This window comes from Methanococcoides orientis (genome assembly GCF_021184045.1).
Lineage (GTDB): Archaea > Halobacteriota > Methanosarcinia > Methanosarcinales > Methanosarcinaceae > Methanococcoides > Methanococcoides orientis.
Window position 1 is genome coordinate 1 of sequence record NZ_CP073710.1, and the last position, 57,671, is coordinate 57,671.

At 43.5% G+C, this 57,671-nt stretch carries 47 protein-coding genes, 2 tRNA genes and 2 pseudogenes; 34 read left to right on the top strand and 17 right to left on the bottom strand.

Going from position 1 to position 57,671, the window contains the following annotated elements:
• Positions 1–1,329 carry a hypothetical protein gene (locus J7W08_RS00005; RefSeq protein ID WP_233084692.1) on the top strand — a complete coding sequence of 443 codons (1,329 nt, stop codon included), beginning with the start codon at positions 1–3 and terminating at the stop codon, positions 1,327–1,329.
• Between the two features lie 125 nt (positions 1,330–1,454).
• Here the strand turns inward: J7W08_RS00005 and ilvD are convergent, their stop codons facing one another.
• Positions 1,455–3,116, bottom strand: coding sequence for a dihydroxy-acid dehydratase (ilvD, locus tag J7W08_RS00010; RefSeq protein ID WP_233084693.1), 1,662 nt, complete (start codon positions 3,114–3,116; stop codon positions 1,455–1,457).
• 531 nt (positions 3,117–3,647) lie between these two features.
• Complete coding sequence (locus tag J7W08_RS00015; protein WP_233084694.1) at positions 3,648–5,498, bottom strand: PAS domain-containing sensor histidine kinase; 1,851 nt, start codon at positions 5,496–5,498, stop codon at positions 3,648–3,650.
• A 221-nt stretch (positions 5,499–5,719) separates the two neighbouring features.
• Between J7W08_RS00015 and J7W08_RS00020 the strand changes: the two genes are divergently transcribed.
• Positions 5,720–7,414: a radical SAM protein gene (locus J7W08_RS00020; RefSeq protein ID WP_233084695.1), complete on the top strand. Its 1,695-nt coding sequence runs from the start codon at positions 5,720–5,722 to the stop codon at positions 7,412–7,414.
• A 29-nt stretch (positions 7,415–7,443) separates the two neighbouring features.
• Here the strand turns inward: J7W08_RS00020 and J7W08_RS00025 are convergent, their stop codons facing one another.
• Genes J7W08_RS00025 through J7W08_RS00040 form a run of 4 tightly spaced genes read right to left on the bottom strand, consistent with a single transcriptional unit; the run spans position 7,444 to position 10,836 of the window.
• Complete coding sequence (locus J7W08_RS00025) at positions 7,444–8,478, bottom strand: lysylphosphatidylglycerol synthase transmembrane domain-containing protein (protein WP_233084696.1); 1,035 nt, start codon at positions 8,476–8,478, stop codon at positions 7,444–7,446.
• 19 nt (positions 8,479–8,497) lie between these two features.
• Complete coding sequence (locus J7W08_RS00030) at positions 8,498–9,658, bottom strand: nucleotidyltransferase family protein (protein ID WP_233084697.1); 1,161 nt, start codon at positions 9,656–9,658, stop codon at positions 8,498–8,500.
• Between the two features lie 60 nt (positions 9,659–9,718).
• Entirely contained in the window at positions 9,719–10,099 is a 381-nt protein-coding gene (locus J7W08_RS00035) for an OB-fold nucleic acid binding domain-containing protein (RefSeq protein ID WP_233084698.1), read from the bottom strand.
• 23 nt (positions 10,100–10,122) lie between these two features.
• Entirely contained in the window at positions 10,123–10,836 is a 714-nt protein-coding gene (locus J7W08_RS00040) for an FKBP-type peptidyl-prolyl cis-trans isomerase (RefSeq protein WP_233084699.1), read from the bottom strand.
• A gap of 568 nt (positions 10,837–11,404) precedes the next feature.
• On the opposite strand from J7W08_RS00040, the gene J7W08_RS00045 reads away from it, so the two are divergent.
• From J7W08_RS00045 to J7W08_RS00065, 5 genes are all read left to right on the top strand, one after another.
• Positions 11,405–12,079 (top strand): DUF2162 domain-containing protein, encoded by a 675-nt coding sequence (locus J7W08_RS00045; protein WP_233084700.1) that lies wholly within the window; start codon positions 11,405–11,407, stop codon positions 12,077–12,079.
• Between the two features lie 2 nt (positions 12,080–12,081).
• Positions 12,082–12,705: a MotA/TolQ/ExbB proton channel family protein gene (locus J7W08_RS00050; protein WP_233084701.1), complete on the top strand. Its 624-nt coding sequence runs from the start codon at positions 12,082–12,084 to the stop codon at positions 12,703–12,705.
• On the top strand, positions 12,702–13,061 hold the full coding sequence (locus tag J7W08_RS00055) for a DUF2149 domain-containing protein (RefSeq protein WP_233084702.1): 360 nt from the start codon (positions 12,702–12,704) through the stop codon (positions 13,059–13,061). Before J7W08_RS00050 ends, J7W08_RS00055 begins: the two co-directional genes overlap by 4 nt.
• Positions 13,062–13,199: 138 nt before the next feature.
• A complete protein-coding gene (locus J7W08_RS00060) occupies positions 13,200–17,519 on the top strand; it encodes a cobaltochelatase subunit CobN (protein ID WP_233084703.1) in 4,320 nt (1,439 codons plus the stop codon).
• Positions 17,520–17,697: 178 nt separating this feature from the next.
• A complete protein-coding gene (locus J7W08_RS00065; RefSeq protein ID WP_310742504.1) occupies positions 17,698–18,720 on the top strand; it encodes a Coenzyme F420 hydrogenase/dehydrogenase, beta subunit C-terminal domain in 1,023 nt (340 codons plus the stop codon).
• 207 nt (positions 18,721–18,927) lie between these two features.
• Here J7W08_RS00065 and J7W08_RS00070 read toward each other — a convergent pair.
• Positions 18,928–19,002, bottom strand: a tRNA-Ala gene (locus tag J7W08_RS00070).
• A 176-nt stretch (positions 19,003–19,178) separates the two neighbouring features.
• Between J7W08_RS00070 and J7W08_RS00075 the strand changes: the two genes are divergently transcribed.
• The 4 genes from J7W08_RS00075 to J7W08_RS00090 all read left to right on the top strand — a co-directional run bounded on the left by J7W08_RS00075 (position 19,179) and on the right by J7W08_RS00090 (position 21,643).
• Positions 19,179–19,255, top strand: a tRNA-Ile gene (locus tag J7W08_RS00075).
• Between the two features lie 324 nt (positions 19,256–19,579).
• Positions 19,580–19,951 (top strand): MreA family transcriptional regulator, encoded by a 372-nt coding sequence (mreA, locus tag J7W08_RS00080; RefSeq protein WP_048193734.1) that lies wholly within the window; start codon positions 19,580–19,582, stop codon positions 19,949–19,951.
• Between the two features lie 221 nt (positions 19,952–20,172).
• Positions 20,173–21,405, top strand: a complete 1,233-nt coding sequence (locus J7W08_RS00085; protein WP_233085787.1) for a 3-isopropylmalate dehydratase large subunit — start codon at positions 20,173–20,175, stop codon at positions 21,403–21,405.
• A gap of 25 nt (positions 21,406–21,430) precedes the next feature.
• Complete coding sequence (locus J7W08_RS00090) at positions 21,431–21,643, top strand: DUF8180 domain-containing protein (RefSeq protein WP_135606756.1); 213 nt, start codon at positions 21,431–21,433, stop codon at positions 21,641–21,643.
• Between the two features lie 124 nt (positions 21,644–21,767).
• On the opposite strand, the gene J7W08_RS00095 is transcribed toward J7W08_RS00090, so the two are convergent.
• The 3 genes from J7W08_RS00095 to larB all read right to left on the bottom strand — a co-directional run bounded on the left by J7W08_RS00095 (position 21,768) and on the right by larB (position 24,694).
• Entirely contained in the window at positions 21,768–21,911 is a 144-nt protein-coding gene (locus tag J7W08_RS00095) for a hypothetical protein (protein ID WP_233084704.1), read from the bottom strand.
• Positions 21,912–22,707: 796 nt separating this feature from the next.
• The gene (gene larC / locus J7W08_RS00100; protein ID WP_233085788.1) at positions 22,708–23,898 is read right to left on the bottom strand and encodes a nickel pincer cofactor biosynthesis protein LarC; all 1,191 of its coding nucleotides are present in this window, start codon (positions 23,896–23,898) and stop codon (positions 22,708–22,710) included.
• A 4-nt stretch (positions 23,899–23,902) separates the two neighbouring features.
• Positions 23,903–24,694, bottom strand: a complete 792-nt coding sequence (larB, locus tag J7W08_RS00105; protein ID WP_233084705.1) for a nickel pincer cofactor biosynthesis protein LarB — start codon at positions 24,692–24,694, stop codon at positions 23,903–23,905.
• Between the two features lie 188 nt (positions 24,695–24,882).
• Between larB and J7W08_RS00110 the strand changes: the two genes are divergently transcribed.
• From J7W08_RS00110 to J7W08_RS00125, 4 genes are all read left to right on the top strand, one after another.
• A complete protein-coding gene (locus J7W08_RS00110) occupies positions 24,883–28,611 on the top strand; it encodes a tetratricopeptide repeat protein (RefSeq protein WP_233084706.1) in 3,729 nt (1,242 codons plus the stop codon).
• 73 nt (positions 28,612–28,684) lie between these two features.
• Positions 28,685–31,183 carry a U32 family peptidase gene (locus J7W08_RS00115; RefSeq protein ID WP_233084707.1) on the top strand — a complete coding sequence of 833 codons (2,499 nt, stop codon included), beginning with the start codon at positions 28,685–28,687 and terminating at the stop codon, positions 31,181–31,183.
• Positions 31,184–31,187: 4 nt separating this feature from the next.
• A complete protein-coding gene (locus J7W08_RS00120) occupies positions 31,188–31,775 on the top strand; it encodes a Maf family nucleotide pyrophosphatase (RefSeq protein ID WP_233085789.1) in 588 nt (195 codons plus the stop codon).
• A 73-nt stretch (positions 31,776–31,848) separates the two neighbouring features.
• On the top strand, positions 31,849–32,133 hold the full coding sequence (locus J7W08_RS00125; protein ID WP_233084708.1) for a DUF427 domain-containing protein: 285 nt from the start codon (positions 31,849–31,851) through the stop codon (positions 32,131–32,133).
• On the opposite strand, the gene J7W08_RS00130 is transcribed toward J7W08_RS00125, so the two are convergent.
• The 3 genes from J7W08_RS00130 to J7W08_RS00140 are packed head-to-tail and all read right to left on the bottom strand — an operon-like array spanning position 32,130 to position 35,398.
• The gene (locus tag J7W08_RS00130) at positions 32,130–33,908 is read right to left on the bottom strand and encodes a thiamine pyrophosphate-dependent enzyme (RefSeq protein WP_233084709.1); all 1,779 of its coding nucleotides are present in this window, start codon (positions 33,906–33,908) and stop codon (positions 32,130–32,132) included. The genes J7W08_RS00125 and J7W08_RS00130 overlap by 4 nt on opposite strands.
• Before the next feature lie 23 nt (positions 33,909–33,931).
• Positions 33,932–34,567: a CDGSH iron-sulfur domain-containing protein gene (locus J7W08_RS00135; protein ID WP_233084710.1), complete on the bottom strand. Its 636-nt coding sequence runs from the start codon at positions 34,565–34,567 to the stop codon at positions 33,932–33,934.
• Positions 34,568–34,597: 30 nt separating this feature from the next.
• The gene (locus tag J7W08_RS00140) at positions 34,598–35,398 is read right to left on the bottom strand and encodes a mechanosensitive ion channel family protein (protein WP_233084711.1); all 801 of its coding nucleotides are present in this window, start codon (positions 35,396–35,398) and stop codon (positions 34,598–34,600) included.
• Positions 35,399–36,043: 645 nt separating this feature from the next.
• Between J7W08_RS00140 and J7W08_RS00145 the strand changes: the two genes are divergently transcribed.
• The 11 genes from J7W08_RS00145 to J7W08_RS00195 all read left to right on the top strand — a co-directional run bounded on the left by J7W08_RS00145 (position 36,044) and on the right by J7W08_RS00195 (position 44,974).
• Positions 36,044–36,550, top strand: a complete 507-nt coding sequence (locus J7W08_RS00145; protein ID WP_233084712.1) for a MarR family winged helix-turn-helix transcriptional regulator — start codon at positions 36,044–36,046, stop codon at positions 36,548–36,550.
• A gap of 41 nt (positions 36,551–36,591) precedes the next feature.
• A complete protein-coding gene (locus J7W08_RS00150) occupies positions 36,592–38,958 on the top strand; it encodes a hydrophobe/amphiphile efflux-3 (HAE3) family transporter (RefSeq protein ID WP_375141069.1) in 2,367 nt (788 codons plus the stop codon).
• Complete coding sequence (locus J7W08_RS00155) at positions 38,958–40,061, top strand: COG1361 S-layer family protein (RefSeq protein WP_233084713.1); 1,104 nt, start codon at positions 38,958–38,960, stop codon at positions 40,059–40,061. Before J7W08_RS00150 ends, J7W08_RS00155 begins: the two co-directional genes overlap by 1 nt.
• Positions 40,062–40,109: 48 nt before the next feature.
• Positions 40,110–41,249 (top strand): COG1361 S-layer family protein, encoded by a 1,140-nt coding sequence (locus J7W08_RS00160; protein WP_233084714.1) that lies wholly within the window; start codon positions 40,110–40,112, stop codon positions 41,247–41,249.
• 224 nt (positions 41,250–41,473) lie between these two features.
• Positions 41,474–42,706: a translation initiation factor IF-2 subunit gamma gene (locus tag J7W08_RS00165; RefSeq protein ID WP_233084715.1), complete on the top strand. Its 1,233-nt coding sequence runs from the start codon at positions 41,474–41,476 to the stop codon at positions 42,704–42,706.
• Positions 42,703–43,068 (top strand): PIN domain-containing protein, encoded by a 366-nt coding sequence (locus tag J7W08_RS00170; RefSeq protein WP_233084716.1) that lies wholly within the window; start codon positions 42,703–42,705, stop codon positions 43,066–43,068. Before J7W08_RS00165 ends, J7W08_RS00170 begins: the two co-directional genes overlap by 4 nt.
• Before the next feature lie 66 nt (positions 43,069–43,134).
• Positions 43,135–43,704 (top strand): DNA-directed RNA polymerase, encoded by a 570-nt coding sequence (locus tag J7W08_RS00175; RefSeq protein ID WP_233084717.1) that lies wholly within the window; start codon positions 43,135–43,137, stop codon positions 43,702–43,704.
• 17 nt (positions 43,705–43,721) lie between these two features.
• Positions 43,722–43,907: a transcription elongation factor subunit Spt4 gene (spt4, locus tag J7W08_RS00180; protein ID WP_048193751.1), complete on the top strand. Its 186-nt coding sequence runs from the start codon at positions 43,722–43,724 to the stop codon at positions 43,905–43,907.
• Between the two features lie 2 nt (positions 43,908–43,909).
• Positions 43,910–44,491 carry a GTP-dependent dephospho-CoA kinase family protein gene (locus tag J7W08_RS00185; protein ID WP_233084718.1) on the top strand — a complete coding sequence of 194 codons (582 nt, stop codon included), beginning with the start codon at positions 43,910–43,912 and terminating at the stop codon, positions 44,489–44,491.
• The gene (locus tag J7W08_RS00190) at positions 44,481–44,819 is read left to right on the top strand and encodes a 30S ribosomal protein S24e (RefSeq protein ID WP_048193753.1); all 339 of its coding nucleotides are present in this window, start codon (positions 44,481–44,483) and stop codon (positions 44,817–44,819) included. Before J7W08_RS00185 ends, J7W08_RS00190 begins: the two co-directional genes overlap by 11 nt.
• Before the next feature lie 5 nt (positions 44,820–44,824).
• Positions 44,825–44,974, top strand: coding sequence for a 30S ribosomal protein S27ae (locus tag J7W08_RS00195; RefSeq protein ID WP_048193869.1), 150 nt, complete (start codon positions 44,825–44,827; stop codon positions 44,972–44,974).
• Positions 44,975–45,200: 226 nt separating this feature from the next.
• Here J7W08_RS00195 and J7W08_RS00200 read toward each other — a convergent pair whose 3' ends face one another.
• Genes J7W08_RS00200 through J7W08_RS00210 form a run of 3 tightly spaced genes read right to left on the bottom strand, consistent with a single transcriptional unit; the run spans position 45,201 to position 48,939 of the window.
• On the bottom strand, positions 45,201–45,605 hold the full coding sequence (locus tag J7W08_RS00200) for a response regulator (RefSeq protein ID WP_233084719.1): 405 nt from the start codon (positions 45,603–45,605) through the stop codon (positions 45,201–45,203).
• Between the two features lie 10 nt (positions 45,606–45,615).
• On the bottom strand, positions 45,616–48,129 hold the full coding sequence (locus J7W08_RS00205; RefSeq protein WP_233084720.1) for a histidine kinase dimerization/phosphoacceptor domain -containing protein: 2,514 nt from the start codon (positions 48,127–48,129) through the stop codon (positions 45,616–45,618).
• 21 nt (positions 48,130–48,150) lie between these two features.
• The gene (locus tag J7W08_RS00210) at positions 48,151–48,939 is read right to left on the bottom strand and encodes a helix-turn-helix transcriptional regulator (protein ID WP_233084721.1); all 789 of its coding nucleotides are present in this window, start codon (positions 48,937–48,939) and stop codon (positions 48,151–48,153) included.
• 360 nt (positions 48,940–49,299) lie between these two features.
• Here J7W08_RS00210 and mtbC point away from each other — a divergent pair.
• From mtbC to J7W08_RS00245, 7 genes and pseudogenes are all read left to right on the top strand, one after another.
• Positions 49,300–49,941, top strand: a pseudogene (mtbC, locus tag J7W08_RS00215) (dimethylamine corrinoid protein MtbC); the annotation flags it as partial.
• A gap of 18 nt (positions 49,942–49,959) precedes the next feature.
• Positions 49,960–51,363, top strand: a pseudogene (gene mtbB / locus J7W08_RS00220) ([dimethylamine--corrinoid protein] Co-methyltransferase).
• 106 nt (positions 51,364–51,469) lie between these two features.
• Positions 51,470–52,972 carry an APC family permease gene (locus J7W08_RS00225; protein ID WP_233084722.1) on the top strand — a complete coding sequence of 501 codons (1,503 nt, stop codon included), beginning with the start codon at positions 51,470–51,472 and terminating at the stop codon, positions 52,970–52,972.
• A gap of 121 nt (positions 52,973–53,093) precedes the next feature.
• On the top strand, positions 53,094–53,990 hold the full coding sequence (locus J7W08_RS00230; RefSeq protein WP_233084723.1) for a GAF domain-containing protein: 897 nt from the start codon (positions 53,094–53,096) through the stop codon (positions 53,988–53,990).
• Between the two features lie 62 nt (positions 53,991–54,052).
• Positions 54,053–54,457 (top strand): response regulator, encoded by a 405-nt coding sequence (locus tag J7W08_RS00235; RefSeq protein WP_233084724.1) that lies wholly within the window; start codon positions 54,053–54,055, stop codon positions 54,455–54,457.
• Positions 54,458–54,783: 326 nt separating this feature from the next.
• A complete protein-coding gene (locus J7W08_RS00240; protein WP_233084725.1) occupies positions 54,784–54,960 on the top strand; it encodes a hypothetical protein in 177 nt (58 codons plus the stop codon).
• A gap of 212 nt (positions 54,961–55,172) precedes the next feature.
• Positions 55,173–55,325 carry a hypothetical protein gene (locus J7W08_RS00245; protein ID WP_233084726.1) on the top strand — a complete coding sequence of 51 codons (153 nt, stop codon included), beginning with the start codon at positions 55,173–55,175 and terminating at the stop codon, positions 55,323–55,325.
• A gap of 124 nt (positions 55,326–55,449) precedes the next feature.
• Here the strand turns inward: J7W08_RS00245 and J7W08_RS00250 are convergent, their stop codons facing one another.
• A complete protein-coding gene (locus tag J7W08_RS00250; protein ID WP_233084727.1) occupies positions 55,450–56,034 on the bottom strand; it encodes a hypothetical protein in 585 nt (194 codons plus the stop codon).
• A gap of 142 nt (positions 56,035–56,176) precedes the next feature.
• Here J7W08_RS00250 and J7W08_RS00255 point away from each other — a divergent pair, with 142 nt between their 5' ends.
• Entirely contained in the window at positions 56,177–57,580 is a 1,404-nt protein-coding gene (locus tag J7W08_RS00255) for a PAS domain-containing sensor histidine kinase (RefSeq protein WP_233084728.1), read from the top strand.
• The last annotated feature ends 91 nt before the right edge of the window (positions 57,581–57,671 follow it).

Consider the following 57,671-nt stretch of genomic DNA (forward strand, 5'->3'; position numbering starts at 1 on the left):
ATGAAAGAACTTAAGATCAGTATATCTGATGAATTGTATGAGGAACTATCTAATGTTCCTGATAAGGATTCCTTTTTGATAGAACTTCTTGAGAACAAGCTGAAAGCATCCGCTAAGGGCAATGCAGGCTCTGTGGAAGGTGCTGATGAGCCTTGCTTTGAAGAACCAAAGGACATTGCTGAAATTACAGGGGATGTTCCTGATGGTGACACTGAAAATGATAATCTGGCTGCAGAAGTTGCAGACTCTGGGGATATATGTGAAGAAATTCCTGATCCGGGGGATACTTCTGAATATATTCCTGAGGATGCATGCTTTGAACTTGAAGATGTTCTTGAAGAGAAATACATAATCGCTGACGATACGGAAGATAAGTTCACTTTATGCTGCAATTGCAGTCTTGTGGATCCGGATGATCTTGATGAGTGCAAAGAACCTATTCTCGATGTCGATTTTACTGATCCGGTTGGAGAATGCTCCAAGTCAGTTCCAGAGTTAATGGGTTCTAATGAAAAGGAAAACAGTTCGTCTACTGAAAATATGGCCTGTTTCGAGAGCATCATTGTTGATCTTACCGAGCGTATCTGTGAGCTTGAGAAACAGATTGTTGATATGAGTGCCAATGTTCAATTCCTTAAGGAGAGTTCTATCTTATCTGATAGGGGGGATGGCAAAAGTGAGCATGAGACTCCCTCTCCATCGACTCCCGGTAAAATGATGGCTGAAATACCTAGGGAATCAGTTCCTTATGCTACTCTTTCCTTCCCTGAAATGAAGATCCCTCCGGAATTGCTGCACGATGTTGCAGTTCCGGTAGCAGAGATCGAACAGGATGATGCGATGGAAAATCCAACTGAAAGCAGCTCTCTGGATATTGCGAAAGCTGCGGTTGATAATGAAGGTTCTTTGCCTGATCCATTTTCAACGCCTTCTTTATTCAATGTTGATATGTCACCTCTAACTCCTGCAGAGACTCCTGAGTTGGTTACAGGAGGGCAATTCCCCTCTTTTTTACAGGATGAAAAGATTGCTACTGGTACTATTGGAAATGATGTTCCTGAGAAACTTCCTCTGACCGCTAAACCAGATACACCTGTTCCAGATGTAAATGTTCCACCTGCGGACAAACTTGAAAGCTGTGTCTTTGCTTATCTCCCATCTGGTTCGGAAGTGAAGAAAGATGTGATCAAAAGCCTTCTTTCCAAGAGATATCTGGACGATGAAGTGGAGTCTAAGATAGATCAGCTTCTTTCTGATGGCAAGATCTCCAAAATTGTAAAGGATGACAGGGTGTACCTTATGAAACTTCCTGAAAAGAAATCTGTCTGATCTTGTCTTATAGATTGCATCAGGTTATAGCTCAAAGATCATAACTTATGATCGGAGCATGAGCTTGTCATCTGGGATTAAAAAAATAAGAATTAAAAAAAGGAATAAACCGCTTAAACAGCAGCTTAGTCCCTGATAGCTCCCCGATTTGCGGAGCTAACTGTTTTTCGATATCTTGAAAGGTAGCCTGTAACTTCCTTCTCTACCGGCTTGAAATCTGCTCTTCTCTTTTCCAGTTCTTCGTCTGAAACGTTGAGTTCAAGCTTCCTTGCAGGCATGTCTATCTCAATTATGTCGCCTTCCTGTATCAGACCGATAGGTCCGCCTTCATAGGCTTCCGGTGAGATGTGACCGATACATGGTCCTCTTGTACCGCCTGAGAATCTTCCGTCGGTGATAAGTGCTACTGAATCGATAAGTCCCATTCCTGCAATAGCTGATGTTGGTGAGAGCATTTCACGCATGCCAGGACCTCCTTTTGGTCCTTCGTACCTGATGACGACAACATCCCCTGACTTGATCCCGCCTTTCATGATCGTAGACATTGCATCTTCTTCACTATCGAATACCCTTGCAGGACCGGTGTGTCTGAGCATCTTCTCATCTACGGCTGCCTGTTTGACAACTGCTCCGTCAGGAGCAAGGTTTCCTTTCAGGACTGCAATTCCGCCCTCTTCGTGGAGTGGAGCTTCAAGTGTTGTTATGATGCGGGCGTTCAGCTTCGGGTTATAGATCATGAACTCATCTACATTTTCACCAACGGTCTTTCCGGTGATGGTCTTCTCATCAAGGTTCAGCTTTGTTTTCAGCCTCTTCATGATCGCATGAACTCCGCCTGCTCTCTCAAAGTCGAGCATGAAGTTCTCTCCGCCCGGTCTGAGTCCGATCAGGTGTGGGGTTGTCTTGCTGAGCTCATCGAACTTCTCAAGTGGGAGTTCAATTCCGAACTCGTGTGCGATTGCAGGCAGGTGAAGTGTGGTGTTCGTACTTCCTCCTACTGCAAGGTCTACCATGATTGCGTTCTCAAATGATCTCTCGGTAACGATCTGGCGGGCTGTAACTCCTTTCTTTACAAGCTCAACGACCCTTTCACCGGTATCTTTTGCCATACGCATCTTCTTTGCATCAACTGCATGGGCGGTTGCACAACCAGGCAGGCTGAGTCCCAGTGCCTCTGTCATGCATGCCATTGTGTTGGCTGTGAACATTCCTGCACAGGAGCCTGCACCGCAGCAACACATGTCTTCAAGCTGTTTCAGTTTCTCGGATGAGACCGTTCCGCTCTGGCAGGACCCTACACCTTCGAAGACGGAAACAAGGTCGGTATATTTGTCATCAACATATCCAGGCAGCATTGGTCCGCCTGTGACGACCATTGTCGGGATGTCAAGTCTTCCTGCAGCCATGAGGTGGCCAGGTGTGATCTTGTCACATGATGTTACCATGACCATACCATCCATCTGCTGACCCTGTATCATGATCTCAATGGTGTCTTCAATGGCTTCCCTGCTTGGAAGGGAATATTTCATTCCTTCATGTCCCATCGCGATACCATCACAGATACCTATGGTATGGAATTCGAAAGGAACACCGCCTGCATTGCGAATGCCGGCCTTTACCGCTTCTGCAACCTTGTCAAGATGGATGTGTCCCGGAATGAACTCTGTCCATGAATTCACAACAGCTATGAACGGCTTCTTCATTTCTGAATCGGTCACTCCTATCGCTTTCAAAAGCGAACGGTTTGGCGCACGTGCATCTCCTTTCTTTGTATTGTCACTTCTCATATGATAACCTCAGTAAAACTCCATGACGCACTATTCTACACGATTAAAGTATAAGTACACTATGTTAAAGTGCTTTCAAAAGGTTCATTTATAAGGTATCTGCTTTGGAAGCTTTAATTTGGCTATATTTGTTGATCAGGGAGAAAAATGTAAACCAAATTGTTAATAAGTGTGTTCGATGAACTCACAAAATGTTTACCATCGAAATATTAAAATCATTCATCTCGCTGAAAAATCATTTCATGTGCCTGGACATGAATTCATCAAGTTCATCTGTATCCATTATAGGAAAGCTGTCGATATAGCGGATATGTGTCCAAGGCGTAGTGGCAGTTGCATAAGTTTTCAGTGTTTTCTATCTCATGTGCCAAAAGGTATCTGGAGCCCGACAGGTCATGCCAGGCTCCTAATAGCTTAATACTTCTGGATATTTCCAGTTTGAAAAATAGTTTCCCACTTCTTCATTGTGCTAATGCGCTTAAAAAATAAAAAAGTTGTCTACTAAAGCAGTTGCAATCGAGCTAATATTAATTAATAAGATGTGCTTTCTGGATCAATTGGTATACTAAATCCGAATGTACTTCCTTTTCCAGGTTCACTTTCAACCCAAACCTCGCCGGCATGCATCTCTACAAAATATTTCACAAGGGCAAGACCAAGGCCTGTGCCAGTATATTCTCTTGATGTTGATGAATCCACCTGACTAAAAGAATCGAAAAGTTTCTCCTGCTCATTTGGTGAGATTCCTATTCCATTGTCTTCTACAAAAACAGAGACCTGCTCATTAGATGTGTTTACTCCTATTGTCACAGATCCTCCCTTGTCGGTAAATTTTATAGCATTGCTTAGCAGGTTATAGAGAATCTGCCTGAATTTTGCTGAGTCCGCCACGATTAGGGGATTTCCGATATTTAAATTACATTTGAGTTTGATCTCCTTCTTTGTTGCAAGAGATGTCATTGTCATTTTTATTTCATTGATTGCATCGCGAATATCAAACTTTTCAGGGATTAGCTCCATCTTACCAGCTTCGATCTTTGAAAGATCAAGAATATCATTAATTATTCCTAAAAGATGCTTTCCACTTGCATTAATATTAGCTAGATAAATTTTTTGTGTATCATTCAGGTTGTTAAAGTTGTCATTACTAAGTATATCCGAGAATCCGATGATCGAATTCAAAGGAGTTCTCAGTTCGTGGCTCATATTTGCGATGAATTCGGTCTTAGCCTGGTTGGTAGCTTCCGCAGCAAGTTTGGAATTGAGCATTGCTTCTTCTGCCTTCTTGCGTTCGGTGATGTCTTCAACCGTTGCCTGCCAGCATTGCTGACCTTTGATCTCTACGGGAATCAGATTTAGAAGAGTATCGTAAGGGCTCCCATCCTTACGCTTCATCTGCACTTCATGATTATGGAGGATACCTTGCTTTTGAGCAATTGCTAAGGCATTGTTGCGTTCATTGATGTCGTAGTATAGTTCCGCCACAGACCTTATATTTTGTATATCTTTTTGAGTGTAGCCGCCTGGGCTGAGCATGGCATCGTTAAAAGCAATAATGTTTCCAGCCAAATCCGTAAGTCCAACACCTATCGGAATAGCCTTGAACAATGTACGGTATTGTTCCTCACTCTCTCTCAACAGTGTCTCTACTTTCTTGCTTTCGGTGATATCCTGCACTGTGCCAACCATCCGAATAGCTTGGCCAGTTTCGTTAAAAATGACTTCACCCTGTGAATGAACGATAGTAACTGAGCCATCGGACAAAAGAATACGGTAGTCAATACTATACGGTTTATTTTCATATATTGCCTTATTTACATTATCCTGAACAAACATTCTATCATCAGGATGGACGCAATTTAGAAGCGCATTATATGCACTTTTGGATTCCACGCGAGTCAGACCAAAAATACGATAGATTTCATCAGATGCGTAAACTTCGTTGTTGACTATATCCCAATCCCAATTGCCAATTTTGGCAATACGCTGGGCATTGGACAAACTTGCTTCGCTCTTGCGTAAGGATTCTTCCATCTGCTTACGTTCGGTTATATTTCTGGCAACAGCCAGAATGGCAGGATTTCCTTTGTATTCGATTGGACGAATATTAAGCTCAAATGGTGCCAAAGAACCGTCTTTACGTTTGCCAATAGTTTCGACAAATCCGCCTCCCTGATTCATTTTTTCAACAATTAGTTCGCCTGCCATTTCTCTAAATTCCGGGGGCGTAATATCCATTGCCGTCATTTGTAGCAATTCATCCCTTTGATATCCCAATTCATCACAAGTGATCTGGTTCACTTCCAAAAAATGTCCTTCAAGGCTACAGATGAGAATTCCATCGTTTACTGAATTAAATATAGTTTCAAAATGTTTTTCCAATTCTCTCCCTCCAGCGCAGAAGACTAAAATAATCCAACGAAATATCTATTTAAACACATATATAAATTTCCAAAAATAACAATGAAACTTTTCTTCATCGCATGATGTTAAATTTAATAATTCAATGTACTATTTTCTTCCTGTTGTATTGCTTCCAATCTTCATATAATACGATTCTTTCAAAAGGTTCATTTATAAGGTATCCTTCCATTCTAATTCTCATGAGAACAGTGATCATAGACGGTTATGTTGACGAACCTGCGTGTTTCGGGGTTCCGCCATACATCTCTCCATACATACGTTACATTGCTGGTGCCCTGCGTGAAAGGGGCATAGCAGAGGATGATATCCATTATTTTACCATCGATAGCCTGAGGACAGCAACCTCGGAAGATGTACTTGCTCTTAAAAATGCTGATCTTGTGGTCATATTATCAGGCATCACGGTGCCGGGAAAATACCTCCGATCATCTCCTATCACTCCCGGTGAGATCGAGAATATCTGCAGTCTTTCGCCAGGGCTGAAAGTTATCGGTGGTCCCATACGTCTTGGTTTCAGCAAAGAAGGTGGTACAGGTGCCAAAGAACTGGGTATCGAAGCAGAAGATGTTGTCATTGCAAAGAAGGACATCGAAGCTTTTGTTTACGATCTCTTCGAGGACGGTTCTCTGCTTGATCCTGAGGATATTGTTCACAGGCTGAGGACAGTGGGAGAGATCGGTATGTGGTCCCTTCTTGGTGCTTTTATCATCGAAAGACATCCTGATTATCCCTATGTCATGTGCGAGCTTGAGACTTATCGTGGTTGTGGTCGTAAGATCCACTGCTCTTTCTGTACTGAAAGGCTCTACGGTCCTTCGGACTACCGCCTGGTATCCGATGTGATCGATGAGGTCTCTTCCCTTTATGCGGCTGGTGCCAGGAATTTCCGTATTGGTAGGCAGCCTGACCTGTTCAGTTTCCATGCAAAGGATATCGGTGCGGACATCCTGCAACCGGATCCCTCGGTTCTGGAATCTCTTTACAGTGGCATTCGCAAAGTGGCACCTGATCTTCATGTCCTTCATATGGACAATGCAAATCCGGCAACTATCGCTGCATACCCTGGGCAGAGCCGTGAGATACTGAAGACGATTGTCCGTCATCATACATCAGGAGATATTGCTGCTCTTGGAATGGAAAGCGCTGATCCCAATGTGGTGCGTGCAAATGACCTTAAAGCAATGCCGGAAGATGTACTGGATGTCATCAAAATGGTCAATGAAATTGGTGCTCTAAGGGGTAGCAGTGGTCTCCCGGAACTTTTACCGGGGTTGAACTTTGTACATGGCCTTCCAGGTGAGACAAAGAAGACATTTGAGATGAACTATGATTTCCTCAAGAATGTACTGGATTCAGGTCTTCTTGTAAGGAGGATCAATATCCGTCAGGTAATGGCATTTCCCGATACCCGGGTCTATGGCAACGATGAGCTTGTGGGCAAGCACAAGAAGTTGTTCCTGAAATACAAGGAAAAGATACGAAAAGAGATAGATCTGCCAATGCTTCGGAAGGTAGTTCCTAAAGGTACTGTACTTCGGGATGTGATGTGCGAAGTGCACAATGAGGGTTCAAAGACTGATCTTACATTTGGCAGGCAGTTCGGTTCCTATCCTTTACTTGTCGGTATGCCGCTTCCTCTTCCTCTTGGTAAATTCACTGACGTGGTGATCGTGGGACATGGCCAGCGTTCTGTAAAAGCCATTCCTTATCCGCTTGAAATAAATTCTGCACCCTTGTCTGTTATCAGGGAAATTCCCGGTATAAGTGATCTTGAAGCTTCGAGCATCTACCGTGGTGTGCCTTATGTAAATGAGAATGAAGTGCTGGAGAAGGTGCCGGATGTGGAGAAATTAATGAAATATATAGCAGTATGATCCTGCTATTTCTCCTGTCTTAATTTTTCTTATTTCTTAATTGAATTGTTCAGGAAATCTGCATCTTTGAGGACCTTCAGGCTCACAAAGCTTCCTGCGACTATATTGGTATAATATGTGAGTGCTCTCCAGGTCAGCACGGTTATTCCTATCAAAGCAGGGGATACAAGAAGTACTGAGAACAGCGAACTTGCACCTAACTCTGCCACACCGCTTGCACCGGGAGTTGCAGGTATTATCATTATTATTGTCAGCAGGATCTGTGCCGTAAAGGCAAGTACAATGTGTGGTGGCTGGTTAAGTCCTACAAGTATGACGGGCAGGATGGAGTATAGGGCACAGCGATATATGATGGTGCACACTGTTCCATATAATAGGCCTCTTCTTCCTTTTTTCAGAAGGTATCGAAGTCCATAGTGGAAATCATCGAGTTCACGATCTACTTTCTTCAACAGGATTGTGATCGCTTCATCGGTTTTCTTTCCATGAAAACGGGTAGTTCTGTTCACCAGAAAATGGACCATACTCTTTGTTCTGTCAGGTTTCCATATTCCATATATCAGTGTTCCCAGGGCTGAGAGCAGTATTGCTTCTCCTGTGATGAGCAGGATGTCAAAATTCTCTCCGGCTATCATACCTCTGAAGATGTAGAGTGCAATAGGTGCTGTCAGGAGTATCAAAAAGGCATCAGTAAGTCTCTCACCAATGACAACTGCTGTAGCCTGTCCTATGGGTATCTCGTTCTTTGAAAGAAGATGGACCCTTAGAGCCTCCCCTCCTGCAGAAGATGGTGTGACTGCAGCTACGAGGAGGCTGGATATAGCGATCTCCGTTGTCTTTAATGAGCTGATATTATGGCCCATGGATTGGCACATGAACTTTGTGCGAAGTCCCCATATAATATATGAAAACACCTGAAGTGCGATGGCAGCTAAGATCGCTTCTTTTTTAATGTTAAGGATCGAATCGATGGTGGTCGTGTCCACTGTGAAGAACAGCAGAATTACAATTGATGTAAAGCTTAACAGCAATGAGATTACGAGCCACTTAAAGAATCGATTCATGTTTCAGGTGTTCTACTTTTCAGTCCAGGTCAGGGTTGATTATGGTCTCCTTTATCCTTGAGCCTGATTTTATCTTGATCTCCGGCCATATCTTTACATCGGAATGGATGGTTGCATCATCTTTGATGTTTACACGGGGGCCAATAACCGTTCCGTTCTCCATGCTGCAGTTCTTTCCGATTACCGTATTGTTGTCGATAATTGATCCGGATGCATTGGAGTTGTTTCCGATAGTGACATCGTTGAATATGTATGACGATAATATCCTGCAGTTATCTTTGATGACACAGTTGGAACCAATGGCTGTGTATGGTCCTATCAGGACGTTGTCTCCGATAGTTGTGTTTTCCCCGATGACAATTGGTCCTACAAGTGCGGAGTTTGAACCTACGACCACGTTGTTCCCTATCTTGAGGGGTCCGACGATACGTGCATTCTTTGTCTTGAAGTTACCTTCGATGGAGGTTCCAGGGAGGGAGTCGAGCATCCATCTCTGTGCCTGTCTGTATGCGTTCGCACTTCCCACATCCGTCCAGTGGCCACGTACAAGCATGCCATTGATCGGCTTGTCCTTTTCCATCAATGCTGGGAAAAGATCCTTTGCAAAATCATATTGCTTTCCTTCAGGTATCCAGTCGAATATCTCTGGACTGCACATATATATGCCTGTGCTTGCGAGATTGCTGAAAATTTCTCCAGGGCCTGGCTTTTCAAAAAAGCGGTGTATCCTGTTGTTGACATCCATGTCAGCGATACCGAACTCCCTTGGATCGTCAATGGACATCAGTCCGATAGTAACTACAGCATCGTTGATCTCATGGAAACGGTACATATTGCGAAGGTTAAGGTCCATGACATGGTCTCCGCCTACAATAATGAATGGCTCGTCCTTAAGGTACTTTTCTGCGTTCTTCACACCGCCGGCAGTACCGAGTTTTTTCTCTTCATAGACGTAGTCGATATGTACTCCATACATACGTCCGTCCCCAAGGCTCTCTTCGATCTTTTCTGCCATATATCCGATCGTAATGACGATCTCAGTGAAACCCTCTTTTGCGAGGTGCTCTATCAGATGAACAACTGATGGCTTGTTCAGGATAGGTATGCTTGGCTTTGGTCTTTCAAAAGTTAAAGGGCGAAGTCGTGTGCCTTCCCCTCCGCACATGATACACGCTTTCATACCTCAGAAGATGACCTTTTCACTTATATTGTTACCGTTATAAAATTTTCAAGATCAGTTTCAGAAGATTTTGACATCGTTTGCCTTCTGGACAATGATCTCAAGCTCCCCTTCATATTCATCCAGTATGCCGGTAACACGTACCTGGTCATTGGTGGATATCTTTTCATTGATCTCTTCAGCTCCACGGTTGTTTGGTACAAAGATCGCTATGGGTTGTGTGTTGTGATCGACTTCCAGAATAAGGTGGTCTCCGGTGTATGTGATCCGCTTGCTCAGGACCGTTCCTTCCACAAAGACCTTCTCTCCAAGTTCGGATGAATCTGTTAGTGGCTGGATGTCTCCTGTCAGCTCCCCGGGAAGGTATGTAAAATAAGCTACTGCAAGTGACAGGATGGTCATCACCAGCAGGACTACTACGATCTTTTCTTCCTTTTCCATCCTTGATCAAATGTTATTTTGTTTTATTCTTGTCCGATAGATACCAGTGTTATCTTGAAGACAAGTGTCTTTCCTGCAAGGTGGTGATTGTAGTCAATGAATGCATGTGTGTCGTTCATTTTAGCTACAGTTACCTGTCCGTGCTGGGTGTAAAGTGGCATTCCTACCTCAGGCTCGATCCCCATCTCTTTGAGATGATTGATCTCTATTGGCTGGACAAGTTCCTCGTCGTACTCTCCATATGCATCTACTGCCGGCATCGTTACTGTACGTTCCTCTCCGATCTCCATTCCGATTACACCATTGTCAAAGCCCTTGATCATCTGGCCAGCACCCACAGTGAATCCAAGCGGACTGTATTCCCTTGCAGGGTTGTATTGTCCGGCTTCCTTTGCGACCTCTTCCAGTGATGTGTCAAAAATTGTTCCATCTTCAAGCTGGCCAATATAATTGACAGTGATAGTATCTCCTTCTTTTACCATAGTATCTTCCTGATTCCCTGAATTGCTTGCATTAAAGTTGTCTTCTTCGTTTACGGTTGCATTTTCTTGCTCCATGGGATCAGTTACATTGGAGCGGCTTTCTTCCACAATTGTATCATTTTGAACTCCGGGATTATTTGCATTAGTGTAGTCTGCTTCGTTACCTATTGTATCTTCTTTGTCCACGGAATTGCTTGTACAACCGCTAATGAGGACTATGCCTGCAAGTATAACAAGTAATATTGCTTTTTTCATTGGAATCAACATTTCTAAACATATAATATGTGATAAGCATTTTGATATTCTATATTTGAGTTTCTATATGTTTTATTCTTATTTTCTGTGATTCTACTTATAATAAACACTCAATTTGTAGCACAAAAATTCAATTAAGTATGACTTATTGGTTTTTTTGTATATTTGCCAAATTATGTACTCTTAAGTTTTCAAATATATTATTGTACACTTAATTTATATGGTAATTGTATGTTTATTTTCTTTTTTAGGGCGTTTGTGCCTTAATTCTATGAGTTTTTAGTTTCACTTTTTCGAAATGTGATTCTCTACTTCGTTTCTAAATAAGGTTACATATATTTGTTATAAATCCTACATAACTATTGTTATGCATCATATATATAATTCAAAAACTAATCTTTATATATTATCATACTATTATTTGTGGCACTCAATTATACTTGTGTAATTTAGTATAACATCATATTTGACTTAGTATAGTGTAATAATTATCAATTTGGATGGTAGGCATGTTGCTATTAACATACATTTTATGCAAAAGTTTAAAATTTTCAAGAGGTGACTGTGAATGAACATGGTGCTTCTCACTGTTGTGGGAATCCTGATGGCCATTCTTCTGTTTGGTGTTAAGACCGGGATTGGCTGTGGTTTTTCCAATCGCAGCACAAAAGAGATCCTTGCGATCGGTGGCAGCTATTTCATTTTGTCATTGATAATAGGCAGTCTTATTGGATATGTAGATCAGTCAAACCTTGACCTGATCGCAAGCATGGGAATGTCCCTTCACGTTCTGGTTGCGTTGCTCCTCATCGGGGCAGGTATCTACACCCAGAAACAGTGGAACTGTGGTTGTGATGTTTCCCATCGCACATTCCTTGTGATTTCCCTGCCATGTCCGGTCTGCCTGACAGCGCTCTTCATCTCCTGTATGCTTCTGGCAACATCTCTTGAGATGAGTGGGCTCTGGATCGGGTTGCTTGTGGGCGTTGTTTTCTTCGTCTCTGTGGTTGCATCTTCTCTTCTTTGCAAGAAGTTGAACAAGACCCCGGAGACACTTGGTAACGTCATGATGATCCTTGGTATCTACTATCTCATGGGAGCCATCCTTGTACCTACTTACATTAAAACAAAACAGATGAACATCCCTCCGTATTCCGCACCGCCTTTGGAGATTCTTCCATTCGTGGTCTTTGCAATATTCATTGCCGGGGGATTTGTTCTTGATAAAATTAGGAGTAACTAAATATGGCTATTGATTCTTCTTTGTTCCAGATAATGTATACTGCTTCAGCTGCCATGCTGTATCCGGTGGTCATACTTTTGATCCTGGCAGTTACGGTATCGCTTGGTCTGATCGGTGAGTTCATCTCGGAATATGCAAAACGTCATCGAAATGTCAAGCAACTTGAGCAGATAGGCAGAAACGTCAAGGAGAATGTAAACAAATCCTCCTACGATGAAGCCGCATCACATCTTCTTAAGCTTGAACAGAACCAGCTTGTCACATCGTTTGCAAACGATGCAGCAGATCATCTGAAAAAGAACACTCTTTCTTCTATAGGATGGCTGTCCGAAGAGTATGAAGTCAGAATGACAAAACGCCTGGAGCAAACAAAGATACTGTCTACAGTAGCCCCTATGCTCGGACTGATGGGAACTTTAATTCCACTGGGTCCCGCACTCATTGGTCTTGCACAGGGTGACATTCTCCAGCTTGCTAACAACCTGATGATCGCTTTTGCTACAACAGTGCTTGGTCTTTTTGCAGGTATCGTGGGGTACGTACTTACATTGATCAGGAAGAGGTGGTACTGGCAGGATATGGCAGACATTGATTATCTTGTTGATTCTTTGGAGACCGAACAATGAGAAGGAAAAGGTATCATCGACCGGGCATCCTCTATGAAGAAGAAGATCAGAACCCTCTTACTGGAGTGGCTAACCTCTTCGATGTTGCCATGGTTTTCTCAGTAGCTCTATTGATAGCTCTTGTGATGTCTTTCCAGCTCCCTGAGCTTCTCAGTCCTACTGAAGATATCACTATCGTAAAGAATCCTGGTCAGGAGAATATGAAGATCATAGTCAAGGAAGGGCAGGATATAGAAGTGCTGAACATGACCGAACAGATCGGTGGAGGTACTGGTGAAGCACTGGGTACTGCTTACAAACTGGCGGATGGTCGTGTTATCTACGTTCCTGATTCTGGGAATGAGACGAGCACCTGATTCTTTCGAGTGTGTGGAAATTATTAGTGAAAATAGAATGAATTTAGAATAAAGTGTGTGGATAATGAAAGTTTAGACATCCCGGTACAGCCTGCAAGCAAAGTGCCGGGATGTCTTGCACATTATCGGGTGGATAATATGCGAAACATGAAACATCAGTTACTACTATTAAGTGTTTTGATTTTATTGGCGTTTTCGCCAGTGGTATCGGCAGGAGAACAGGTAAACATTACTTTGATCACTTATAGTGATGGAGCAGTAATAGATTATGCTAAGGAAGCAACCCCTTACAATGAAAGCATAAATGTTACCTATCACTCCACGAAGTACAATCTTTCTGAGATCGACCTTAGCAATCAGGATGTCATTTTTACATATATGCTGTGGCATCCTAAGTATGACGAGTTCGCAGATGAGATGGAAAAAGCAAAGGCTAACGGAACTGTGCTCATTAATATTGCAAGTTATATCAATTCTTCAATATTGGATTCGATGTATGACTACGATTTCTCGGGTGGCCAACCATATGAGAGTTTTGATGAACAATACTTCTTCAACATGGGTATGCAGGAAGAGTTCCTGAAAGAGAATGCTGAGAATTTCCTTGTGTATCTGGCCAAGAACTATAGCAGCAAGACAACTTTGACAAGCAGCTGGACCTATGCTGAACCTATATTGCTTCCGCAGGGTATCTATCATCCTGACACAGATGCATATTGGTTCGATACTCCTGAAGACTATTTCGAATGGTACCAGAACGATTCCAATGGTGAACATTTCATATATGATCCTACAAAGCCAACTGTGGGAATATGGTTCCATAAGTCCGATTACAAGGATGGGAATACAGAGGTAGTAGATGCTCTGATACGTGATCTGGAAAGCAAGGATTGCAATGTCATTGCCGGGTTTGATACTTTCCATGATATTTCCGGTTTCTACTGTGATGGAAATGGCACACCTTTAGTCCAATGTATGATTTCTCTTAAGAGCTTCGGACTCGATGTTGGTGAAGAAGAGGGTTATGGGCATGATGAATTGACAAACCTCAATGTTCCTGTGTTAAAAGGAATGGTGGCTGATCCTTCTTCTGGTGATCCTGCTGATGCAAACAGGGGTATTTCCAATCAGGAAGCAACACGTAAGACCGTTCTTCCGAACATCGACGGTATGTTCGAGTACATCGTACTTGGTCACCAGGAAAAGATCTCCTGGGGAGTATATGAATACGTACCAAATGCTGCCCAGATCGACTGGATGGCAAACCGTTCGATCGAATGGGCTGAGCTCAAAAGGAGTGATGACGGGGACAAAAAGGTTGCTGTGATCTATTACAACTACCCTCCTGGTAAGGACAGCATTGGAGCCAGCTATCTGGACAGCATGGCCAGTATTATGAATCTCCTTGACAAAATGAATGAAAGTGGTTACTACCTTACCGATACTCCGGAAAACACTACTGATCTGCTTGATAAAGTTAAAAAACAAGGTATAAATGTTGGTTCCTGGGCACCGGGTGTTCTCGATGAGATGGTCGAGAACCGCACAGAATGGGGTGTTCAGCTCATTCCTGTTGAGACCTATCATCAGTGGTTCGAGCAGGAGATACCGGAAAACCTGCGTACTCAGGTAATTAATGAATGGGGGGAGCCCTGGTCCGAAGATTTCACTGAAGATAAAATGTTTATGATCTGGGAGAATGAGTCCGGCAGGTACATTGTTATTCCTACTGTACAGTGTGGTAATGTCTGGCTGATGCCTCAGCCTGCTCGTGGAATGACGCAGAATGACAATGTGCTGTATCACAGTTCATTGGTGCCTCCGCCACACCAGTACATAGCTTTCTACCTCTGGCTGAATGACGATTGGGATGCTGATGCAGTTATACATCTGGGTACCCATGGAACCCATGAATGGCTTCCTGGACTTGCTTATGGTATGAACAGAACTGCAGATTGGGCACCTTTATTGCTTCAGGACATGCCTAACATTTACCCATATATTGTGGCAAATGTTGGTGAAGGACTGACTGCGGAATACAGGGGAAATGCGCTGATCATCGACCACCTTACGCCAACTCTTGAGCGCGGTGGTCTGCACGCAGAGATGGCAGACCTCTCAAGCAACATACAGACATATTACGATCCCGGAATGGCCGATGAAGTAAGGGTCGGTTACAGGCTGACCATCATTAACCAGATGGTAGATCTCAACCTGCACGAGGACCTGAATGTTGATGAGGCTACATTGGAACTGTATCGTACCAATGACACTCAGTTCCAGCTATTTTTGAAGAATGTACTCCATGAGTATCTGGAAGAGATCTCTGAGGAGAACATACCTTACGGATTCCATGTTCTTGGTGAAGTTCCACCTATGAACGCTTCAGGTCCGGAAGGTGACCAGATGTCAGCAATGGTGAGGGCAATGCTGGGAAGTTCATTCCAGAATAACGTTGCAGGCGCCTTCTATTACAATGAGGCAGAGTATCCGATGGGTATTCCTCTGAATGATACTAAGATCGATCTGATGGTATGGGAAGTTGTGACCAACGGCAACAGTCCTGCTAATGCTCAGGATCTTGTATATGGTCTTAATAATTCCTCGATCACATCTGATCTTGAAAGGGGAATTCTTTACAAGGATAACCTGATCGCTTCCGCCGATGAGCTGGATCGTGTAATATCTGCACTTGACGCTGGTTTCGTTCCGGCAGGCCCGGGCAGGGACCCTATCCAGAATCCGGATTCCATCCCAACCGGACGTAATTTCTATGGTGTGGATTCCAGATTATATCCTTCGGAAGTGACCTGGGAATTGGGTTCATTGCTTGCCCAGAGCATGCTTGAGGATTACTACGAAAAACACGGTACATATCCAGAGAAAGTTTCATTTTCAAGATTTGGTGTCGAGTTCATAAGGGATCATGGTACACTTGAAGCAGAAGTTCTCTACCTGCTTGGAGTAAAACCTGTTTGGGATGAGACTTCTAAACAGGTCGTAAGTCTTGAACTTATGAATGAGTCGGAACTTTTGCCAAACTATGATCCATCAATGCCGGGTAGACCACGTATCGATATTGTATACACCACTGCGGGTATGCGTGATGCTTTCCCTGACAAGATCAAGATGATCGATGAGGCGGTAAGGATGGCAAATGAGGCACCTGCAGGCAACTACACAAATTACGTCAACCAGAGTACCCAGAATGTCAAACAGGCTCTGATAGATGCAGGCTATGATGAAGAAACGGCTTCTCAGCTTTCTACCATGCGTTGTTTTGCAGTGCGTGATGGGACCTATGAGATCGGAGTTGCTAATGCAATAGGTGCAAGCGGTACCTGGGACAATGAGGCAACGATAGCTGAACTCTACCTGAACAAAATGGGTTATGGATATGGTACTGATATCTGGGGCTATCAGAGTTCGGATCTCCTTACTGAGAACCTGAGAAATGTGGGTGCTTCCGTACATTCAGATTCATCTAACCTGTATGATACTCTGGACAATGACGATGTTTTCCAGTATTTCGGTGGACTGAACCTTGCAACAAGGCATGTTTCCGGTGAGACTCCTGAGATGTATATCTCAGACACGAGGAATCCTGCTGAAAGTGGAATGGTCACTATGAAGGAATATCTGGACAAGAACCTCCGTTCAAGATACTACAATCAGGAATGGATCGAAGGAATGCAGGCTTCAGGTTATGCAGGTGGTAAGATGTTCTCAGAGTTCGTGGAGAATCTCTGGGGATGGGAAGTCACAAATCCTGAACTTGTTGATGATAGTGATTGGGAAATGGTCTATGAAAAGTTCATAAATGATCCTGAAATGCAGGAGTGGTTCCAGGAGAACAATCCTGATGCTTATCAGTCAATGACTGGAAGGATGCTCGAGGTCATACGCAAGGATTATATGGATGATCCATCCGATGAGATGTTCCAGAACCTGATGAAGGAGTATGTCGAGTCGGTAGTTGAGAATGGGGTTTCCTGTTGTCATCACACCTGCGGAAATCCGATGCTTAACAGCTATGTGGTTGAAGGCCTGATGTCGGTTCCTGGTGTTGTTAGCGAAGAAACACTGGCTGAGTTCATCAAGAAGATAGAAGAGGCAAATCAGGCAAAATTGGAAATGCCGTCTGAATCTTCTCCGAAGTCTTCTTCCAGCAGCGGTGGGGTTGGCAGTGCACAGATTGTGAATTCCTCGACTACAGGTTCCGGATCAAACCAGACTGCTATCTCCGATGGTGGTTATGGTGACTCATTGGATGATCCGTCGCTTGATTCTTCAACATCAAATGAAGGGTATGTAGAGGGCTATGAGATGACCAAGGAGAATGTCAGGAAAGATGAATCCGGTGGTTCTTCTTTCTCAGGAAGTGACGTCTTCGGAATCGTATTTGTACTTGCTGTTGTTGGTGTGATGTACCTTGGGTTCAGGAGAAGGCGACTCTAAGTTATGAACACCCATCTGGGTGTTCTTCTTTCTTTTTATTTTTCTGTTTTCCTTTTTAATCTGTTTTATTCTACATTTATTATCATCTAAAACAATTACAATTAAAAATAATTAAAGTTTGTTTTATTACGAATGAGTTTTTACTACTTCATTACCTGATCTTCTGGTGTTGATCGAAATGATAACTGATCCAATTTGTAAAGCTCATGTAACTGAGAATAGTGCCTATGTTACGGACTATGGCGGCAAGAAGTACTACTTTTGTTCTGCGGAATGCAAGAATAAGTTCGATCAGCTAGAAAAGAGTGTAATACGCCTGAAGCGGAATATTGGTGAGCGCGAAAGGATCTCTTTTGGTAAGCTGAAAAAAGAGATAATAAATCTTGGGATATGCACTTTGTGCGGTGCCTGTGTCTCTTCCTGTGAGTCCATAGCATTTGTGAACAATCAGCCTAAACTGATCGATAAATGTACTGCCTGTGGTGTTTGCTATAACCAGTGTCCAAGAACGGTTACAAGGGAAGAGGACCTTGTAGGAAAGCTCCGGTTCGGATATGCAGCGAAGTCTTCAATTCCCGGTTTTAAGGGTCAGGATGGCGGTGTTGTTACCTCACTGCTTGCATACGGGCTTGAGGAAGGCCTGCTGGATTGTGCCATCGTCACAAGGAAGTCGAACGACGAACCTTGGAAAGCTGAACCTTTTATTGCAACGACTGCAGATGAGGTCCTGGAGTCTGCAGGTAGCATCTATTCCCATAGCATGACAATGGAGCCTCTTATGAGCGCGATCAAGCAGGGTATGAGGAGCATTGCATTCGTTGGTCCTAGCTGCAATATAGATGCTGTTCACAAGATGCAGACCAGTCCCTACGGCTTTCTTCATCTGTTCCTGAGGGCAAAGGTCCTTAAGTTCGGCCTGTTCTGCATGGACAGCTTCGAGCATGAAGGAATCAGGGAATTTGTGGAAACGCATGGAATGGATCTCAATGACATCAATTCAATGAAGATCCGTAAAGGGGTCTTTGAGTTTGGTATGGATGATGGCATAAAGAGCTATGATCTCTCTGAACTTGATCAGTACCGGTCTACTTCCTGCAAGTTCTGTACTGATATGGCTGCTGAGAACTCAGATATTTCCTTCGGAGGCGTGGGTACTCCGCAGGGCTGGAGCACTGTACTGGCGCGCTCATCGATAGGGTAGGAAATTCTCTGTGAGGCGATCGACAATGGGTACATTGATGCAAGGCGCCTTGAGAAGAAGGAAATGGAACGTGCCGTCAATCTTGCGAAGATGAAGAAGGTACAGATGTATGCCCTGAACCGGAGGCAGAAGGCCTGAATGTCATCATGGTTTCTAAATATCGATTGGTAATTGGTAAAAAGAGGTCAAAGTAAAAGAAAGTAATATTGGTGGACCGGTCGGGAATTGAACCCGAGGCCTCTACCATGCCAAGGTAGCGATCTTCCCCTGATCTACCGGCCCAATATTTAGAACATACTTACCATTATCTAAAATAAAGCTATCGCTGTATAATGGGGGTGTTTCTTCTCTCAATATCACTTTTTTCATAATGACGGCACCGATGTGCGAAACGTTAATATACTAGGATGTGTATTGTGTAGCTCGTACGATGAACAACATCGTGCAAGAGACGCATTGGGCCCGTAGCTTAGCTAGGTGGAGCGTTCGGCTGATAACCGAAAGGTCCTGAGTTCGAATCTCAGCGGGCCCACCATTACTACTTTTCTAAAAATTTCTAGATTATTGTTCTATCTACTCTCTAATTTAGTTAATTGTTTTTCACGTTTTTTCAAACTATATTCATTCAAGTCGTTCCTTCCATTAGTCATGCTTGATTATTGTTCATTTTCCTGGTAATATTGTTCATACTGCATTTGAAGTGATGAGCGAAGCTTAACATTTCGAATTGTGATCCCGAAGTGAGGTATGTTATGAGGGTTGGTCTGAAATTTTGGTATAATATAAAAACCAAAACATAATATTTATAAACTAATAGATAATATGCCCTTTATAAAATCTTAACTATAATGGTGGACGTATGAATAACGGAGAATTTTATATGGATGATGAGGACAGTGAGATGGTTTTGCTCCTTCAGAAACTGAATGTTTCTAAACCTGTGGCAAAGACACTTGCTTGTTTATTAACTGCTGAAAAGATAACTTCCCGTGAGGTCGAAATGATGTCACGTTTAAGGCAACCTGAGGTTAGTATTGCCATGACCTATCTTCAGAAGAACAACTGGGTAGAGGTTGAAGAAGTAAAGAAGAAACAGGGCAAAGGCAGGCCTATTAAAGTGTATACTCTCACTGTTCCAATGGATGAGATCATTAATACTATAGAGCAGAAGGTTATATCTGAGAATCAAATGATGCTGGAGAATATTGAAAGGCTGAAAGACCTTTCATAATCTTCTTTTCGAATTCTAAATCTAATTCTATTCTCTATCTCTATTTATTGACCAATAATTCCATTTCTTCAAGTAATATTATTGTTAATTATTTCAGGATCCTTTTTTGATCTTTATATGTCATATTTCTCCGTTTTACATCTGTGGACAGATACACATATTTATCTGTTTACTGTAGTATTCAGTAAGCAAGTGATACAGGAGTTAGTCTTTTGAGTACCATCAGCGAGAAAATATTTAGCAGGGCAAGCGGAAAAGAAGCAAAAGCAAACGAGTTTATCATGGCGAACGTGGACTATGCCATGGCTCATGACGGCACCAGTGTGCTTGCAGTAAGATCGTTCAAAAAAATGGGTCTTGAAAAGGTATGGGACCCAAAACGTATCGTAATTCCATTTGATCATCTCACTCCGGCAAACACGGAAACAACTGCTGCATTACATCACGATATCAGAGAGTGGATCGCAGAGCAGTGCATCCCTAATTTCTTTGATGTGGGCGAAGGTATTTGCCATCAGGTACTTCCTGAGAACGGCTTTGCAATGCCTGGTAAGCTTGTAGTTGGTGCAGATTCCCATTCATGCACTTACGGTGCTTTCGGGGCATTTGGGACTGGTGTGGGAGCTACTGACATGTCAGAGATATTTGCCGCAGGTAAACTGTGGTTCAAAGTTCCTGAAACGATCAAGGTGACTGCCCAGGGCAAATTGGGTAAGCATGTACTTGCCAAGGACGTGACTCTCAAGACCATTGGCACAGTTGGTGCTGCCGGAGCTACGTACAAAGCTGCAGAGTTCTATGGTGACACCATCACAGATCTTTCAATAGCCGGCAGGATGACGCTTTGTAACATGGCTATTGAAATGGGTGGTAAGGCCGGTATCGTGCCTCCTGACAAGAAGACATTTGATTTCCTTGAAGGCAGGGCTGTTGAAGAGTATGAACCTGTCTATGCAGACGAGGATGCTGAATACTGCGCTGAATATGATATTGATGGTGCAGATCTTGAGCCGCAGGTTGCCCGTCCTCATCAGGTAGACAATGTATGTGATGTCATGGAAGTTGCCGGCACAAAGGTGGACCAGGTTTTCATTGGCACCTGCACCAATGGAAGGCTTGAGGACCTTGAGGTTGCTGCTGATCTCCTTAAAGGGGAGAAAGTTGCTGTCAGGACCCTTGTTATTCCTGCTTCACGTTCCGTAATGATCGAAGCGATTCGCAATGGAACTGCTGAAATATTATTGGAGGCAGGTGCAACCCTTGGAACCCCTGGATGTGGTCCATGTCTTGGAGGTCACATGGGGGTCATCGGTGAGGGTGAAGTTTGTATCTCAACGGCAAACCGTAATTTCAGAGGCAGGATGGGTACTGGTGGTCAGATCTATCTGGGATCTCCTGCAACAGCTGCAGCATCTGCGCTGACAGGTGAGATCACCGATCCGAGAACCGTTTGAACAGTACTTATGTGGAGGTAGTGAAATGGTAGAAGAACTGGATGAAGGAAAACTGGAACATCTTCTGGGACACTGGATAGAGCACAATGAAAGCCACAGCAAAAGTTTCAATGACTGGATAGTCAAGCTGGAAGCTGCCGGGTTTGAGGAAGTTGCAGGGCATATACGCACAGCTGCTACGAAGATGGATGAATGTACTGAACATTTAAAACAGGCAAAAGAGGTCGTGAGGAAGTAAATTTCCTCACGGACGACATTTTTAGTTTGATTGCCGGCTTGTTGAAAAGCCAATCGTTTTTTGAAATATAATTCGAGACATGATCCACTATGGGTATCAATGTCTGAATATTAAATAACAACTATCACTCAGCTACTTTCTGAGAGGAGCTTTGAAGAGCGTAGTGTGCTTTGTGTTCTTCAACTGTTCTGTCGCTTAACCTGAAGCCATGCAATGCATGTGGGAAAGGCGAAGCTGATACAACTCTTACTTCTGTCTTATTTGCCATAAGTGTTTCTCCTTTTTATTTTAAAATAATATTTGACTCCTTTATTTTGCCCTTTGCTCCTGTTGCAGTAGGCAATATATCACTAATCCTCTAGTATATAAAGTTTTACATTTTACTTATATACTCGCTTATTTTTCGAGTTGGAATATAGTTTTATTTATTAATTATTTTATAAACAAAAAAACTGGACTAAATTTACCAGAATATAAAGATTTCTACAATTAATAATTGATACTTATAAACATTGGTGTTTAAAAAAACGCCAAGTGTAGGCTTTATATTCTTCGATTTTTTGTGACAGTGGAAAGAAATAGGCACACATTTATTTTAATTTTTAACAGATCCCTTACTAAAAAAACGCAATCAACAAAACTTATTCTAAAATATTATTTACACTCTGTATTAATTTAATTAATTATAAACGATTTTAAGTTTATAATACTCAGTTGTAGTTATGATAAATATTCTAAATATATCTATCAATAGACCTCTTTTGTCCAACATAAGATCCACACATACTTACTATTTTTCTTGAAGATCTCTTGTCAAACGATCTCTGGATCAAAAACTGTCACAACTTCTCATTTATTTTCTTCGAGGTGTGATCTTATGATTATGCAGTCTTTGCAATCTCTTTTTTAAATAAACAACTCGATTTGTTTTAACAAAAATCAAATCTAGATTTATTTAATATGTTAAAAAAAAGAGTCTATCGCCTTTATTTCTCTTACTTTTGGACCTGCCGCATAATTCCTCTCTCACTCGACAGAAATCTTCTTAAAATAGTTTTGTTATTTCAGAGACCCGTAAATCTCTTCCACGCGGTCTCTTCTGCGCGCCGCATAACTTCTTTCAAAGGTAACCCTGTAATGTCACTTACACGTCGGCAGTCTTCATATTCCGCAGAGATGTGAAGGATCTCTCCGCTCCTGTCCTGTGCGATCTTCACGGCAACCTTGTACTCGTGATCTGCAATTGCTATGGTGACACTGTCCATCCTGCGGTCGGCTATAAATCGGTGTTTTGTAGGAATGACGCGTACTCCCAGAGTGCCGGTCTGGCGCATAAGTTCTCCTGCAATGCGTGCACTGTCCTCTGGCTTTGCTATCACCTGGATTATATGACCACTACGTCCCTTTTTCATGGTGGTGGGTGTGATAGCAACATCCTTTGCTCCGGCTTCCATCAGTTTTTCGAACAGGTTTCCGAGCACTTCTCCTGTCACATCGTCCACATTGGTCTCAAGAACTTCTATGGAATCTCTTGAGAGCTCTCCGGTAACATCCATCAGCATTGTGCGAAGAACATTCGGCATCTCCGTATCAGCATCTCCTGCACCGTATCCGGTCTCAAGTATCTTTCCCATAGGCAGCCGGTCCACAGGTTTTGCAAAATATGCAAGAATGGCTGCACCTGTGGGTGTGAGTAGCTCCCGCTCACCAGAGCTGTAGATTTGGAACCCGCTTTCTTTCATTATCTCTAGAGTGGCAGGTGCCGGCACCGGGAATGTGCCATGTGCAGCTTTTACGCTACCACCTCCGACGTTGACAGGAGTGCAGAAAATGTGATCAGCTTTCATTTTATGGATGGCATAACAGGAACCGATGACATCTGCAAGGGCATCATCCTGTCCTACTTCATGGAAGTGAAGCTCTTCGAGGTTTTTTCCATGGACCCTGGATTCGGCCTCTCCGATAAGTCTGAAAACGCCAAGAGCACTTTTCTCGACCTCAGCAGGTAATGCTGCAGCTATGATAGTATTAATAAGATCTTCATATCTTCTGTCGTTCTTATCATCATGTGTTCGAATATGAACGTCTGTAGCTTCAATACCGCATTTATTTGCAGTTCCCGCAGAAACAGTGACATTCACAGAAGATTCGATGATGTCGCGAAGCTCGTTTTTATCCATGCCAAGCCCTACAAGTCCCCCAAGGATCATGTCTCCGGAAGCACCTGAGAACGGCTCAAAGATAAGTGATCTCATTCCATCAACAACCTTCTTCATTATTGGAATTACGTGCCTCAGCTACCTTGTTTGCAATTCTTGCTGCGAATGCACCGGCAACAAATCCTGCATCAATATTGACAACTGATAGTACCGAGCAGGACTGTAGCATGGACAACAATGCAGCTTCTCCCTTTGCACCGGCACCGTATCCAATGGATACAGGTAATCCTATTACCGGAGCATCAACAAGGCTGGAGACCACGGTTGGCAATGTGCCTTCTCTTCCTGCAGCGACAACAATGGCATCTGGTCTGTATTCTTCAATATCCTGCAGCTTTGAGATAAGTCTGTGAAATCCGGCTACTCCCACATCATAAATGGGCAGGGTCTCACACCCCATCTCTGAAGCTGTCATTCTTGCTTCTTCAGCGACCGTTATGTCTGCGGTACCTGCTGAAATTATCACAAGTCTTCCTCCTGTCTCTGGTACGGGGGTGCCATTGTGTACAACGGCTGTTCTTGAATGTTTGCTCCATTCGATATTATAATTTCCAAAAGATCTTTTTAAGGCATTGGCCTTGTTTTCGTCAAGTCGTGTAATGAGTGCTCTTCCTGTGGCATCGACCTGTGCTTTTACTATCTCGACCATATCCTCTGCTTCCTTTCCTTCGGCGAGTATAGCTTCCAATGTGCCTGTTCGGAATTTGCGGAAAGTGTCAAGTTTGGCAATATCCGATATTTGCACATAGCCCATTGAACGTATCTGGCTTTCTGCAACCTCAAGGTCGGTCTCGTTGTCTTTTACCTGGCGTAAGATCTTCTTTAAATCCATATTCAACCTTTCTAATAATGTATTGAACCTTATAAATAGAAGTCCCTTTCAGGCAAAGAATTATAACAATAAGAACCCTAGGATGTAGCCAGAAGAAAGCGAAAAGCTAATACTTTCTTATTGCATGAAAGTGAATATTATATCACTGTTGTTATGCCCTCTCATCGGAGTGTTGTCAGGGTATCCAGGTGGAAATCAGGTACAAATACAGGTTTACGATAATGTCCAAAAGATCAAATGATATGGCGCTTCGAAATTTCAACAAGGGAATGTCCCTCTTAAATGATGGTCAGCAGGAGGATGCCCTTGAGTGTTTGATAAAAGCAGAAACTGATGCAAGAAATTCCGGTTCTTCTGGTCTTCTCGTCAATGTGCTGCAGGCGATTGGGGGTATAATGGAGTCAGATGGCAGGATTGGGAAGGCCATTGACATGTACTCAGAAGCATCTGGTTTGCTTGAGTATATAGTAGATCACGATCCTTCATTTGTGGAGCATAAGGCACTGGCCATGAACAAGACTGGTTCCCTTCTCACAGAGCAGGGCAATACCCTTGAAGCTATCCCTTTCTTTGAGAAAGCTGTTTCGGCTTATAATAAACTACTTGCCAAAGAACCCAAGAACGATGTTTATTGCTCAGGTGGTGCCTCTGCAATGAATGATCTTGCTACAATTCTGGCGGAAGAAGGTCAAAATGAAAAGGCAAAGGGGATGTTCGAAAAAGCGCTGAAACTTTCCGGCAAGATGGTCGTGCTTGATCCTTTGAACAGGGACAACACCATGAAGGCTCTGAAGATCCAGGCCAATCTGGCCAATCTCCTCTATGAGATGGGGCTTATGCAGGATGCAAGAGTGAATCTGGAACGTGCATTCGATGGTTATTCGGGGATCACGGATGACGATCCTTCAAACAGCATCTTACATAAGCAGTCACTGGAACTTCTTGAGAAGCTTGTTGGTGCCCTTGTGGCAACTGGTGAATATGACTCCGCAAAAGAACGCATATATGAGCTCGTAGAGTTGCTACCAAGAGCTACAACTAACGATCCTGACTTTTCCGGAAAGGTCTCCGATATTTTCATGAGACTGGCAAAGCTTGCATCCAGTCGTGCAGAAGAAAATATGCTCGATGACACACGTTCTATTTATGAAACTTCCATTACTGTTATCCTGAAACTATTGGGAGAAGGGCCAGATAACGGTATTTATCTGGATATATTCAAGAACATATTACTTGATATGGAAAAGCTAGTGGCTCTGGATTCTTCTGATGCTGAGAAGGAAGCAGATTATGACCGCCTGATCTCAATGTATGAGAAACTCTGCCAGATGAACCCTGAGGAGCTTTCATATCGTACAAAGGTGGCAACACTGTATGATGAGAAGGGCAGTTTCCTCATGAATGCAGGTATGATGGAGAAAGCCATTGACATGTATTCAGAATCATCTGAAATGGTTGGGGATATGCCAGATACTGCCCCTTCATTTGCGGAGCACAAGGCACTTTCCATGAACAAGGTCGCATCGCTTCTCGCAGATCAGGGTAATCTCCTTGAAGCTATCCCTCTCTTTGAGAAAGCTGTTGCATCCTATGATAAACTCCTTGCCGAAGAACCCGGGAACGATACCTACTGTTCAGGTGCTGCATCTGCACTGAACGATCTTGCTATAATTCTGGCAGGTGAGGGTAACATTGAAAAGGCAAAAGAAATGTTCGAAAAAGCTCTGGAGCTTTCCGACAAGATGGCCACACTTGATCCTTTGAACAGTGAGAACAGCACAAAGGCTCTGACTACCCTGACGATCCAGGCCAATCTGTCCAATCTTCTCTATGATATGGGGCTTATGCAGGATGCAAGGGTGAATCTGGAACGTGCATTCGATGGGTATTCAGGGGTCATGAATGATGATCCTTCAAACAGCATATTATATGACCAGTCACTGGAACTTCTCGAGAAGCTTGTTGATGCCCTTATGGTTACTGGTGAATATGACTCCGCAAAAGAACGTATCTATGAGCTGGTTGAGTTGCTACCACGAGGTACAACTAACGATTCTGACTTTTCTGGAAAGGTCTCCGATATTTTCATAAAACTGACTGATCTTGCATCCAGTCGTGCAGACGAGAATATGCTTGATGACACACGTTCCATTTATGAAACGTCCATTAGTGTTATACTGAAGCTCTTGGGGGATGAACCCGAAAACATTGTTTATCTGGAAATATTCAGGAATATATTACTTGAAATGGAACAACTGCTGATACTGGATTCTCCTAATGCTGAGAAGGAAGCGGATTATGACTCCATTATCTCAATGTATGTCAAACTCTGCCGTATGGACCCTGGGGAGCTTTCATATCGTACAAAGGTGGCAACACTGTATGATGAGAAGGGCAGTTTCCTCATGAATGCAGGTATGATGGAAAAAGCCATTGACATGTATTCAGAAGCATCTGAAATGGTTGGGGATATGCCAAATTCTGATCCTTCATTTGAGGAACATAAGGCAATGGCCATGAACAAGGCCGCTTCCCTTCTCTCAGAGCAGGGTAATATCCTTGAGGCGATCCCCTTCTTTGAGAAAGCTGTTGTTTCCTACGATAAACTCCTTGGCAAAGAACCAGGGAACGATGCTTACCGTTCCGGTGCTGTCTATGCGCTGAACGATCTTGCTACCATTCTGGCAGACGAAGGTAACAATGAAAAGGCAAAAGAAATGTTCGAAAAAGCTCTGGAGCTTTCCGGCAAGATGGTCGATCTTGACCCGTTGAACAGGGATCACAGTACAAAGGCCCTGGCTGTCCTGACGATCCAGACCAATCTGGCCAATCTTCTCTATGGGATGGGGCTTATGCAGGATGCATATCCTTATCTGGAATTCGCATTCGATGGGTATTCAGTGCTTAAGAAGGACGATCCTTCGAACAGTATGTTATATGGTCAGTCACTGGAACTTCTTGAGAAGCTTGTTGATTCCCTGATGACCACTGGTGAATATGACTCGGCAAAAGAACGCATATATGAGCTGGTGGATTTACTCCCGAGAGCTACAATTGACGATCCTTCCTTTTCTAGTAAGGTCTCCGATCTTTTCATTGGTCTGGCAGAACTTGCATCCAGGCGTGCAGATGAGGGCATGCTTGATGAGACACGTTCCATTTATGAAACGTCCATTATTGTGATCCTGAAGCTGTTGGGGGAAGAGCCTGATAACAGAACTTATCTGGAGATCTTCAGGAACATCTTACTTGACATGGAAGGTCTGCTGACATTGGATTCTCCAGAATCGGACAAGGACGCAGACCATAACGTCCTGATCTCGATGTATGAGAAGCTCTGCCGGATGGATCCTGCGGACCTTTCATATCGGACAAAGGTCGCAACACTTTATGATGATAAAGGCCGGTTCCTGATGAATGCAGGGAGGACGGATGAAGCCCGCCAGAGCTACAATATGTCACTGGGCATAAGGGATGAGCTGATACAGGCCGGAGAATCTCCTCTATTGCATGAGTTCGGAATTGCTACTATAAAGAACAATCTTGGTACTCTGTTAGCACAGGACGGGCACTTTGGAGAGGCAAAGACCATGTTCGAGGAATCCCTTGGAGGCTATATGGGTCTGTTCGACCGTATTCCTGATGATCCTGCATATGAGTCTGGTGCTGCACTTGCATTGAACAACCTTGCCAAGCTGCTTGCTGACATGGAGCGCCATGAGGATGCAAAAAGTATCTATGAATCCGCATTGGAGATATATGCAGGGCTGCTCAAGTCCGACCCCGATAAGGTAAGTTACAAGAAGAATGCATCCCGAACCCTTGACAACCTGGCTTCCCTGCTTGGAAAGATGGGTCGCGAAGAAGATTCCCTGTGTATGCATGAGAGTGCCAGGGAATTATTAGGGGACATCTGATAAGAGAGGTGTCTTAATTAGCTGAAAGGTCCATTCGATCTATGGGTGGATCCCTTCCACAAGATGTGATCTGATGATATTAAAAAATGATAAAAAGGTCTGTGATGTTCCTCCTGAGGTCCTCGCGCCGGCAGGAGATATCGACGCGCTGATCGGTGCAATTAAAGGTGGTGCAGATGCGGTATATTTCGGCGTTACAGACCTTAATGCACGAAAAGGTGCTAAGAACTTCTCCATGGAGGATCTTGAAGATACTATTGATATGCTGCATTCCCATGGTGTAAAAGCATTTCTGGCATTGAACATACCTATCAAGCAGAAGGAGCTTCAGCATGCTCTGGATGTTGTGGACAAAGCCTATTCTTTTGGTATTGATGCTATTATCCTGCAGGACCTTGGTCTTCTCCGGATACTTCATGAGGCCTATCCTGATCTGGCACTGCACGCAAGTACGCAAATGACGGTCCACAGCATGAAGGGTGTTGACTTTATTGCAAACGAAGGAGCTGTGCGTGTCATCGTTTCAAGGGAGCTGACGGTAAAAGAGATCACTGACATTGTAGAGCATTCTGATATCGAGATCGAGATCTTCGTACATGGTGCACTTTGCTACTCTTATTCAGGTAAATGTCTTTTCAGCAGTTTCATGAGCGACAGGAGCGCTAACCGTGGAGCCTGTGCACAACCCTGCAGAAGGCCATATAACTTCGTTGTGAACGGTCGCAATGTCAAGGTTAAAGGTGTGGGCAGATTCCCTATAAGCTGTGCTGAACTGTGCACTCTTTCAGAACTTGATGAGATCGTTGGAACTGGTCTTCGAAGCCTTAAGATCGAAGGCAGGATGAAGAAGCCGGAATATGTCACCGAAAGTGCAAGTGTGTACAAACGGGTAGTAGAAGCGATCTGCAATGGGGAAAATCCTGAAGAGTCCGAGATCGTTGCTCTCGAAAAGGATCTTGCACAACTGTTCTACCGTGGATTCACAAAGGGTTTTGTTCTTGGTGAGAGGGATGTTGTCCATTCCAAATACAGTTCAAGTTATGGTGTTTACCTTGGGAAGATCAAGGATATAGAGACTTTCAAATATACTACCAGTTTAACTCTGACCCTGAAAGAAGATGTCCGTGTGAAGGATGGCGTGGGGATACACACAAAGTCAGGTGTGCTGGGTTCTGCGATCAACAAGCTTCTGGATGTTAACGAGAATGAGATCGAGACCGCGAAAAAAGGTGAAAAGGTCATCATTGAGATAAGTTCAAAGACCGGCAAGGCTGTTGCCAGGGGCAATGAGGTATATCTTACAACTGATCAGGTGCTTCTGGAAACCCTTCGGCGAACAAAGGCAAAGGGACTTCCTGTAAGCCTCGAAGTGACTGCTGAGGTTGGTGAAAAGCTAAAGGTCAGGATGACCTCGGGCGAAATGAGCGTTGAGATCATTGATGATTTTGAGGTTCAGGAAGCACAAAAAGCCCCGACTTCCAAAGAGCAGATCGTTTCAGCAATGGAGAAATTAGGGGATACTTCCTTTTCGGCATCTTCGGTGGATATGGAGATCAATGGCAATATTTTCATTCCAATTGGAGTGCTCTCCGGGGCAAGGCGGGTTGCTGCGGAAAAGTTGCTTGAAAAGATCCTTGCACAATACAGGAAGGGAGAAAAACATCCGCAATTATCAGATATATCACACTTCTGCACAGAAGGTCAGTGTGGGAATACTGTTTCTAGGAAGAAAAAGCAAACTCCACTTCTGAGCGTGGAAGTGAAGAATGCAGGGACTCTTTTTGAGGCTGTGGATATGGGTGCGGATGTAGTCTACTTGCCTATCAGGAAGTTCCACGAACTGGTGTCGGAAGAGTATGCCGGGAAACTGGGTGATGCCAGAGATAAAACCGAGATCGTTCTCATGGCACCACGTATAAGCCACGAAGCTGAGCTCACGGAGCTATTGCCTCTGATGGTAAAAGCAAAAGATGACGGTTTCCGCATTGCCTGCTACACTCTGGGTCAGGTTGAACTTGCAAAAGAGCTTGGAGTGCCTTTTGTGGTGCAAAAGGAGTTCAACACTTTTAATTCTTACACAGCAGATGAGTTCTACAGGGCCGGTGCATATCGTGTCACGCTGTCTACCGAGCTGAACCTTGATGAGATAAGTGATGCGTGCGATGATATTTCCTGCCGTGGTAAGGAACATCAGCTGGAAATAGTTGTGCATGGTAGGGAACTGATGCTTATCACAGAGCATGACCTCCTGAAGCCTCTGCTTGACCAGGGAAGTGCTACGGAAAGCAGTGAAGTTCTGCTGGTTGATTCAAAGAGTGTGGAATATCCGGTAAAGCGTGTGGATGAAAGGACACTGATCTATGATTGCAAGGTGCTGGACATGCTCGATAAAATTGATGAACTGAGGACTTGTGGTGCAGATATTATGCGTCTGGACCTGTCCCTTTATGGCAAAAGGGACGTAAAGGAGATAACTTCGGCATATCGAAGAGTTCTTGACGGTAAGCCTGCAGAACTTCGACCCCGGAGAGGGGTGGAGTTTTCCACAGGTCACTATTTCAAGGGTATCTAATATCATGCGCAGGATCGTTCTTGCATCAGCATCTCCTCGGAGGAAGGAGTTGCTGGTTCAGATCATCGGGAATGCCTTCGAGGTTTGCGTGAGCTCATACGATGAAGCTCCACAGCCAGGTATGGATGCGACCGAACTGGTTGTCCACCATTCCCTTTCCAAGGCAAGGGATGTTGCCGTTAAGTTCGATTCAGGTATCATTATATCGGCTGATACCGTGGTACTTTGTGAAGGTAAGGTCCTTGGGAAGCCACATTCTCCTGAGGATGCAAAGGAAATGCTTTCTGCTATCAGCGGGAAGGTCGTACAGGCGATCACAGGCATGACTGTACTGGATGTCGACTCGGGAAGTGAGGTTAGTGTATCCGAGATAACCGATGTGAAAATGAAAAAGATGTCTTCAGGTGAGATCTCATCATATGTGAGGTCCGGTGAACCTCTCGATAAGGCCGGAGCTTTTGCGATACAGGGAAAAGGTGCCATACTTGTGGAAAGCATCAATGGTGATTTCTTCAATGTTGTAGGTCTGCCGTTGTTCAAGTTGGCTCAGATCCTTGAGGGCATGGGTGTTCATGTCTTTGACATCGAATGACCTGCCTGACCAAAATCCACATAAACAATGCTTTACAACTTCTTTTTACCAGTTATTCAGGAGTGGATATATTATGGCAGTAGCAAAATGGAATGGTGTCGTACTTGCAGAAAGTGATGCGGTAAAAGAAATTGAGGGGAACCTTTACTTCCCGCCGGATTCGGTGAATATGGAATACCTGAAGGAAACAGATACTCATTCGACCTGTCCCTGGAAGGGTCTGGCAAACTATTTTGACATCGCCGTGAACGGAGAAATAAATACTGATGCAGCCTGGCATTATCCTGATCCAAAACCGGCTGCAAAAGAGATAAAGAGGTATGTTGCATTCTGGAAGGGTGTGGAGGTAACTCCTTAATCCACTCTTTTTGTGCTTGCAGCCGTCTTGTTGGGGTCAACGATCACATCAATAAGTGCTGCTTTTTCTGATCTGAATGCTTTTTCTATTGCTTCGTCCAGTTGTGTGGGGTCTTCTATCCTGTAACCTTCTCCGCCGGCAGATCTTGCAAATCCTGCAAAGTCAGGGTTGGGGAAACTTACTCCGTATTCCGGATAGTTGTCCCTTAATTGCTCTTTTTTGATGTTCTTGAGCTTGCCATCGTTAAAGACAATGACGTTGATCCCAAGGTCTTCCCTTACGGCTGTGGTAAAATCACCCATAAGCATCCCGAAGCCACCGTCTCCTGTTACACAGATGACCTGTTTGTCAGGATAGTCAAGCTTTGCTGAAAGGGATGCAGGAAGTGCAAAACCCATGCTGGCGATGTTTGCTGACATGAATGTCCTCTGACCTTCACAGACGAACTTCTTGTAGAACCAGTATGTATGGTCCCCTACATCGATGCATATGATCGCATCTTTGTCTGCATGGCGTTTTATGGCCTGTACAACGTAACCTGGATTTATCGGTATGGAAAGGTCATTGGCATCCTTTTCCAATTCTTCCCTGTGTGTCTTGTTCATCCGGTCGATGTTCTCGAGGAACTCTTTGTTCTCTTCCTTTTCATCAAGTAAGGGCACCAGTTCCTTAAGCACAAGGTCTGCGTCGCCGACGATGCCTGCGTCCACATCAAATGTCTTTCCTATCTTTGTAGGGTCGATATCTGTCTGGACTATCTTTACACCGGCAGGTACGAGATTGGCCTGTCTGAAACCGGAACCGATTATGACTATCAGGTCCGAGGTCTTGATCGCCTGCGCCGCATGCTTTGAACCGATGGAACCCAGAACACCTACGCTGAAGCGTTCGGTCTCATGGATAACTCCCTTGGCTCTTGATGTGGTTGCAATCGGAGCTTTGAGCTTTCGTGACATCTCCAGCAATAGTTCTCCACTGTGTCGGGACCCCCATCCTGCAAAGACGGTCACATTTTTGGAGTCATTGATAAGTTTCGCTGCTCTTTGTACATCCTCTTCTTTTGGAGATGTTTTGTTCAGGAAAACTCTCTTATCAGGCAAATAGATCTGTCCAGCAAGTTTCTCGGCAAGAATATCTGTGGGGGTACTAAGAACTGAGACTCCTGGTTTCCGGTATGCATATTTAACTGCCATGATAAGTAGCTTTAATGCCTGATTTTCCCTGGCAATGGTCTCGGAATATTCCGTGAATGGTGTGAACAGTTCGAGCTGGTCGATCTCTTGGAATGCCTCGCTTCCAAGATATACTTCCGGTACCTGACCTGCAAAAGCAAGGACACAACTCCTGTCGGTTGCAGCATCCATAAGTCCGGTTATCAGGTTGGTACAACCGGGGCCTGCAATGGAAATGCATACGCCAAGTTCGGATGTCATCTTTCCATGTGCTGATGCCATGAATGCAGCCGTTTCCTCATGGCGTGTGAGGATGAAACGTATCTTTTCACTCCTTCGGATGGCATCGATAAGCGGAAGATTTGAATCTCCTGGTATACCGTAAACATATCTTACACCAAAAGCTTCCAGCTGCTCGACTATCTTGTCAGCAACAGTTGTCTTTATACCTTCTGTTTCCTTTGCACCACCTTCCTGAACAAAAGCGGATTTCGGTGCTCCACAGACCGGGCAGGTGTAAGTATCGGGCAGGGAATCAAAATCCTGCCCTTCCGTCTCTTCATCATATGTCCAGTTGCAGACTGAACATCGGTATTTAGCCATATCATTCCTCGCAGTCGTTCGGATCAGTTCTTCTCATCCTTGAACTCGACATGCCAGTGTTCGCCACTACAGAATGGCTTGTTCTTTGAAGCACCGCATCTGCAAAGTGTGTAGTGTTCCTTGGATTCGGGAGTATTTCCATCCGGATCATCAAGCTCGATCCCGCCGACTACATCATGTGGTCCGTCTTTTGTAACAGTAATGCCGGGTTCCCTGTCAAGTTCCTTGTGGAGCACATCATCTTTTGTGTAGCTCAGGGCACCTGATGGGCACATCTCGATAACCCTTATTACGTCTTCAACGCTGGCTCCATCAGGATCTATCCATGGCTCCTGCTTCATCCTGAATACAGATGGCAGGTTGTCGGTACAATGTCCTCTGTGGGAACAGACCCCTCTGTTGTCATGGATGGTTATGTTCTTTCCAACATAATCATCCACCCTGTCAGGTTGCCTGTCTTCGGATTTCTCGCCTGTGAAGCCCACTTTCATATGTGTGCCGTCACAGAACGGCTTGTTTGATGACTGGCCACAGCGACAAAGTGCCATCATAGGTTGTGGGTCAAAGGTTTCTCCTTTTGAGTTCTTCAGGTTCTTGAGGTCCTTTACAAGGTATGGCCCATTCTCTGATGGCTGAATGATTGGGTTGTTGTCTGTCATTTCTTAGTTCCCCCTTCAATATCAAAAAATTCACTCTTTGTCCAGATGGACATCCATTTGTGGGAATGGGATCTCAATGTCTGCTTCCTTGTATGCGTTCAGGATGCCGTTGGTAAGGTCGCCTTTGACGCCCCAGTAATCCGATGTATTTGCCCATGCACGAAGCTGGAGATTTACGGATGAATCTGCAAGTTCAGTTGTTACAACTGCAGGTGCAGGGTCTGCAAGAACCATGGAGTTCTCCTTCATAAGTTCCATGGCGATCTGGACTGCCTGGTCAAGTTTTGTATCGTAACTGATACCAACGTTAACATCAACTCTTCTGGTAGGCATTCTGGTCGCATTCTCAATTGCACTTCCCCAGATGACCTTGTTAGGGATAGTGATGATCTTGTTGTCAGGTGTAAGCAGTTCTGTTGCCATGAAACCGACTGCACTGACACTTCCGGAGTAGCCAGTTACTGATACATATTCTCCTTTGTCGAATGGTCTTAGTGTGGCAAGCCATACGCCTGCTGCAATGTTTGTCAGTGTGTCCTGCAGTCCAAAACCAAGGACTAAGCCTATGACTGCTGAAAGGCCAACAACCACTGAACTGATGTCAGCACCTAGGGTTGACACAGTTGCAAGGATAACTGCAACGTACAGTAATGCTAGGACGAACCTGGACAGGAATTCTGCTACAAGATCGGGTAGTTCTGTCTTTTTCAGTCCGTTCTTGAATATTCCTGTTAATATCTTTGCTACAACGATACCTACAACAAGTACTATCAAGGCTGCCAGTAGATCAAATAATGTCAGATCAGTATATGGTATATTTTGAGATAACATACGTTCAACTCCCTTAATTTTAAAACAATAGCCATTATTATTTGGTCTTAGTACGTATATAACACTATTGTAAAAATCTCAGACCGAAATAAATTAGGTGGTCTGTATCTCATTAAGGGATTGTCTGATGAGTTCAACAGCTTTGTTTATGGTTACTTTTTATGTGCATTATCATACACAAATTCGGAGTGTCCTTTCTATTTAACTTTTTATTTTTGTTTAGATTCAATGGCTAGGTTCTCTTTATTTAGTTTATATACTATGGTAAATAATCATTAACAAATACGTTTTTATATTATCACTCCTTTTAGGGGCTGACTCCAAACGAGGGGGCGTGTCCAATGATACTCCTCCTCCAACTCTTTTATGCATGTTCTTTGTTCTTTTCTTCATTTCTAGAACGTCTACCGTTACTCTTTTTTGGGATATATATTTCTATACTTTTTCATATATTTTTATTCATGTCGGTTTCCAACGCGCGCATTTATCGACAAACAATGGCCATTATTGGAATGCATGTCGATATGCTCAAAAGTCTTATATATTGCTTAGATTATTAGAAAATCTAACTATTAGTAAATCAAACAGTTTGGTTATCTAATCGTTACAGTTTCAAAATTGAGTACTGGATTCAGGAGGTACAATTTGGACAAAATTGAGCAACTCATCAAATCACATGTGGAAATGGAGCATCTCAAAAGGAAAGTAGAGGGTAACGTGACAGAATGTTTCCTCAAAGAGGAAGGTTGCACCAGTGCACATAAAACCATGAACAAGGCCCTCCTTATTATATGGGAGGAAGGCGAGATCATGCCTTCAACACTTGCCAGGTTCCTTGACTTGAAAAAGAGCAGTGTTACAAGTCTCATCGACAGCCTTGAGAAAGAAGGTTTTGTCTATCGAAAAGATGACCCTTCCGATCGCAGGAAAGTTTTGATATCTCCTACTGAAAAAGGAGTACAACACGGTAATAAAATCTATGAAAAGATGGTCTCTGTGGCTAGGAAGTGTATGTCTGATCTGGACGATGAAACTCTTGACAGAGCCATTGAAGCACAGTTTTTCTTGATCAAAATACAACGTCAGATGTACGAAAAATCAGTCGAACTGCTCAAACAAAAATGTTCTCCTGATAGCCAAAGTAAAGAATAAATGATGAGGAGGCGACCATCATAAAAAATGTATTTGAAAAACTGGGAATCTTTATTGAGAACAATACTATCCCTATAATATTAGTAGCCTTATTACTCGTCCTTGTATCTGTCCAGGGTGCACAAAACATCACGATGGAATCGGGTACTGAAACCTTTGTTGAGAAAACTTCTCAGCTGTATCAGGATTTTGATCATCTCTATATGAATATCTTTGGTACGGAAGCCATTGTTATAATAGTGGAGGATGGTCAGGTAAGTAATCCTGCCTTGTTGCAGGCGATGGACCGGCTTGATCATATGTCTTCGTCGCTGCCCGGCGTCGTGGATGTTCAAAGTGTCGCAACAGTTGTTAAAGATGCTAATTTCGGTCTTACTGGTGATGCATCACTGCCTGAAGACAAAGCAGAACTACAGTCTCTGATCGACGCTCATGTTCCTGAACAACTGATGCCTGACAGTACTCACACACTTGTTTATGTCGAGATCGCAGGTTCGTTAACTGATGACCAGAAACAGGAGATTCTGAGGGAGGTCGAGACATCGGTGAGTCTGGCAGAATTCCCTCCTGACTATAATGTTGTAGTAACAGGGGAACCAGCTTTCATGGTCTCCATGAACAACGCAATGATGTCAAGTATGGGTGTACTGCTTGGGCTTTCAGTTGTCCTGATGATCGTTGTCCTGTATCTTGTGTTCGGTCATGTCAGGTGGAGGTTAATGCCTCTTGCTATTGTACTGCTGGGTATCATATACACTTTCGGTGCCATGGGTTATCTGGGGATCCCAATGACCATGGTCTCAATGGCAGCATTCCCTGTACTGATAGGTTTGGGTATAGACTATGCCATTCAGTTCCATAATCGTATAGAAGAGGAGCTTGAACGTGGTGAGACGCCGGCAGATGCAGTGGTAGATACTATCAAGCACACCGGCCCTGCTGTTCTTATCGCACTCATTATCACGGCACTGGGATTCTTTTCCCTTCTGACATCAAGCGTACCTATGATACAGGATTTTGCAAAGCTGCTTCTCATAGGTATTGTGATGTGCTTCCTTGCATCCCTGTTCGTCGGTGTGACTGTGATATATGGTCTTGACAACATTCAATCTATGCGCAAGGAGAAGTTCGGACACTTGTCCCTGAGCGGCAAAAACAAACCAAAGACATCATCTGCGGGTACTGGAGAACCTAAGCCGGACATTCTGGACAGGTTTTTGGGCCGAACTACTCATTTCACCATAAAACATCCTTTCATGATCCTATCAATTGCCGTTCTGCTTTGTGTCGGTGGGCTGGTGGCTGATACTCAGGTAGGGATCCAGACAGATACGGAAACCTTTGTCCCGCAGGACCTGCCGGCATTGATCAACCTGGCCCATCTTTCGGATATTACAGGTGGTGAGGACCAGATGAACATTATCATCAAGACTGATAATGCTGCTGATCCTGAGACCCTGAAATGGATGGATGAGTTCAGCTCTCATGAAATAGATAGCCGGAACAATATCATTGGTGCGGAAAGCATGGCCAGTGTCATTAAGTCGATGAACGGTGGTGTGATCCCTGAAAGTGAGTCTGAGATCAGATCTCTGTATGAACAGATGCCTGCTCAGCAAAAAGACCGCTTCATGCACGGTGAGAATATGCTCCTGCTTAACCTGAATGTTGGTGACGTAATGGGAAGCATTGGAATGGAGGGGTTTGAAGTCCTCACGGAAATTGTGAAGGATGATATGCTGTGGATGTCCCCGCCTCCCGGAATGACAGCGACGATAACAGGAAGCAACGTTGTGTTCATTGAGGTCATCGGAGCCCTTACTTCTGGACGTATCTTTATGACATACCTGGGACTGGGAATGGTATTTGGTGGACTGTTTTTGATCTACCGTGATCTTCTCAAGGCCCTTGTACCGGTAGTGACAATGTTCATGGTCATTGGCTGGTCTGGTGGACTGATGTACCTGTTGGGTATGGACTACAACCCAATGACAGCTACACTGGGAGCACTCATTCTCGGTGTGGGTTCCGAGTATGCTGTACTTATGATGGAGAGATATTTTGAGGAAAAGGAGAAAGGTGCCAGTCCTGAAGAAGCAATGACCGAAGCAGGGGTCAAGATCGGAAAAGCGATAGTCACTTCCGGACTTACAACACTGTTCGGTTTCTGTGCACTGATAGCTTCCGATTTCGGTATGATCAGCGGCTTCGGTATGATCACTGTAATAGACGTAGGGCTTGCCCTGTTCGCAACATTTGTGATCTTCCCGCCTGTGATGGTCTTGTTGGACAATTTCCGTGAAAAGAGGAAAGCAAGAAAAATAATCTCTGATGTATCACTCGAAGACAATATAGAAACGATAGAATTAGCAAAACATAGCACTGACCCGGAGGCTGATGCCTTTTGATGAAATGTAAAAACACACAACAAAAAATATATGTGAATTCAGTGGTCATGGTGGCTGTCCTACTGACCGCGACGTTGTTCGTGGTCACTGCATCTCCTGCAGCAGGGGCAAAGGAGTTCGTACAGCCGACATATGAGTTCTCTACCAATTATTATGATGCCTACGGTGAACCTGATCTCTATGTTTCCGTTCTCGGTGACACTGAGTTCGAGAGGGGTGAGACCGCACAGGTCCGCGTTGTCCTCTCAAACAGAGGAGTGCTGTATGGATTCAAGTCCAAGACCAATGTGGATACGAAAAATGGAGATCATGCAAAGTCCCTGAAAGAACTTGAATATGAGTCATTGAGAACCACTGCTTTTGGTCTAAAGGCTGAGATGGTCTCAACTACAGATTATATAGAGGTCGATCCGATCACAAGTATTCAGACACTTGATAGTCTGTATCCGGGAGTATTGCCGGAGGCTCCGATGTCCTTTACCATCACCATTTCCGATAATGCTCCGGCTGGTGCTTACATGCTCTTACTGCCTGTCAGTTATGAATTCCAGAGCCAGGTCGAGATGACCGATGGAAGTACTGTAAGGCTTGGTCTGCCTGATCTTGACCACACCACATTCTATAAGACAAGGAACACGACTCTTCAGATCCCGGTGATTGTAGAACCGGCTGCAAAGTTTGTTGTGTCTGATGTGGAGGGTGAGCTTACATCCGGTCAGTCAGGTATCATCAATGTGACCTACACAAATGTTGGTGAGGTCGAAGCAGATGATGCTTTTGCCAGGATAGTTGTTATGAAACCGTTGAGTTCCGACAGGTCAGTTGTGAACCTGGGTACTATTGCACCGGGTGAAAGCAAGACTGCATCATTCGATCTTGCGGCAGAGATCTCTGCTGTGGAAAAGAACTACGGTATTGACAGTGAGATCAAGTATCGTGATGAGGACGGAGATCTGCAGTTTTCGGACAACATTATTGTTGAGATCCCTCTCAAGTCAAGGGATGCAGGTATAGGCATCACCACGCTGGCACTTATCGGAATAGTTCTGGTGACAGCTTACATGGGATACAATACGATACGCAGAAAGGATGACAAAAAATAATACTTTAACTGAAAAATTATCAAATTAACACTATGAAGAGGACTAATTATGTTTAAAATGACAGATTCCAGATACGCTTTGCCAATTATGGCCTCACTAGCTGTATTGTTGCTGTTTGTAGCACCGGTACATGCATCTTCCACACTGCCATCAAATGGTGAGTTTACGGCAGCTAATGCGGAACTACCTGAGTTCTTCAATTTTGATGAGAACTACTATACTGTATTCGGTGGTCCGGATGTGACAGCGACTCTCCTCGGCGACAATGAGTTTGAACGCGGTGATACTGTCACACTGAACCTTGATCTTATGAACAAGGGTCTTATCACGGGTTTCAGATCGGAGGAAGATGACTTTTACCTTACTCAGCTGGAGCAGAAGTTGCAAAGCACTGAAATGTCCTATGAATCCCAGCGAACGACAGCTATCGGTATTGTTGCTGTCCTGACTCCTCTTGATCCTGCTGTTAAAGTAAAGTCCGGTCCTCAGGAAGCAGGTACTCTTGTATCAGGACAGAAGACCGATTCTCCTGTTAGCTTTAACATCGAGATCTCAGATAATGCAGAGGCAGGCGGCTACCCCATGCGACTTGATCTCTATTATGGATACCAGAAGAATGTCCAGATAAATGGTGACAATGAAACTGATCTTGGTATTACAAATATGGAGGTTGGACTCTGGTATGATATGGGCACACAGAACACTACCTTTGATATATATGTGAAGGATGAGGCAAGATTTGAAGTGACCAACGTAACTGGTGAGCTGTATCCTGATTCTGAAAGTTTGGTGTATGTTACCTTTGAGAATGTGGGTGACCTTTCTGCAAAGGATGCTACTGTAAGGATAAGTGCTGCTGATCCTTTCAGCACTACTGATGACCAGGCATTCCTTGGTACCCTCGATTCCGGTGAGAGCACTGTTGCAGTGTTCAAGCTGAAGGTAGATGACCTTGCAGTACCGAAGGCTTATGCACTGAACAGTGAGATCAAGTATGAGGATACTGACGGCCATGACCGTATATCAGATACTGTGAAGATCAAGACGGAGGTCCTTCCGGCATCTGCAAATGAGAATGGGTCCGGCATGACCGGTATCATCGTTGGTGCAGTGGTCATTGTATTGATCGCTGGTGGCGCTTATTATGTGTACCGCAGCAGGTCTTCAAAGAACAGCAACGATGAGTGATCATTCTCTCATCGTTTTCTTTTTATTGATGTGATTCATATTCATTCTATGATATCCCTGACATTTTTTGATCAGCAGTAATATAGTATGATATTATAATGGTTGAAATCACTTATATATTAGGAATGACATGGTATCACAAACTTCAGAGTAGTTACGTTGAATTCGTATAATTATATTAGATCACACTTTTATTTTAGCCCGATAGGGAGGGAAATCAAAAATTGAGTCAGCCTTGTGTTAATATTGGCATGGTAGGTCATGTCGATCATGGGAAAACGACGCTTGTAAGCGCGTTATCTGGAGTATGGACCGATACTCATAGTGAAGAGTTGAAGCGTGGTATTTCGATCAGGTTAGGGTATGCGGATACTACCTTCAGGAAATGTCCAACTTGCCCCGAACCTCAGTGCTATACTGTAGCCAAGAAATGTGAGCACTGTGGTGGAAAGACCGAGGATATGAGGACCATATCTTTTGTTGATTCTCCTGGTCACGAGACATTGATGGCCACAATGCTTTCAGGTGCTGCTATCATGGATGGTGCTATCCTTGTGATCGCTGCGAACGAGGAATGTCCGCAGCCACAGACAAAAGAGCACCTTATGGCTTTGAATATCATCGGTATCGAGAACATCGTTATCGTCCAGAACAAGGTCGACCTTGTTCCAAAGGAGAAGGTTATCGAGCATTATCATCAGATCAAGGAGTTCGTAAAAGGAACCGTTGCTGAGAATGCACCTGTAGTTCCTATCTCTGCACAGCAGAACATCAATATCGATGTGCTGATCGATGTGATGAACGAAGTGATTCCAACGCCTGTGCAGAAACTTGACAAGCCTGCACATATGCTTATTGCAAGATCTTTTGACATCAACAAGCCTGGATCATCTATCGATAAGATCGCAGGTGGTGTCATTGGCGGAACACTTACAGCTGGTACTTTGCATCCGGGTGATGAACTTGAGATTCGTCCTGGTCGCAAGGTGGAAAGCGAGAATGCTATCCACTGGGAACCTATATTTACTACTATCAATATGATCGCTGCAGGCAGTGACAAGGTAGAAGAGGCAACTCCGGGAGGATTGCTTGCACTGGGTACAGGACTTGACCCAAGTATAACAAAGAGTGATTCGCTCACAGGTCAGGTTGCAGGTTTGCCAGACACATTACCTCCTACCCACGATTCATTCACTCTGGACCTTAAGCTTCTTGAACGTGTAGTTGGTATTTCAGATGATGAGCCGATTGAGATCGGTAAGATCAAGACCAGTGAACCATTGATGCTCAATGTTGGAACTGCTACCACTGTTGGTATTGTAACAAGTGCCAGGGAAAATGTTGCTGAGACCAAGCTCAAGAGGCCGGTCTGTGCTGAAGTTGGCTCTATGGTTGCTATCAGCAGGCGTGTTGGTTCCCGTTGGAGACTAATAGGCGTGGGAGTCATTAAGGCTTGAAGGTTATAATCGATACAAACGGTTTAATGATACCAGTTCAGTTCAAGGTCGATATCTTTACAGAACTAAAACGTCTGGGCTATGATGAGCTCATTGTTCCCCAGGCGGTCATAAATGAGATACAGATCCTGGTCAAAAGGTATAAGGGTGAGAACAGAATAGCGGCAAAGGTTGCACTTTCATTATCAGACAGATGTACCATTGTGGAACAGACAGGAAGTGCTGATGATGTCATCCTTCAGCTGGCTCTCGATACCGGGGCAGCGGTGTTGACCAATGATGTCGGTTTGGTCAAACGTCTGAAGGAAGTGGATGTGACCGTTGTGCGTTTGCGCCAGAAGAGCCGTTTGGATATAGCATGATCATCATTTCATATTACAATTATAGTGGCAGTTTAGATTAATGCAGGGCATATTGGAGATCGAGATATGTATAAAAGGATGAAACTTTCGGACACGATCCGTGTGGCTCCCCGCCTTTTGGGTGAGGATGTCGGGGTCAGTGTGAAGGATGCACTAAAGGAGAAACTTGAGGGCAGGGTCGATAAGACGCTTGGTGCAATTGTTGCGGTCACGGATATTGAAGAAGTTGGAGAAGGTCATATCCTTGTTGGTGACGGAGCGGTCTATTACGATGTTGTTTTCGATGCTATTGTGTTCATCCCGCAGCTTCAGGAAGTCATTGAAGGACTTGTGGTCGAGACAGTTGAGTTCGGTGCTTTCGTCAGCATAGGTGCTATGGATGGTCTTTTACACGTAAGCCAGGTGACTGACGACTTCATGTCATATGACGGTAAGAACGGCAGGCTCCTTAGCAAGAACGGGGATCGTACCCTTTCAGAAGGCGACAAGGTGCGTGCCCGTATAGTTGCTGTAAGCACTAACGAAAGAGAGCCAAGGGATAGTAAGATCGGATTGACCATGCGTCAGCATGCTCTTGGAAGGCTGGAATGGCTGGAAGATGCACGCAAGCCAAAATCCGATGAATCTAATGAGTAAACCGGAGTGTATCTATAATGGTAGATCAGGTATGTCGTGAATGTCACAGGTTGGTAACAGGTCAGACCTGTCCTGTCTGTGGTTCAAGTAATTTGAGCGCTGACTGGAGCGGACTTGTTATTATCGTGGATCCTCAGCGATCTAAGATCGCAGAGATGATCGGAGTGACAGTTGCCGATAAGTATGCTTTGAAGGTGCGGTAATTTTGGGTTTGCAGATCCTTTTACCGGAAAGTCTTCGTCACCTTTTCCGGGAACCTTTTGGTATCCTGTATGAAGGTGTGGGCGGTGATGCCGTCAGAAGTTCGGTAAAGGATCTTGGTAATCCCACAAAACTTATATCTGTGGGTGATGTTACTACTTTCCACTTGCTCGAATCAAACATCATTCCAGATGTACTGATCGTGGACGATAGGACAAAAAGGGCACCGGCTTCCTCACAGGTTGTCGATGGTACGAAACATCAGGGATTTGCTGAAATTGCAGTTGATAATCCTGCTGGTGTTATCACCGAAGAACTGATATCTGTGATAGGCGATGCATTAGTGTCCGATCAGAATGTCCGGATATTCGTAAAAGGCGAAGAGGATCTTGCCGCTTTACCTGCGATGATGATGGCACCTGTAGGTTCGGTTATCATGTATGGGCAACCGGATAAAGGTGTAATACTTGTAAGGGTCACAGAATCCAAAAAAGCAGAAATAAAGGATCTATTTGATATTATTCTTGAAAAACAAGATCATAAAGAACAGTTCAATAATGTGCGGAGGAAATTAAATGGATATTAATATTACAGAAGATAAAAACAACGCACTTCTCAACAGAAGGGAAGTGAGGTTCGATGCTACATTCGATGGTGCAACACCTTCAAGGCTCGATGTAAAGAACAGACTGGCTGCAATGCTTAACGTGCCACTTGAGCTCGTCATTCTCCAGAAGTTCGATAACAGCTACGGTATATCTGCAGCTGAAGGATACGCAAAGATCTACGAAGATGCAGATCGCATGAAGGTTGTAGAGAAGGAATATGTCCTTAAAAGGAACGAACTTCCAGAACCTGAAGTTGTCGAAGACGAAGCATCCGAAGAACCAGCTGAAGAAGCAGACAGTGAGTGATCATAATGGCAGTTAAAGACTACTACAAAGTAACCGGCGATTCCATCGAAAGACTGAGGCAGTTCTGCCCACGCTGCGGCGATGGTGTATATCTTGCAGACCACAAGGACAGACTTACCTGTGGTAAATGCGGATACACTGAATTCAAGAAATAATTCCGACTTTATGCATCGCAACGTGATGTTGTGATGCTTTTCTTTTTTAATTTAGGTATGTGGCAAAGCACCATTTTTAATTTAGGTGTTCATAGCAAACATCAATTTTTAATTTAGATATTTATTACCAAATTATCCATTTCTAATTTAGCTATCTATTACTAAAGCAACTATCATTTAATTTAGATGTGTGGTATCACACAGCAATTTTCAATATACTATCTTCTCATTCATCAGGTTCTTCAAGCCCTTTTTCCACTCTGTAATTATGGAGTGCAAGTTCTATGGTGCTATGAAGACTGTTTTCCTCGAAAGGTTTGGTAAGATATCCAAAAGGTTTTGTCCTCTTGGCTCGAGCCAGTATCTTTTCATCGGAATATGCCGTGAGGTAGACTACAGGAACATCGAAAAGCTGACGTATCTGTTCAGCTGCTTCGACCCCATCCATGTCACCTTTCAACATGATGTCCATCAATACAAGATCCGGAAATGTGATCTCTGCTTTACTGATGGCTTCTTTTCCAGAAGATGCAATGCTGGGCACAAGGTATCCCATGTTCTTTAGCATCTTTTTGATACCTAAGGCAACGATCTTTTCATCTTCTACGACCAGGATCTTTGTTTGAGTCATCAATTCCCTCTCATAATTCATATTTTTCTTCTGTGAATTCTATTATGAACTTTGTTCCCTTATCCTTGTCAAGTGTGATCGTTCCATCGATCTGCTCGACTAGGTTCGTCACAAGTTGGAGTCCAAGGGATTCGGTATCTCTGAAGTCGATCTCTTCAGGTATGCCACTTCCATTATCGCAGACCGTTAGTGTGAAGTTGTCTCCAGCACGCTTTATGTCTACTGAGATGATGCCCTTTTCCTTTTTATCTTTAAATGCATACTTAAGTGAGTTCGAAACAAGTTCGTTGATAATTATTCCAAGTGGCACCGCTGTATCCATATTCAGGAATATATCTTCCACTTTCAGGTCTATCTTTATATCACGGTTGCCAACAACGTATGACTGTGACAGGTAATTGATCAGGTTCTTAGTATAGTCCGCAAAGTCGATGCTTTCCATATCCTCGGACTGGTATAACTTCTCGTGTACAAGCGCCATTGTCCTGACCCTGTCCTGACTATCTCTGAAAGCTTCCTTTACCTTTTTATCCTTGAATTTATCAGATTCCAGGTATAGTAATGTGGATATGACCTGCAGGTTGTTCTTTATGCGGTGATGAATTTCTTTCTTGCGAATATCCTCTATCTTTATTAGAGCCTCTTCTGCACGCTTTCTTTCATCGATGTTAACAATGATACCTTGCAGGTAGTTCACATTCCCTTTTTCATCGCGGCGTATGAATGTTCTCTCATCTGCCCAGAGAATATTGCCATATTTGGTCAGGATCCTGTATTCGATGTTGAACTTTGTATCTCCTTCATCACATCTTCTTTGTAGTTCGGCTTCAACTCGTGGAAGGTCCTGTGGGTGGACAATATCTCCATACGTTACTTTACCGCTTTTAAAATCTTCAAGTGAGTATCCAAATTGTGATATGTTCTTGGATACGAACTCAATAGGCCATCCTTTTTCTGGTTTCCATTTGAATACGACAACAGGGCTGTTCTCGATGACCCGTTCCATTTCCTCTTTCATCTGATTGGAGTGTTCAAGGTCTTCTGCATACTTTATTAGTTCCTGTTTGGCTTTTTTCTGTTCGCTGGTGATCTTGTATAGGGCCTGCCTTGTTTCTTCGATACCATCTGTGAGTATTCTAAAATCACCTTCTCCTTTGATGCGTATCTTGTGTGTAAAATCCTCTTTCTGGAAAGCCATCAGCACTGAATTTGATTCATCAATAATGTTATTGATCTTTTCAGCAAACCTGTCAAGGCCATCACCAAGGTCTTTGAAATCACCTTTGAGGCCCGGGTTGACACGTGTTTCAAGTTCTCCTTTTGCGAGGCCGTTGGCTACACGCATGGTTTCAGCCATAGGTTTTGTGAAAGCATCAAGGATCTCGTTCAAACCTGACGGTATGTCCTTGAAATCAATATCGACATCGGTATCAGCACGAGCATATATCTTCCCTCCAACCGCTGCATCGGAAACGTCCTTAAAACTGGCTACAATCTCGTTGATAGGTCGTGTTACAAACCCGGCAATGAGGGCTGCAAGTCCTGTCATGAATATGATCGATATGGTAGATATCACAATGAGGCTGTTGCGAAGCTCAACGACACCCGCAAGCATTTCCTCTTTTGGAACTACAAGTATAAATGAAAAATTACCGGTCTTGATCGGTTCGTAGAACATTACGACCTCTTTCCCTGTTGTAGGGTCGATGGTATCTATATATCCCTCTCCACCATTTTTGATATCATCTGCCATGGCGGTAATTTCGGGGACATCGAAATCATACAGGGTTTTGTAACCGATCCAGTCCTTCTGTTCGGGTTGTGAGATCAGGATGCCTGTATTTCCTGTCATGAATGCATATCCTGTATCGAATGCCTTCACTTCGCTTACCACTTCATCAAGGTATGTGAGGGATACATCCACACCACCTATGCCAACAAATTCCCCATCCTTTATTATGGGGGTAACGTAACTTACGATGAATACTCCTTCATAGAAGTAAGGGTCAATGATCTGGTCTACCTTCAGTTTCTTTGGCAACTGATAATAATCGGAAGTATCATAATTTAGTAGTGGGTCAAGTTGAAGATCTCCACTGATCCTGTTCCAGTATGGTATGAACCTTCCTGTGGAATCATGTCCCTGTGCATTTACAAAAGCCATATCCTTACCATCAAAGGCATTTGGTTCATAACAAACATAAGTTCCAAGGAGGTCCGGGTTTTTTACCGCTATTTCTTTTAATATTTCATTGACCTCACCCCGATCAGCAGTTTCATATGCTGCCATGGAATCTGCTATTGTCTGACCGATTGCATGATTTTTCCGCATGTCAACATCAAACTGGTTTGCATAACCTCTGGATTTTTCGATGGATTGTTCATATGCCAGATCAACTTCCTGGTTAGTAACCGTGGATATGATGACTGCAGTTGATGTGACAAGTACCAGCAGGACGCCTATTACAATAAAAAGGATCAATTTGGACCTGAGGGGTACGTTTTTCCATTCTAGTTTTCTCAAAGCCATATTGGATGTTCCTTGTTAGATGTCTTTCAATTGGCGGGATTGTTTCTGGTAGTATGAGAACAATTCATCACCCCAGAGGCGAGCACTATCATCAAAACTCATGAGCTTAGTGTGGTCGTACCTGCCATCCTTGTTGAAGAGGCATATGTAAGTAAAACGTTCGGTGACCGATATGGTCGTCAGTTTGATACTATCATCACAGATATGAAGTTCCGTGTTCTTGGATGATGCAAGTGACTTTAGCTGTTCAAGGCAATCGTTCTTCATTCTTTCGAGGACAGAGTCAGTAAGAATAAGCTCGAACTTGATTCCTTTTTCAATGATCTCTGAAAAAAGTTCCGGGTATAGGGGATGGAAATATGATGCAAACATCTTCACATCTTTTGATCTTGTCAGGTTCTCTGTAAATTCAACAGGAAGGTCGAACATGTGGTTCAGGTCAGGTTCTATCAGCATGCATTGTCCTAACTCGCCCAGCCTGTATGCAAGAGGTTCCGGTATTGCTGTAAGGTCGCGGGTAGCCCAGTACTCTCTGTTCTCCTCTATTACTTCGAGAGTCTTTAATAAGGGGCTCATGTTCTTGACAATTATCCTTCCAACATCCGAAAGTTCGTACTCATCACTTTCATTCTGGATGATCATATCCTGCTCTTTGAGTATCTTTATCTGTGGCATCATTGCCTTTGACGTGACATTCAGGGACGCTTTTATCTGATCGATATTCCTTGGTCCCTCAACGAGCAGTAAAAGAAGGTTTTTCCTTTTTTCAGAAAGCCATATTGTATCACTTAATGAGGATTTCATCGAGACTCCTCTATAAAATTCAGTATTAACATTAATGACCCTTTCGGTTGTTCCTCGGGATTAACTTCTTTTATGGATCGAATAGTCATATTTTCAAAAAAAATGCCTTTTGATATTGATTACTTAATTGGTCCTTCAATTTACATATATACCAAAGCCTTTGGATTTTCTCATGCCTTTGGAATATCCAAAGCCAATAGTCATTTCTCATGGGCTTTTCCATTTCCAACATCAGTCGAACTTTCAACGTAAATTATGCTATATATGATTCTGGTTTTTCAATATATGGTGGTGAGGAGTAATCCTGCTACCATAATTATGTGGTAATTATTCCACAACTTTAATGGAGGTTGTAACACGACAAACGAGGAATTATTCAAAGCACTATCCGATGCGGTAGTAAGTTGCAAGAAAGATGATGTAATCGCTGCAGTAGGCAAGGCAAAGGGCCAGGCTCCCGCAGTAGAACTTATTGACAACGGTCTTGCAGCAGGTATGAACGAAGTTGGTGTACTCTTCGAGAGAGGAAAACTCTTCCTTCCACACGTTATGATGGCAGCAGATGCAATGTCTGCTGGTGTAGAGTTACTTCAGGACGAACTTGCATCCGGTGAAGGCGCAAGCAGCAAGCTAGGTGTAATCGTCAACGGTACTGTTGAGGGCGACGTTCACGACATCGGAAAGGCAATCGTATCAACCATGCTCCAGGCAGCAGGTTTTGAAGTCCACGATATTGGTAGGGATGTTCCACTCCAGAACTTCATCGACAAGTGCAAGGAAGTAAATGCTGACATGGTCGGTCTTTCCGCACTTATGACAACCACACTCCAGGGCCAGAAAGAAGTTATTGAACTTCTCAAGGAGAACGGCATGAGAGATGGTATCAAGGTAATGGTCGGCGGCGCTCCAGCAACAGATGCATGGGCAAAGAAGATCGGTGCAGACTGCTATGCAGAAAATGCAAGTGAAGCTGTAGTAAAAGCAAAGGAATTACTTCTTTAATTTTATGGGGTTATTAAAATGGCAACAGAATATTTCTTAAGAATGGGTGACGGTGCAAAGATCTTCCTGACTAAGGAAGATATCATGGCTGACATCGAGGCAGGTTGTGCTGATGCAGCAGACCTTGGTGACATTCCATCCCTTTCAGAAGATGAAATGGAGAAGATGCTTGACATTATCACATCTCCTGGCAGGATCGTCGGTGTCGAACCAGGTATGGAAGTTCCTGTAACTCACGATATCGGTTCCATCCGTATTGATGGTGACCAGGGTAACAGTGGTGTAGGTATTCCTTCCAGCAGACTGGTAGGTTCAATGATCCACGAGCGTGCTTTTGGTGCAGACACAATGGAACTCGGTCATATCGACTACAGTTTCAAGCCTGTCAAGCCAGTCATCTCTCAGGAATGTCAGACAATGGAAGTTTGCCAGGAGAATATGATAATTCCTATGCTCTACGGTGCAATGCCAAACATGGGTCTGTACTACACTCCTGATGGTCCATTCGAGAACCCAGGCGACCTCATGAAAGCATTCAAGATATCTGAAGCTCAGGAATCTATACAGAAAGCTGGTGACCACGGTATTCGTGACATGGTCTGGATCATGCAGAGACTCCAGCATGTTGGTGGCGACGGTGTAAACTTCGATACCATCGGTGCAGCCGGTGACGGTGACATGTATGCATCCCTTAATGCTATCGAAGCACTGAGGAAAGAATTCCCAGGAATCTACATTGAAGCAGGTATGGCAGGAGAACTCGTTCTCGGTATGCACGGAGAGCTTGAGTATGATGGCACAACACTTGCAGGTCTGTGGCCACACCAGCAGGCACCACTCGTATCAAAGGCAGGAGCAAACGTATTCGGTCCTGTGGTTAACACTAACACAAGCAAGAGTGCCGCATGGAACCTTGGTCGTGCAGTTACATTCATAAAGTCAGCTGTTGAGGCAGCCACAATTCCATGTCATGTTGATATGGGTATGGGTGTCGGTGGTATCCCAATGCTTGAGACTCCTCCAATCGATGCAGTAACAAGGGCAAGCAAGGCAATGGTCGAGATTGCCGGTGTTGACGGAATATAGATCGGTGTTGGCGACCCACTCGGTATGCCAATCGCACACATCATGGCCTCTGGTATGACTGGAATGAGAGCAGCTGGTGACCTTGTTGCAAGGATGGAATTCTCCAAGAACATGAGAATCGGTGAAGCAAAGGACTTCGTTGCAAAGAAACTTGGTGTTTCAAACGCAGACCTCTCCGACGAGTACGTCATGAGGGAAGTCAGAGAAGAGCTCGACATTGGTGTAATCACATCAGTTCCTGGCTGTGCAAAGGGTATTGCAGCTAAAATGAACATCGAGAAGCTTCTCGGAATCGACATCAACTGCTGTGACAAGTTCAGGGAAACTACAGCTTAAGCTGTAATAAACCGTATATTGTGCCGATATTGGCCTGCCAGATATCAGGTCAATATCGATTTTATCTTTATTATGTGAATCGTTATAAAAAGGAGTGTGATGGAATATGTCTGAAGAAAAACCATCCGGTGTAGACTGGGCACACGCAGAGCAGTGTGCTAAAGTCGTCTGTGAAACCGGTGAGCTTGAACGATCGATCGATTGGAAACAGGGACTGGCTATTGCTATTGGTGTACCTTTATTGATCTTGCCATCTATTGGTTATTTTGCTAGTTATCTATGGTCATTTGCTATTATTGTGTGGGGTCTCTCTGTTTTCCAGGGATTTATGCAGAACCTCGCTTATGGTGAACTTGCAACAACTTTCCCTAACGCATCCGGTCTGCCTGGATTTGCGCAGAACGTTTTCAAGTCACCTAATCATGAAGGAAAGTATGACAAGGGTAAATTGATCGGTGGATTCAGTGCATGGAGTTACTGGTTCGCATGGAATCCTGTACTTGCTATCTTCGCAATCCTTGTAGGTTTCTATCTTCACAGTCTGTTCCCTTCACTGGCAGCAACTTTCAGTGAGTACCAGCTTGCAATGATCGCAGGTGTTGTGATCTTCGGTGGACTTATACTTGTTAACTACCGTGGACTTTCAAGTGGTGCGCTTGTAGGTTATATTCTTGCAGCTTTCTCACTTATTCCAATGGCAATTATTACACTGGCACCTTATGCAACCGGTGACTTCGCAATGGCTAATATCACCAGCACATGGTTGCCAACTGACTGGGCATGGGATTTCCATCATATCCTGATCTTGCTTGGTATCTTTGCAATGGCTCAGTGGAGTGCTTGTGCATGGGAAACTGCAGCTATCTATGGTCCTGAATATAAGAAGCCAGGTTCTGATGTACCAAAGGCATTGTTCTCCTGTGGTGCTATCTGTCTGGTAGCTTACGTCCTTGTGCAGATGACCATTACCGGTGTACTCGGTATCGATGGTATTGCAGCTGCACCAATTGATCCAATGCTTCCACTTGCACAGGCAGCACTCGGTGATGTCGGTTCAACAGTAGCTATTGTCATGCTCATTGCAGCAATGGTATTGATCATCCAGACTGCATATCTTGGTTCCTCAAGGGCAATGCACTCAATGGCAACTGAAGGAAACCTTCCTAAAGTATTCGCAAAGACAAATGCACACGGTACTCCAATCCTTGCAATGGTCGTTATCGGTATCTTCAACCTGATCCTGATCTCAATGGGTACTCCATCAGCTATCCTTGCTGCATCAGCAATCGGATATGTTTGTGCTAACGGTATCAGTCTTTTCGCATACGTAAAGGCAAAATCAAGGCCTGACCTTGCTGGACTCGAAAGGCCATTCAAGGCACCAGCCGGATGGAAGAACGTTGCACTGTTGTTCGGTCTCTTCAACCTTCCACTCTGTCTGGTCGGTGTGATCTACCTTAACAGTGTTGAAGGCAGCTGGTTCTCAACCATTGTCGGAATATGTGTGCTTGGTCTCTATGTTCCAATGTGGTTCTACTCACAGCACGAGGCTCATGTCGATAAGATCGCTGCTGTAAGTATGGTATCAGCAATTTCAAAGGAGAAATGATAAACAACTCCTTTATTTGTCAAGCGGTTCCCGGATATTTCCGGGGACTGCTGTCTTTTTAGTATATTAATTAAAAATCGTATTTATTCAATTTATCTTTTGGAGTGGAGTGGGTGCTATAATGAAAGGAATCGTAAATTTACCGGATATTCAAGATGAGATGCCTGAGGTAGCATTCGTGTGGAGGTCTGAATATGGCTGGCCACTGGAATCCGTTTCAGATAATGTATCTTTTTTCGGTTATGAACCCGATGATTTTCTAATTGGCGGCCTTTCTTATGAGGATATTATTCATCCTACTGACCTTGAAATGGTTAGAAAAGCCCTGGAGAATTACTCTGATAGTTCCGTAGGGGATCTGGTGCAGGAATACAGGATATTGAAAGCAGATGGTGATATCAGGTGGGTTCGTGAGAAGACACAGATCATCTATGATATGGATGGCCAAATGCAATACTTGACTGCGAAGATCGTTGATATCAATGATGAAAAACAACATGATGATTTTATGTTCATTCAGGACGAGCTGGGCAGTGATCTTAGCTGGCCTGTTAATCTGGAGGACTCAATGGATGTCCTTCTTGAGCTGACCACTCAGCTCGATGCTATCGATATTTGTGCTTTGTATGTGGTTGATGAGGTTACCGGGGGGTTGGTACTTGTTAATCATAAGGGACTTTCAAATGACTTTGTGAACAGTGTCTCTTATTTTGGTGCTGATTCCGGTCAGGTGAACTTTGCACAGAAAGGCTTCCCTATTTACAAGCATTATTCTGAGGTCTATCCTTTCATTACGGGTCCGCGGATGCAGGATGAGGGTTTGCAGGGTACTGCTATTATTCCTATTCATCATGAACACCGCTTTGTGGGATTATTGATCGCTTCATCTTCTTCTGAATTCATTATTCCTGAAGGTGATCGTGATAGTCTTGATGTGATCAAGTCTTTGGCCGGTCTTATGATCAGTAATATGACGATGTCCGTAATGAGTGATGGTATGCATTACAGTACGGCATGAATGGGTATATGTTGGGGTATGGGTACGGGAACACTCTTTTTGAGATGATCTGGATAGTTAATATGAAAAGTAAAAAAATAGTTGTTGTTGAAGATGAATTGATCGTCGGAATGATGATCAAGTTGAAACTTGAGAAGATGGGTTACTCTGTAGCTGGCTTTGCTTCAAAAGGCAAAGATGCCATTTCCATGGTGGGTGCGATACATCCTGATCTGATACTTATGGATATAAGGTTAAAGGGTGGTATGGATGGCATTGAAACAGCGATGAGGATACGCGATTCATATAATGTCCCGATAGTGTTCATTACAGCAGATTCTTCTAAGGCTACTCGTGAACGGGCAAATCTGGCAGGTCCCCAGGGTTACCTCACGAAGCCCTTTATGGATGAAGATCTGGGAAATATCGTTCATTCTGTGTTTTACAACTCCGTGGATGGGGTGGGAGAAGTTAACGTTTCGGCCTGATTTGCGTTCAGGTTTAATCGTGGCTTCTCTTTCCTTTTCCAATCTTTTTTTATTTTTTTATTTCTAAAATCATTTTTTGGATACATCTGGAGTGCAACTCGGTTTTATTGTATTTTTCCACAAAGGCAATTTGCCGATATCGTCTACTTTTTTTTAGTCTTTAAAGGTATTGTCCTATCAAAAAATCGAAACCTATATATATAACATCATCTTTTAGGAAAAAACACTTCTAAATAACAAAACGAGTCGCGGTTTGTGTATATACGATACCGGTTAACTTTCAGCCTCTATCGCATGCTTAGCCCCCTCATTGAGCGTGATAAAAAATGGTAGAAATAGAAGATGTTATTATTGGAGCTTTTGCATTTGCAGGAATAGCAACATTGATCATTTATGTACTTACAAATCCTGGTGGAATAATCCCTCTAAACCTTCAGGATGTTGCAGTTGGTTCCTTTGTCGTTTTTGCACTTAGCAAAGTGTCCTTCCTGTCAAGTCTTTGATGGTGAGGCATTTCCTCCATATGTTGGCGTATGGAGGTGTAGGCCTACACCATCGTATCTTTCTGCTTTTAATGATCATATGCCTGTATTTATTTCCTGTTCGATTTGATCTGTTATTTCGTTATAGCAATCTGGTTTTTTTAGGACGAACGGAAAATTTAAGTTCTATCCTTCATTGATATGTTCGAATATCTGTTTCGGGAGACTGTCCTATGAGTGCTAATTGTTGTGATGTTTGTAAGGTCTATGAAGAATGTTCAAAGCTTGGGCTAAAAGGGACTGTGGACGACCTGAAGGACAAGAGGCTGGCAGCTTGTTTGTATGCATGTGAGTTGCAGTATCGGAAAGTAATTGATGGCAAATAATTTTTCTCATTATCAAAATTCAGGTTATTGCAATATGCAGTAATATGTGCATTGCTCTTTAGTTAAGATGCTTTAAAAAGATTCAAGTGGTATCCCGGCGAGGTTATGATCCGACATATGTGTCTTATTTCCAGTAGTTTTCCACATATGACTCTGTTTGCTGGATGTATGGGGTGATGTATCTTAGTAAAAATGGAACTATCAGGATCGTGGCTATCACGTTTCCTGTAAACCATCTTTCAAAGGTCAGAAAGAGTTCTTCATAAGTGATAATTCCATTGATGGCCAGCATGTATGTGCCCCATGAAGCACCTATGATGTTGTTTAGGAAGACTGCAAAAACAAGGAAGTATACAACATCCCTTCTTGTTCTTAATCTTAAGTTTACTTTAAAATAGCTGAATGCAATAAGTGGTATAAGGACCTGCCATAGGTCTGCAAGGGACCATATGATGTTCAATGAGGTTGGCATATCGGCAAGGATGCCTGCTCCTACAATACAGCCAAGATATGCTGCCAGTGCACCTCCTATGCCATACCACAAGGCAAAAACGATCATAAAAGCAACTGCAACATACATGTTTGATACTCCTGTTGCAGGCGAGGATGTGAAATTTATAACTGCGAATCTTGAGAGGAGTGAATTTGCCAATATCAGAAATAGGAAGATGTTCAAGTACATTGAAACAGATTCTATATTTCGTTTCATGTTTTTCTTCTCTTTCTGAATTTGTATTGTTTTATACATGCGGAAAATGTATGCTGCGTTAACAATGTAATGTTTATTTATAACATGTGTCTGATCTAATTCTTTATATAAAATCTTATCATTAATTTAGTTGGGTGGCAGGATGAAAATTGAGTCAGGGGATATGGATCCACTTCGTATAAAAGAGTGGTTCAAACGATCATATTCTATTCCTGTTACAATTGTCCTGTTTTTTGTATTGGTTCTTTATCCCTCATGGCTTTATGTCATTGATTGGTTCCAGTATATAATGGTAAATGGTCTGTCTTCAACAGATCTCTCCTTTATCAAAGCTCTTTCTTTTATACTACTCCTTATGTCTGCCAATATCTCCTATATGGTATTGAGTAAGAATGTAAGTCTTTCAAGGACTGTTGAAAAGCAGGAATCTGAGCTTCATTTGCTTGATGAGAACTTCCGTAAGTTCATGGATGATGTTCCCAATGTTGCAATTCAGGGATTCGATAAGCATCTCTTTGTTCAGTATTGGAACAGTGCCAGCGAAACAATGTATGGTTATTCTAAGGAAGAAGCGATCGGTCAAAAAATGACCGACCTTATAGTTCCTATTGCCGATGCTAGTGGTCTGTTTGAAATCATTAACTCGGGCAGAACCGATCAAAAAATGGAACGATTTTGTGAAACTACTTTTCTAACAAAGAGTAAAATGAGTCTCCCTGTATTTTCCAGTTACTCGACTGTTCTGTTGCCAGGGGATCAACTGGGTATATTTTCTATGGAGATCGATCTGACTGAAAGGAAATTGATGGAAACTGAGCTTATGGTTTCAAAGGACCTGGCTGAAGCTTCGAACAATGCTAAAAGTGAATTTATATCTAATGTAAGTCATGAGCTCAGGACACCACTGAATTCGATTATTGGTTTCTCTGATCTTCTTGTCGAGGGAGGTGTTGGCCCACTTAACGAAAAACAGGTAAAATATGCAAAGAATATCTCTTCCAGTGGTACTCATCTGCTGGGTCTTATTAATAACATACTTGATCTTTCAAAAGCTGAAGCCGGTAAAATGGAACTGTCGTATGAAAAAGTAATTCTCCCTCAATTTCTCTTAGAAATGTCTGAGTTCATGGGTACGTCGGCCAGTAAAAGGGGGATAAAGATCAGTACTTTGATATCACCTGATGTTTATGTTCTTGAAGTTGATTCCGGTAAACTCAAGCAGATTCTCTATAATCTGATCGGTAATGCCATCAAATTCTCCAATGATGGTGGGGATATATCTGTAGAGTGCCGGATGGTGCAGGATTATGTGGAGTTTGAAGTCCGTGATGGTGGTATTGGGATCAAGGAAGATGATCTTGACAAGTTGTTCAAGCCATTTAGCCAGATTAATTCTTCTTCTCAAAAGAAATATAATGGGACCGGTTTAGGTCTTTCTCTGGTCAAAAAGTTTGTTGAGCTTCATGGTGGGCATGTATGGGTCAAGAGTGAATATGGTATGTTCAGCATCTTCGGTTTTGCCATTCCGCTTGAAAATTTCGAATAAAGTACACTACTTTTTGACTTGTTAATGTTGATCAATTGATATTTTTCTAAAAATCAAAATAAATATAATAATAAATTTAGTGTTGCTCAGA

Bases quoted from the DNA above. Each gene is read 5' to 3' on its own strand.
- J7W08_RS00060 (WP_233084703.1), top strand. From the start codon at position 13,200: ATGCGAAACATGAAACATCAGTTACTACTATTAAGTGTTTTGATTTTA.
- J7W08_RS00130 (WP_233084709.1), bottom strand. From the start codon at position 33,908: ATGGCTAAATACCGATGTTCAGTCTGCAACTGGACATATGATGAAGAG.
- J7W08_RS00245 (WP_233084726.1), top strand. From the start codon at position 55,173: ATGAGTGCTAATTGTTGTGATGTTTGTAAGGTCTATGAAGAATGTTCA.
- J7W08_RS00095 (WP_233084704.1), bottom strand. From the start codon at position 21,911: ATGGCAAATAAGACAGAAGTAAGAGTTGTATCAGCTTCGCCTTTCCCA.
- J7W08_RS00140 (WP_233084711.1), bottom strand. From the start codon at position 35,398: ATGTTATCTCAAAATATACCATATACTGATCTGACATTATTTGATCTA.
- larC (WP_233085788.1), bottom strand. From the start codon at position 23,898: ATGAGATCACTTATCTTTGAGCCGTTCTCAGGTGCTTCCGGAGACATG.
- J7W08_RS00235 (WP_233084724.1), top strand. From the start codon at position 54,053: ATGAAAAGTAAAAAAATAGTTGTTGTTGAAGATGAATTGATCGTCGGA.
- J7W08_RS00050 (WP_233084701.1), top strand. From the start codon at position 12,082: ATGGCTATTGATTCTTCTTTGTTCCAGATAATGTATACTGCTTCAGCT.
- J7W08_RS00055 (WP_233084702.1), top strand. From the start codon at position 12,702: ATGAGAAGGAAAAGGTATCATCGACCGGGCATCCTCTATGAAGAAGAA.
- spt4 (WP_048193751.1), top strand. From the start codon at position 43,722: ATGGTAGATCAGGTATGTCGTGAATGTCACAGGTTGGTAACAGGTCAG.
- J7W08_RS00120 (WP_233085789.1), top strand. From the start codon at position 31,188: ATGCGCAGGATCGTTCTTGCATCAGCATCTCCTCGGAGGAAGGAGTTG.
- larB (WP_233084705.1), bottom strand. From the start codon at position 24,694: ATGGATTTAAAGAAGATCTTACGCCAGGTAAAAGACAACGAGACCGAC.
- J7W08_RS00175 (WP_233084717.1), top strand. From the start codon at position 43,135: ATGTATAAAAGGATGAAACTTTCGGACACGATCCGTGTGGCTCCCCGC.
- J7W08_RS00250 (WP_233084727.1), bottom strand. From the start codon at position 56,034: ATGAAACGAAATATAGAATCTGTTTCAATGTACTTGAACATCTTCCTA.
- J7W08_RS00225 (WP_233084722.1), top strand. From the start codon at position 51,470: ATGTCTGAAGAAAAACCATCCGGTGTAGACTGGGCACACGCAGAGCAG.
- J7W08_RS00115 (WP_233084707.1), top strand. From the start codon at position 28,685: ATGATATTAAAAAATGATAAAAAGGTCTGTGATGTTCCTCCTGAGGTC.
- J7W08_RS00090 (WP_135606756.1), top strand. From the start codon at position 21,431: ATGGTAGAAGAACTGGATGAAGGAAAACTGGAACATCTTCTGGGACAC.
- J7W08_RS00240 (WP_233084725.1), top strand. From the start codon at position 54,784: ATGGTAGAAATAGAAGATGTTATTATTGGAGCTTTTGCATTTGCAGGA.
- J7W08_RS00200 (WP_233084719.1), bottom strand. From the start codon at position 45,605: ATGACTCAAACAAAGATCCTGGTCGTAGAAGATGAAAAGATCGTTGCC.
- J7W08_RS00230 (WP_233084723.1), top strand. From the start codon at position 53,094: ATGAAAGGAATCGTAAATTTACCGGATATTCAAGATGAGATGCCTGAG.
- J7W08_RS00035 (WP_233084698.1), bottom strand. From the start codon at position 10,099: ATGGAAAAGGAAGAAAAGATCGTAGTAGTCCTGCTGGTGATGACCATC.
- J7W08_RS00020 (WP_233084695.1), top strand. From the start codon at position 5,720: ATGAGAACAGTGATCATAGACGGTTATGTTGACGAACCTGCGTGTTTC.
- J7W08_RS00255 (WP_233084728.1), top strand. From the start codon at position 56,177: ATGAAAATTGAGTCAGGGGATATGGATCCACTTCGTATAAAAGAGTGG.
- mreA (WP_048193734.1), top strand. From the start codon at position 19,580: ATGAATAACGGAGAATTTTATATGGATGATGAGGACAGTGAGATGGTT.
- J7W08_RS00135 (WP_233084710.1), bottom strand. From the start codon at position 34,567: ATGACAGACAACAACCCAATCATTCAGCCATCAGAGAATGGGCCATAC.
- J7W08_RS00195 (WP_048193869.1), top strand. From the start codon at position 44,825: ATGGCAGTTAAAGACTACTACAAAGTAACCGGCGATTCCATCGAAAGA.
- J7W08_RS00045 (WP_233084700.1), top strand. From the start codon at position 11,405: ATGAACATGGTGCTTCTCACTGTTGTGGGAATCCTGATGGCCATTCTT.
- J7W08_RS00065 (WP_310742504.1), top strand. From the start codon at position 17,698: ATGATAACTGATCCAATTTGTAAAGCTCATGTAACTGAGAATAGTGCC.
- J7W08_RS00155 (WP_233084713.1), top strand. From the start codon at position 38,958: ATGAAATGTAAAAACACACAACAAAAAATATATGTGAATTCAGTGGTC.
- J7W08_RS00025 (WP_233084696.1), bottom strand. From the start codon at position 8,478: ATGAATCGATTCTTTAAGTGGCTCGTAATCTCATTGCTGTTAAGCTTT.
- ilvD (WP_233084693.1), bottom strand. From the start codon at position 3,116: ATGAGAAGTGACAATACAAAGAAAGGAGATGCACGTGCGCCAAACCGT.
- J7W08_RS00125 (WP_233084708.1), top strand. From the start codon at position 31,849: ATGGCAGTAGCAAAATGGAATGGTGTCGTACTTGCAGAAAGTGATGCG.
- J7W08_RS00190 (WP_048193753.1), top strand. From the start codon at position 44,481: ATGGATATTAATATTACAGAAGATAAAAACAACGCACTTCTCAACAGA.
- J7W08_RS00005 (WP_233084692.1), top strand. From the start codon at position 1: ATGAAAGAACTTAAGATCAGTATATCTGATGAATTGTATGAGGAACTA.
- J7W08_RS00030 (WP_233084697.1), bottom strand. From the start codon at position 9,658: ATGAAAGCGTGTATCATGTGCGGAGGGGAAGGCACACGACTTCGCCCT.
- J7W08_RS00210 (WP_233084721.1), bottom strand. From the start codon at position 48,939: ATGAAATCCTCATTAAGTGATACAATATGGCTTTCTGAAAAAAGGAAA.
- J7W08_RS00040 (WP_233084699.1), bottom strand. From the start codon at position 10,836: ATGAAAAAAGCAATATTACTTGTTATACTTGCAGGCATAGTCCTCATT.
- J7W08_RS00160 (WP_233084714.1), top strand. From the start codon at position 40,110: ATGTTTAAAATGACAGATTCCAGATACGCTTTGCCAATTATGGCCTCA.